Raw genomic sequence first — 56104 nt, 5'->3', positions numbered from 1 at the left:
GCGAAGGCGGCGTCCGGCCGGATGCCCGGCGGCAGGGCCCGGTCGGCGGGCGAGCCGGTCTCGGGGGCCGACGGCGGACCTGGCGCCGGGACCTGGGGCGCGACCCGGTCGAGCTGCGCCGCCGGGACGCCGAAGTGGACATCGTCCTCGACGCCGAGCGGGCCCGTCACGGCCTCCCGGAGCCACCACGACAGCGTGTGCCCCGTTGCCCGCCGCACCGTCTCGCCGAGCAGGAAGCCAAACGTCTGGGCGTGGTACCCGAACCCGGTGCCCGGCTCCCACCAGGGCTCCGCGTCGGCGAGCGACCGGCACATGCCGTCCCAGTCGCACAGGTCCCCGACCGTCGTCGTGTACGGCGGGGCCGGCACGCCCACCGAGTGCAGCAGCACGTGCCGCAGGGTGGCGCCGCCCTTGCCGTGCGCGGCGAACTCGGGCCAGACGTCGGCGATCCGCAGGTCGTACGCCAGCTCGCCGCGCTCCACCAGCACGTGCGCGACGGCGGAGGCCACGCCCTTGGCCGCTGACGCCGCGAACAGCAGGGAGTCGGGTGTGACGGCCGCCGTCGGCTCACGGACGGCCGGGCCCCGTGGGCCACGGGCCGGGCCGCCCGCGACGTCGGCGACGAGCTCGCCCTCATGGATGACGGCGACCTGCACGCCGAGCCCCGGATCGTCGGCCACGAACCGGTCGACGGCCTCCTGGACAAGAGCCTGCGCGGCACGTGCGGCGTCGTCACCCATGCCAGGTCCGACCGGCCGGGCGAAGAAAAGTAATCGGCGCAACCCGCTCGGCTAGGTCGCCGGGGCAACACTGCGCGCTGGGGGTGTGTTGCCGTGAGTAGACAATGTCTACTCACGGCAACACACGCCCGGCGGAACAGTTCTCCCTCCGGCGACGCGCCGGCCACGGGTGAGCCCTAAGGTGTGTCGCCCGCGACCCTGAGGTCGTCCACGCGCGCGCGGGCCGGCAGGCCGATCTCCCAGAACTGGATGGTCTGCAGCACCCAGAAGAGCGCGAAGACCAGCATCAGCACGGCCTCGACCACGAACAGCGTCTGCGGGAAGAAGTCGGGGGCGAACCGGTCGAGCACCGCCATGGTCGCCAGGCCCGCCACGAGCACCACGGCCATTACCACGGCGATCCACCGGTACCAGACCCGGAACGCCGCGGCCGACATGCCGCGCAGCCGTTCGAGCGACTGGGCCGTGACGGCGTCGTCCGACCCGTTGATCCACGCGACGGCGACGAGGCAGACGAACAGCAGCACGGCCGCGGCGTAGTGCGCCGCCGTCAGGAAGCCGCCTGGCCAGACGAGCAGCCAGACGCCGGTCGCGGCCCAGGCCAGCCACGTGAGCCACAGGTCCCAGCCGTGGCGGTTCGCCAGGTCGCGGCGCCTCGGCCAGGTCGCGAGCACCAGCACCAGGCCGCCGACCAGCAGCAGCGTGCCGATGTTGTTGCCGACTCGCTCGGGCACGTCCACGCAGTACGGCTCGGCGGTGCACATGTCGGCGTCGAGCGGGGTGGGTACCAGCGCGACGAGGACGGCGAACATGCCCGCGAAGTTGAGCAGCACCTCCTCGGCGCCGTGCCGCCCCTTGATCGCGATCAGGCAGGTGCCGATGGCCACCAGCGTGCCCACGAACACGCTCTGCACCGGCGAGTAGAAGTAGGCGCTGATCGACGCGTGCCACCACTCCTCGCCCGACGCCAGCCGCCCGTGGTCGGCGACGATCTGCATCGCCAGCGACACGAACAGCACCAGCACGACGGCCACGATCGCCACGCGCAGATACCGATACGTCAGCCGTCCCGGGTCCCCCTGCTTGATCACCATGCATGCACTGTGACGCACCTACCCAGATCGGACAATCTCACCCGGCCATTTGTGTCGCCGCGAGTTGCAGGCCGGCTCAGGCCGCGTCCGTGAAGCGCGCCTCGACGTCGGCCAGGACGGGCCCCGCGTTGCGCAGCACCAGGGCCAGCCAGACCACCGCGACCAGGGCGAACACCGCCTCCGTGGTCAGCACCACGATGCCGCCCGCCAGCACCAGCAGCGAGAGGCTGCCGAGCGTCACGAGCGGCTTCGCGCCCAGGTAGTGCGCCGCGAGCCGCACCACGTCCCGGGTCCGGAACCCGAAGAACGACACGACGAGCAGCGCGTTCACCGTCCACAGGGCCAGCCCCGCGCCGACGACGACGAGCACGCCCGCGTACCAGCCGGGCACACCGCCCGCGCCGACGTTCGCCAGCCCCAGCACCACGACGACGCCCGCGGCGAGCGCGGGCACCCACACCTTGAGGGCGTCCTTCCAGTTCAGGCGGTACCCGCGCCAGAACGACGCCGCCGGGGTCAGCCCCTCGGCCCGGGTACGGTCCCGGAGCGCGAACAGCCCCGCCGAGACCGCGGGCCCCACGGGCAGCAGGCACAGGGCGAAGAGCACGGCGTTGCCCGGCGTCCGCTCCAGCAGGAGCGAGGCCAGCGCACCAGGCAGGACGGCGACGACGAGCAGCAGCTCGACGACCAGGTGCCAGTACACGAGCGCCGTCGCGCGCCCGAGCACGCCCTCCCCGAACTCGCGCCGCTCGCCATCGCCCACCCGGTCGTTGCCCAGCTCCTCGCGCCCCGACCCGGTGCGCCCCGGCCCGCCGGTGCTCACGCCGGCTCCCCGGACGGGTCCTCGCGCAGCAGGACGACGTCGGTCGGTTCGAGCCGCAGCGTCTCCCCCTGCCGCACGGCCCGGCCGGTCAGCAGGTCGACGCCGGACGCGTGCGCCGCGACCTCGACCGGCCCGGTCGCGTGCGACAGCACGAACGCGAACCGCACGCCGTCCTTCGACCGCACGGCGAGTTCGACGTCGGGCGCGTCGGCGTACGGGCCCACGAGCCCGTGCCGGCCGAGCACGCGGCGCACGACCCACTCGACCCCGGCGTCGTCCAGCCCGGTCCCGACGTACCAGGCCTCGCCGCCGTCGTCCCCGCCGGGCCGGTGCCGCGTCACCGCGGGCGTGCCCGCGTAGAACTCGGTGCCATAGGTGCCGATCACGTCGGCGCCCTCGGGCACGAGCACCTCGAACACGAGCTGTGCGGCCGAGACCACCTCGTCGGCCCCGTCGGCCCCGTCGGAGAGCGTCACCGGGTTGGAGACCCCCGGCTCCGCCGAGTCCGTCTCCTCGACCCGCACGCCGAACAGCGGCCCCAGCGGCCCGGGCGCGTCCATGAGGAACGCGTTGACGTCCTCGTCCGCGCGGCCCGACCAGAACGACGCGAGCACGGAGCCGCCGCGCTCGGTCACGGCCGCGAGCCGGTCGGCGACGTCGCCCTTGAGCACGTGCAGCATCGGCGCGAGCACCACGTCGTACGGCGTCAAGTCCGCCGTCGTCGGCACGACGTCGACCTGCGCGCCCGCCTGCCACAGCGCGCGGTAGTACGCCAGCACGGTGTCGACGTACTTGGCGTGCCGGTTGAAGCCGTCCGTCATCTCGGCGGCCCACCAGGAGTCCCAGTCGAAGAGCAGCGCGACGCGGGCCGGCGTCCGCGCGCCGGTCACGGCGTCCCCCAGCCCGGCCAGCTCCGTGCCCAGCGCCGCGACCTCGCGGAACGCGCGCGTGTCCGTGCGCCCGGCGTGGTCCAGGACGGCGCCGTGGTACTTCTCGCTCGCCCCCTTCGCCTGCCGCATCTGGAAGTAGAGGACGGCGTCCGCGCCGTGCGCCACGGCCTGCCACGACCACAGCCGGAGCACACCCGGCCGCTTCACCGGGTTCACGTCGCGCGAGGCCGTGATGGTCGGCGTCTGCTCCATGACCCAGAAGGGCGCGCCGTCCTTGAGGCCCCGCATGACGTCGTGCGCGAGCGCCATCCGCGCGTGCTCGCGCGGGCCGGGCGGGTAGTTGTCCCAGGAGGCGAAGTCGAGGTCCGCGGCCCAGCGGTGGTAGTCGATCGGCCGGAACATGCCCATGAAGTTGGTCGTGACGGGCGTGGTCGCGTCGTGCTCGCGGATGCGGGCCTTCTCGTCGCGGTAGTTCGCCAGCATCGCGTCCGACATGAACCGCCGGTAGTCGAGCGTGATGCCCTGGAACGCGGTGTGGTCGGGACCGCGCCAGTGCTCGCTGAGCATGTTCGGCGGCACGATCTGCGCCCAGTCGCTGAAGGTGTGCGACCAGAACGTCGCGTTCCACGCCTCGTTCAGCCGGTCCAGGGTGCCGTACCGCGCGCGCAGCCAGTCGCGGAAGCCCGTAGCGCACAGGTCGCACCAGCAGCCGCCGTCGAACCCGCCGTACTCGTTGCCGACGTGCCACGCGACCAGGCCGGGCGTGCCGGCGTACCGCTCGGCGATGCGGCCGGCGAGCTCCGCCGACAGCCGCCGATAGACCGGCGAGCTCGGGCAGGCGTTGTGCCGCTGCCCGAACACGTGCCGCCGGCCCTGGAAGTCGGTGCGCTCCACCTCGGGGTGCTGGTGGGCCAGCCACGGCGGCAGCGCGCCGGTCGTGGTGGCCAGCACGATGCCGCGCCCGCCCTCGACCGCGCGCGCGACGATCTCGTCGAGCCGCGCGAAGTCGTAGGTGTCCTCGTCCGGCTGCAGCGTGGCCCAGGAGAAGACGTTGAGCGTGACCGTGTCGATCGACGCCTTGTCGAACGCCGCGTAGTCGTCCTCCCAGACGTGCCGCGGCCACTGCTCGGGGTTGTAGTCGCCGCCGTACAGGATCTTCGAGTCGGTCATGCGTCGTCCTTGTCGCTAGGGGTCCGGCCCAGGATGCGCGAGTCGTCGAGCCAGGGCGGGGTCTCGTCGCGGACCGGGTCCAGGGTCACCAGGGTGACGCCGTGCCGGCCCAGGGTCAGGTCGAGGTCGACCCGTCCGCCGTCCGCCGTCGGGACGACGGGGAGGGAGTACGCGCGCCGGGCGGGTTCGCTCGCCTCGTGCAGGGCGTCGAGCTGCCTGCCCGACGGCGACGCCGGCCGCCCCATCTCGCGCCAGGCGGCCCAGGCGTTGCCGGCGAGCTCGTCGACGTCGTGCCGCATCACGAACACCCGACCACTGCCGCCGCTGGTCGAGCTTGTCGAGACCTGTCGTGAGGTCTCGACAAGCTCGACCAGCGGTGTCCGCTCGACCAGCGGGGTGGCGACGGGGAGGCTGAGGCGGATCTCGTGCCGGTCCGGCTCCGCCGGGTCGTCCGTGCCGCCCACGGGCTGCCAGGCGAGCACCGTCACCTGTCCCGTGCCGGCGTGCCGCGTGACCAGGTGGTCGACACCGCGCGCGAGCACCTCCTGCCCCATCCTCGCCATGAACGCGTACAGGTGGTAGGTCGGCTTGCGCACCTGGCGGTGGGCCAGCATGCCGAACCCGCCGTGGAAGAACGACGCCGGCACCCCCTCCTCCTCGAAGACGTCGCTGAACGTCCAGTAGGAGAAGGAGTCGGCGTGCTCGCCGCCGCCCGCGAGCACGGGTGCGAGGCAGGCGGCGTTCCAGGCCGTGTCGTGCACGGGGTTGTCGGGCCGGTAGCTCGTGTTGAACTCGGTGACGTGCAGCGGTCGGCCCGCGAGCGCCGTCCCGGCGAGGATCTTGCCGGGGCGCGCGAACTGGTCGAGCAGGTGCTGCGGGCCGCGCAGGGTCTGGTAGACGCCGAACGGCACGTGCTGCGACGGGCCGGAGCTGTAGGCGTGCACGGACAGGAAGTCGGCGGGCAGGTCGCGCCGGGTGACGAACTCGGCGAAGGGCTCCCACCAGTCGTCGGCGCCCGGCGAGATGGCGGGACCGCCCACCTGGAGCGACGCGTCGACGTCCTTCACGGCGAGCACCGAGGTCTCGTAGAGGCGGAAGTACGCCTCCTGGTCGGCGCCGGCCCAGAAGTGCGTGAGGTTGGGCTCGTTCCAGACCTCGACGGGCCAGGTGCGCACCTCGTCGATGCCGTACCGGTCGACGAGGTGCCGCAGCAGGGCCCGCACGAGGTCCGCCCACTCGGCGTGGTCGCGCGGGGGCGTGACGTTGCCCTGCCACCAGAACACCGTCTGGTCCCCGGAGGCGAGGGCCTGGGGCATGAACCCGAGCTCGAGGAAGGGCTTGACGCCGAGCCGCAGGTAGGTGTCGACCACCTGGTCCACGTAGGTGAAGGCGTAGGCGGTACCCCGGTGACCTGCGGCGTCGTACGTGCGGTGCACGGCGACGTCGTCGTGCAGGATGCCGTGGCCCCGGGCGTGCCGGACGCCGATCTCCCGCTGTACCAGCGCGAGGGACTCCTGGTAGTCCTGCCGCAGCGCGAGGCTGAACCGCCCCGTGCCGACGCAGGTGCGCCAGGCCTCCCCGAGCACTCCGCTCCCGGAACCCGATACGAAAACCCGCTCCACGAACTCCCCCTCCGGTGTTGAGTGCGGGATTTTCGTCCTCCGAACGGCGTTCGGAGGACGAAAATCCCGCACTCAACGAGTCGTTACTCGGTGACGCCCGCGGCCTGGTTGACCGTGTCGACGTACGTCTGCGAACCGGCGCTCTCCAGCTCCGCCACGTACGCGTCCCACTCGTCGAGCGAGCGGTCGCCCAGGATGAACTGCGACGTCGCCGTCATGACCAGGTCCTGCAGGTTGGTCTGCAGCAGCGAGGACTCCTCGCGCTGCATCTCGTCCATCGCGATGCCGGGGCCGCGCTCCGCGACGTCCTTCTGGTTCATCTCGTCGAGGAAGCCCTGCACCTCGGGCGTCAGCGTCGACTTGACCAGGTCCTCGGTGGACCCGTGGGCCAGCGACCAGACGCCGTTGTAGTAGCCGAAGTCGGTGTTCAGCAGCTTCGGCGCGCCCGGGTTCAGGCCGCTCCAGTCGACGTCGTCGGCCAGGGTGCGCGTGCCGTCGGCGTCCTTGGTGTAGGTCTCGCCCTCGACGCCCCACTTGGCGAACTCGAGGCCCTCGTCGGAGTAGTAGAGCCAGTCGACGAACTGCAGCATCGCCACGAAGTCGTCGCGCTCGGCGGCGCCGGCGGACAGCGCGATGCCGGACTCGAACTGGCCGCCGGTGGTGGCGTCCATGATGTTGCCCGCGGGCCCGGCCGGGACCACGATCTCCTTGAGCTTCGCGTCCTTGTCGCCGGCCTCCTCGAAGCCGGTGCGGTAGCGCGTCATCTCCTGGTCGTTGACGCCGAGGGCGGCGACCTTGCCGGTGGTCAGCTTGGCGATGGCGGGGTCGTCCTCCTGGGTGAGGCCCTCGGGGTCGAGCAGGCCACGGTCCACCAGGTCGGCGAAGTAGGAGACCAGCTCCTTGTAGCCCTCGGACGTGCCCGTGTACTCGTACTCCGAGCCGTTCCAGGTCACGCCGTCGCCGTAGCCCCAGCCCGCCTCGGTGCCGAAGTTGCCGGCCGCCGCCTGCATCGTGGCCTCCAGGGGGCCGTTGATGGACCAGCGCTCGGTGTACGGGTAGTCGAGCTCGGGGTGCTCCTCCTTGATCACCTCGAGCTGGTCGGCGAACTCGTCCCAGGTCGTCGGGTCCTCCAGGCCGGCGTCCTCCCACCAGTCCTCGCGGATCGCGATGGAGTACGACGGCTTGGGGTTCTCGTGCAGGCCGGGCAGCACGTAGAACTTGCCGTCGGCCTGCCGGAGCCTGTCCAGCTCCTCCTGCAGGCCCCACTTCTCGACCTTGTCCTGGAAGTTGGGCAGGTAGTCGAGGTAGTCCGAGATCGGCAGGACGGCGCCGCCCGAGGTGAGCGTCTCGACGTCGGCCGCGTAGGTGGACGGGATCAGGTCGGCGGCGTCGCCGGAGCTGATCAGGAGCGCGCGCTTCTGCTGCCAGTCGGCCAGGGGCACCGACTGGATGTCGAAGGTGACGTTGTGCTGCTCCTCGAACGCCTTGAGGATCGACCAGTCCTTCTGGAGGGGGTAGTTCGGGTGGTCGCGGTACATGAGACCGAACTCGAGCGGCTCGGTCGCCTTGAAGGTGGTCCCGACGCCGTAGTCCTCCATGGCGCCGACCATCTTGGTGGACATGTCGACGGCGGCGCCGTCGTCGTCGCCGGACGAGCACGCGGTGAGCGTGAGTCCGAGGGCGACCGCGGCGGTCGCCGCGGCAGCCTTTCTAGGGGTGATCATCATTGACTTCCTCCGGGGTGTGAACGTCGTCGTCCGACGGCGGATCGGTGCGGTGGTCCGGCGTGCTCAGCCCTTGACGGAGCCGAGCATCACGCCGGACACGAAGTACTTCTGGACGAAGGGGTAGAGGCAGACGATCGGCAGCGCCGTGAGCAGCATCGTCACTGCCTTCACGTTGGCCCCGATCTGGACGGCGACGTCGCTCAGCCCCTCGCCGGTGCCGGTGGCGCCGGCGATGATGTTCCGCAGGAACACCGTGACCGGGTACATCTCCGGGTCGTCCATGTAGAGGAACGCGGGGAACCAGGAGTTCCAGAACCAGACCGCGTAGAAGAGGACCATCGTCGCGAGCACCGCCTTGCTCAGCGGCAGCACCACCCGGAAGAAGATCCCGTAGGTGGTCAGCCCGTCGATGGCGGCCGCCTCCTCGAGCTCCACGGGGAAGTTCTCGAAGAACGACTTCATGACGAGCAGGTTGAAGACGTTGATCGCCTGCGGCACGACGACGGCCCAGATGGTGTTCTTGAACCCGAGCTCGCTGACCAGGATGTAGTTCGGGATGAGGCCGCCGGTGAAGAACATCGTGAAGACCGCGAACCCGATGAGGATCATCCGGCCCTTGAGGTACTTCTTCGACAGCACGTAGGCGAACGTCGTGGTCAGCGCCATGGCGATCGCGGTGCCCACCACCGTGTAGACCACCGTGTTCGCGTAGTTGCGCCAGAACAGGTCCTGCTCCAGCACGGACATGAGCGTCGTCGTGTTGAAGCCGATGGGCCACACGGTGACGTCGCCGCTGCGGATCGCGGCCTCGGAGCTGAACGCACGCGCCGCCAGGTTGAGGAACGGGTAGAGCGTGACGGCGGCGACCAGCACCAGGATCGTCGTGTTGACCCACCGGAACACGGTGTAGCCGGGCGTGTCCTTGACGGTGGTGGTCTCGGGCCGCGGCCGGGTCAGGTCGGGGACGTCGCCGCCGACGGGATCGGTGGTCGGGGCGGGGGCGGTGTTCACCACAGGGAGCTCCCGGTGACTCGGCGCGAGATGGCGTTGGCGGAGAAGACGAGGACCAGGCCGATCACGGCCTCGAACAGGCCGATCGCCGTGGCGTAGCTCAGCTGCCCGGAGGTGAGGCCGACGCGGTAGATGTACGTGGAGATCACGTCCGCCGTCGGCTGGGTCAGCGTGTTGTAGAGCAGGAAGATCTTCTCGAAGCCCACCTGCATGAACTGGCCGATGTTCAGGATGAGCAGCACCATCATCGTGGGGCGGATGCCGGGCAGCGTGACGTGCCACGTCTGCTGCCAGCGGTTGGCGCCGTCGATACGGGCCGCCTCGTAGAGCTGCGCGTCGATGGTGGTCAGCGTGGCGAGGTAGAGGATGGTGCCCCAGCCCACGGTCTGCCAGACCTCGGACGACACGTAGATGGTGCGGAACCAGTCGGCCTGCTGCATGAACGAGATGGGGTCGCCGCCGAACAGCTTGACCAGGCGGTTCACCGTGCCGTCCAGCGACGTCAGCTCGAAGACGAAGCCGGCGACGATCACGACGGACATGAAGTGCGGCAGGTAGCTGACCGTCTGCACGAACCGCTTGAACACCCGCGAGCGGAGCTCGTTGAGCAGGAGCGCCAGGATGATCGGCAGCGGGAACACGATCACGAGCGTCAGCGCGCCGATGATCACCGTGTTCTGGAACGCCTGCCAGAACGCCTGGTCCTGGATGAAGCGCTCGATGTAGTAGAGGCCGACCCACTCCTCGCCGAAGATCGACCCGCCCGGCCGGAACCGGCGGAAGGCGATGACGTTGCCGGCCATGGGCAGGTAGCGGAAGACCAGGAACCAGATGACCGGCAGGAGCGCGAGCGTGTAGAGGCGCCAGTGCTTGCGCAGGGCCAGGCCCCACGTCTCCTTGCCGCGTAGCTCTGTCGCGCCGCGTAGCTCGGTTGCCATCCCCACCTCTTTGTGGAACGTTTTCGAAACTATCGACGACAGTGCCGATAGTTCTTGTCGTGAGGGACAGTAGGGTGAGATCCGGGCGAACGTCAAGGGACGGTCCGCGACCGGCTAGGTCACGATCCCGCCACGGTGTACCTTCGGTTCGAAAGTTCCGACGTCGCGATCGAAAGGTGGGTGGGCAGGATGACCGGCGCGCGCCCGGGACCCACCATCGCGTCGATCGCGAGCGAGCTCGGCCTCTCGGTGCCCACGGTCTCCAAGGTGCTCAACGGCCGGGCCGACGTCGCCGCCGCGACCCGCGACCGCGTCGAGGCCGCCCTCGAGAAGCACCAGTACCGACGACGCCGGCCGGCCACCGTGCCGCCGGACTCGGGCCTGATCGACCTGGTCTTCCACCGGCTCGGTTCCGCGTGGTCCATGGAGATCATCCGGGGCGTGGAGGACGCCGCCGCCGAGCTGCGGACCAGCGTCATCCTGTCCGAGCTGGGCGGCGAGCACCGTCCGCCGGCCCGGTGGCTCGACACCACGGTCGCGCGGCCGCCGCTGGGCGTGCTGCTCGTCGCCGCGAACCTGTCGGAGAGCCAGCACCAGCAGCTCGACCGGCGCGGCATCCCCTACGTGGTGATCGACACCGACGGCGAGCCGCCCGCCGACGTCGCCTCCGTGGGCTCCGACAACTGGAACGGCGGGCTCCAGGCCACGCGACACCTGCTCGCGCTGGGCCACCGCCGCATCGCCATGATCACCGGCCCCTGGAAGATGCTGTGCAGCCGGGCGCGGGTCGACGGGTTCCGGTCCGCGCACGAGGAGGCGGGCGCCGTCGTCGACCCCGCGCTCGTGCGCGAGGGGAACTTCTACGTCGAGGCGGGCTTCGAGCAGGGCCTGGAGCTGCTGTCCCTGCCGGACCGGCCGACGGCGGTGTTCGCGGGCTCCGACATGCAGGCCCTCGGGGTGCTGCGCGCCGCGCACCAGCTCGGCCTGCGCGTCCCCGAGGACGTGTCCGTCGTGGGCTACGACGACCTGCCCCTGGCCTCCTGGGTGGGCCCGCCGCTGACGACGGTGCGGCAGCCGCTCCGCGAGATGGGAGCGGCCGCCACCCAGATCCTGCTCGACATCGCCCGCGGCCGGTCGCCGAAGGTCCGTCGCCTCAACCTCTCGACGGAGCTGGTGGTCCGGGAGTCGACGGCGCCGCCGGCCTGACTCGCGGCGTCAGACCGAGCGGGCGTGTGCCGCGAGACGGTCGAAGGCCGCGTCGATGTCGGCGTCGACCACCTGGGCCTCCGGGTGCGCGTCGAACCAGGACATCTGCTCGACGGCGCCGATGTCGTAGGTGATGGTGGTGCCGAACTCGGGCACGAGGCTGCGCACCTTCGAGTTGTCGAAGACCATCGAGTGCGCCTTGTCGCCCACCAGGCCCGGGCCCATCTCGGGCAGCACGCGGGCGATCGTCTCGGACGCGACGTGCACCAGGTCGGGGCTCCGCACGCCGGCCGCCTCGGCCAGCCAGGTGTAGATCTGGTCCCAGGTGGGCGCGTGCGTGCCGGTGATGTGGAAGGAGTCGCCCACGGCCAGCGGGTTGCCGAGCAGGCCCACGAACCCGACCGCGAAGTCCTCGGTGTGCGTGATCGTCCACAGGGACGTCCCGTCCCCGTGGACGACGACGGGCTTGCCCGCGCGCATGCGGGCGACGTCGGTCCAGCCGCCCGACGTCGGCAGGATGGTGCGGTCGTAGGTGTGCGAGGGACGCACGATGGTGGCCGGGAAGCCGTTGTCCCGGTGCTCGCGCACCAGCAGGTCCTCGCAGGCGATCTTGTCGCGCGAGTACTGCCAGAACGGGTTGCGCAGCGGCGTCGACTCGCGGACGGGCAGCCGCGACGGCGGCGTCTGGTAGGCCGACGCCGAGGAGATGAACACGTACTGCCCGGTACGGTCCGCGAACTGCGCGACGTCGCGCGCCACGTGCTCGGGGCTGAACGCCCGGAACTGGGCGACCACGTCGAACTCCCGGCCGCCGATCGCGGCGGCGACGGCCTCGGCGTCGTTCGCGTCGGCGACGAGCGTCTCGACCTCGGCCGGCACCGGACGGGACGAGGATCTGCCCCGGTTGAGCACCGTCACCCGGTGCCCGAGCCGCGCGGCTCTGGCCACCGAGGCGTGACTGATGATTCCGCTACCACCGATGAACAGGATGCTCTGGGACATGCCACCAATCCTTGCACCGTGCACCCTGTCTGCGCTGGTCGGGGGCGAGATCGGTCCGATCTGCGGACACGTTCACCCCGCCCCCGACCCCGCCCCGACGGCAGGTCAGCGCTGCACGCGCGCGCTGCCCCCGCCGGCCAGCTTGGCGACCTCGGCGAGCGTCGCCATGGTGGTGTCGCCCGGCGTCGTCATCGCGAGTGCGCCGTGCGCGGCGCCGTACTCGACGGCCTCCTGCAGCGAGCTGAGCTCCATGAGCCCGTAGGCCAGGCCGGACGCGAAGGAGTCGCCGCCACCGACGCGGTCGAAGATCTCCAGGTCGGCCCGGTGCGTCGCCTCGGCGAAGCCCTCCTTGCGCGACCAGGCGATGGCGCCCCAGCCGTTGCGCGACGCCGAGCGCACCCCGCGCAGCGTCGTCGCGATCACCTGGAAGTTCGGGTAGGCCTCGGACGCCGTCTCGATCATGGCCCGGAACGCGCCGGTGTCCAGGTCGGTCAGGTTCTCGTCGACTCCCTCGACCTCGAAGCCGAGCGAGGCCGTGAAGTCCTCCTCGTTGCCGATCATCACGTCCACGTGCTCGGCCAGGCGCCGGTTGACCTCGCGCGCCCGCTCCTCGCCGCCGATGCCCTTCCACAGCGAGGGCCGGTAGTTCAGGTCGTAGGACACGATGGTGCCGTGCCGGCGGGCCGCGGACATGGCGGCCTCGGCGACGTCGGCCGACGACTCCGAGAGGGCCGCGAAGATGCCGCCGGTGTGCAGCCAGCGCACGCCGCGGGAGAACAGCGCGTCCCAGTCGACGTCCTCGGGCTTCATCTGCGCGATGGCGGTGTTGCCGCGGTCGCTGACGCCCACCGCGCCGCGCGCGCCGAAGCCGCGCTCGGTGAAGTTGAGGCCGTTGCGCACCGAGCGGCCGATGCCGTCGTAGGGCACCCACTGCACGTACTGCGTGTCGAGGCCGCCCGTGAGCATGAAGTCCTCGACGAGCCGGCCGATCTCGTTGTCGGCGAGCGCGGTGACGATCGCGCCGCGCAGGCCGAAGCAGCGGCGCAGGCCGCGGGCCACGTTGTACTCGCCGCCGCCCTCCCACACGTCGAAGCTGCGGGCGGTGCGCACCCGGCGGTCGCCCGGGTCGAGGCGGAGCATGACCTCGCCGAGCGCGACGACGTCGTAGGCGCTCTCGGCGGCGGGGCGGACGTTCAGCGAGGTCATCGGTTCTTCTCCTGGTCGATCTGGGCGGCGAGCGCGACGGCATCACGGGTGCGGCGGGTGATCTCGTCCCAGTCCCCCGCCGTGACGAGCTTGCGGTCCACCATCCAGGAGCCGCCGACGGCGAGGACCGGGTCCAGGCCGAGGTAGTCGCCGAGGTTGGCGGCGCTGACGCCGCCGGTCGGCACGAACCGCAGGCCCGGGAACGGCGCGGAGAACGCCTTGATCGCGGCGGGCCCGCCCACGACGGACGCGGGGAACAGCTTGACGACGTCGACGCCCAGGTCGAGCGCCGCCATGATCTCGGACGGCGTGGCGACGCCGGGCAGCACGGGGATGCCGTGCTCCTGCGCGCGGCGCACGACGGCGGCCGACAGCCCCGGGGACACGATGTAGCGCGCGCCGGCGTCGACGACGTCGTCGACCTGGGCGACCGTGGTGACGGTGCCGGCGCCGATCACGACGTCGGGCTGGTTCTTGGCGACCGCGCGGATGGCGTCGAGGCCGCCGGCGAGCCGCAGCGTGATCTCGGCGACGGGCAGCCCGCCCGCGACGAGCGCGTCGGCGAGCCGGGCGCCCTCGTCGGCGCCGTCGACCACGACGACCGGCACGAGCCGGTGCGCGGCCAGCGCGTCGAGGACCGGGGTGTCGGGGGATGACATGCGTGCTCCGTTTCGCTATGGTGAACGCCTGTTGTTCACTGCGAAACGCATGCTACGTGAGGGAGCCCCATGGATGCCAGCCCGCTCGGCAGCGTCGACAAGGCGCTGCTGGCCCTCGACACCCTCGCGGGCTTCGGCGCCGCGGGCGCGCCGCTGGCGGCGCTGGCCCAGGCGGTCGGCGTCAGCAAGCCCACGCTGCACCGCACGCTCGCCGCGCTGCGGCACCGCGGGTACGCCGAGCAGACGGCGGACGGCGCCTACCGCCTCGGCCCCTCCGCCCTGGCACTGGGCAGCTCGTACCTGGCCGAGGAGAACCTCCCCGCGCTGCTGCACCCGGCCCTGACCGCGCTGAGCGCCGAGGTCGACGAGCTGGTGCACCTCGGCGTGCTCGCCGGCCGCGAGGTGGTCTACCTGGACAAGGTCGAGCCGCAGCGCGCGGTCCGCGTGTGGTCCGCGGTCGGACGACGGCGCCCCGCCGCGACGACCGCCCTGGGCCGGGCGCTGCTGTCGGTGCAGGACCTCGACGACACGGCGCTGGACCGGCTGGCCGGCTCGGACACGGGGTCGGCGCACCTGCGCGACGTGCTGGCCGAGGCCCGGCGGAGCGGCGTCGCGGGCGAGACCGAGGAGAACGAGCGCGGCATCGCCTGCGTCGCGATCCCGCTGCTGCGGGCCGGCCGCGGCGTCGCGGCGGTCAGCATCACGGCGCCGGTCGAGCGGCTGCGGGGCGCGGCCCGGGCGGAGCGGGTCGGCGCGCTGCGGGAGCTGCTGCCGCCCCTGCTCCCGGCGGGCTTGTCGGTCCCGCCGCGGGCCGCCTGACGGCTGGCGCCAACACCACCCACCTGACCCGCCCTCCCGGCCCCGCCGAGTCAGTCGCGTGGTCCGCCCACCCACCTGACTCGGCGTCGTAGGCATGGCGAGTCAGGAGGTTGGTCGGGCCGCACCCGCGAGCCGGGCCGCAACAGTGGTGCGCTTCTACCCAGCGATTACGCCCAGAATCGGGCTGATTCCGGGCGCAATCGCGGGGTAGAAGCGCACCTTCGGCCGCGCCCCGCGCTGAGCGCCGTCCGGCGCCGGGCATGACGAAGGCCCGGCCACCCCCTGCGGGGTGGCCGGGCCTTGTGTCAGGACCGGGTCCTACCGGGCGATCACGCCCCGCCGGCCGCCATCTGGCCCGACGGCGGCAGGTCGCGCGGCACCAGTCCGGCGCCCGCGGGCACCGACTGGGGCTCGGCCGGGGTCGGACGACGACGCTCGTCGCGCTCCGTACCACGGAACGTGAACTCGCCGAGGATGCCCTCGCCCTCGCCGTCGACGATCACCAGCTGACCAGCCGTGAGGTCGCCGAACAGGATCTTCTCGGACAGCGTGTCCTCGATCTCCCGCTGGATCGCCCGCTTGAGCGGACGGGCGCCGAGCACCGGGTCGTAACCCTTCTCCGCCAGCAGACGCTTGGCGGCGGGGGTCAGCTCGATGCCCATGTCCCGGTCGCGCAGGCGACGGTCGAGCTTCGCGATCTCCAGGTCGACGATCTCGATGATCTCGTCCTGCGAGAGCTGCGGGAACACGACCACGTCGTCGACGCGGTTGAGGAACTCGGGCCGGAAGTGCTGCTTGAGCTCCTCGTTGACCTTGGCCTTCATGCGCTCGTAGGAGGTCACCAGGTCGCCGCCGGCGTTGAAGCCGGTCTGGACGCCCTTGGCGATGTCCCGCGTGCCCAGGTTGGTGGTCATGATGATCACGGTGTTCTTGAAGTCGACCACGCGACCCTGCGAGTCCGTGAGGCGACCGTCCTCGAGCACCTGCAGCAGCGAGTTGAAGATGTCGGCGTGCGCCTTCTCCACCTCGTCGAACAGGACCACGGAGAACGGCTTGCGCCGCACCTTCTCGGTGAGCTGGCCACCCTCGTCGTAGCCGACGTATCCGGGCGGGGAGCCGAACAGTCGCGAGACCGTGTGCTTCTCCGAGAACTCGGACATGTCGAGCTGGATGAGCGCGTCCTCGTCACCGAACAAGAACTCGGCGAGCGCCTTGGCGAGCTCGGTCTTACCGACACCCGTGGGGCCGGCGAAGATGAACGAGCCACCGGGACGCTTCGGGTCCTTGAGGCCGGCCCGCGTACGGCGGATGGCCTGCGACAGGGCCTTGATGGCGGTCTCCTGGCCGACGACCCGCTTGTGCAGCTCGTCCTCCATGTGGAGCAGCCGGCTGGACTCCTCCTCGGTGAGCTTGACGACCGGGATGCCCGTGGACATCGCGAGGACCTCGGCGATCAGCTCGTCGTCGACCTCCGCGACCGTGTCCAGGTCACCCGACTTCCAGGCCTTCTCCTTGTCCGCGCGGACCTGCGTGAGCTGCTTCTCCTTGTCACGCAGCCCGGCGGCCTTCTCGAAGTCCTGCTCGTCGATCGCCGACTCCTTCTCGCGGCGCGCCTCGGCGATGGACTCGTCGAGCTCCTTGAGCTCGGGCGGCGCCGTCATGCGACGGATGCGGAGGCGGGCCCCGGCCTCGTCGATCAGGTCGATCGCCTTGTCCGGGAGGAACCGGTCGTTGATGTACCGGTCCGCGAGCGTGGCCGCGGAGACCAGCGCGGAGTCCGTGATGGACACGCGGTGGTGCGCCTCGTAGCGGTCGCGCAGACCCTTGAGGATCTCGATGGCGTGCTCGAGCGACGGCTCCGACACCTGGATCGGCTGGAAGCGACGCTCCAGGGCCGGGTCCTTCTCGACGTACTTGCGGTACTCGTCGAGGGTGGTGGCACCGATCGTCTGCAGCTCACCGCGAGCCAGCATGGGCTTCAGGATGGAGGCGGCGTCGATCGCGCCCTCGGCGGCACCCGCACCCACCAGGGTGTGGATCTCGTCGATGAACAGGATGATGTCGCCGCGCGTGCGGATCTCCTTGAGCACCTTCTTGAGGCGCTCCTCGAAGTCACCGCGGTAGCGCGAGCCGGCCACGAGGGCGCCCAGGTCCAGCGTGTAGAGCTGCTTGTCCTTGAGCGTCTCGGGGACGTCGCCCTTGACGATGTCCTGTGCGAGGCCCTCGACGACGGCCGTCTTGCCGACGCCGGGCTCACCGATCAGCACCGGGTTGTTCTTGGTGCGGCGGGACAGCACCTGCATGACCCGCTCGATCTCCTGCGTGCGCCCGATGACCGGGTCGAGCTTGCCCTCGCGCGCGGCCTGGGTGAGGTTGCGGCCGAACTGGTCGAGCACGGCCGAGCCCGCGGGCTGACCTTCCTGAGGGCCACCGGCGGAGACAGGCTCCTTGCCCTGGTAGCCGCTCAGCAGCTGGATGACCTGCTGGCGCACCTTGTTCAGGTCGGCACCCATCTTGGTGAGCACCTGTGCTGCCACGCCCTCACCCTCGCGGATGAGACCGAGCAGGATGTGCTCCGTGCCGATGTAGTTGTGGCCGAGCTGCAGCGCCTCGCGGAGCGACAGCTCAAGGACCTTCTTGGCGCGGGGCGTGAACGGGATGTGCCCGCTCGGCGCCTGCTGCCCCTCACCGATGATCTCGGTGACCTGGGTGCGGACGCCGTCGAGCGAGATCCCGAGCGACTCCAGCGCCTTGGCGGCTACGCCCTCACCCTCGTGGATGAGGCCGAGCAGGATGTGCTCCGTGCCGATGTAGTTGTGGTTCAGCATCCGCGCCTCTTCCTGGGCGAGGACGACGACCCGACGGGCGCGATCCGTAAATCTCTCGAACATGTGCTGCTCCCTCACGAGCGGCGTACACCTGCACCGGCGGTACCAGGCCTGACCGCAATGACTCTATGCGCTCCCAACGCGCCCATGTACCGGTTGATGCCCATGTTCGCCAGGGGCGTGACGATGGACCACCCGCGAACGGCAAAGTCCGACCCGGCGCGCGGCGACACGCCCGGGTGAGCGGCAACGACGGCGAGTCCGGGCTGATTCCGGGCTGATTCCGGCGAAGGTCGTTGACGCCTCCCCGCGCACCCGGCAGTCTCGTTCTCAGACCCGCACCCGCGCCGGGAGGCCACATGGCGGACGAACCGAGCCCGACCCCCGAGTCCTGGGAACAGATCGTCGCGCGCTTCGCGCGCTTCTCCGGTGTCGTCGGCGAGGTGGACGACCCGTTGACCTGGGGGCTCGATCTCGTCGAGGAAGAGGTCACCGGGGTGTCCGACAGCACGGACCCCACGGAGGAGCGCTTCCTGCGCTCCTATCGGACGTTCGCCGGCGAGACCGTGGAGGTCGAGACCCTCCGCGTCCCGGCCACGCCCGCGCAGATCGAGGACATCGTCCGTGCCGCGTGCAGCGGGGCCCTCGTCGCGCCGCTGCACGCCGACGTCGACCCGGGCGCCTCGCCCGAGGTGGCCGACGTGACCGAGCTCGCCGAGTCGTACCAGGACTACCGCAGCGCGATGCGCGCGATCGTCGCCGAGGTCGACGACGTCCCGTGCGAGAGCCGCCAGTTCCACGTCGACGGCACGGCCAAGCGCTGCATGCGGGTCACCGTGCGCAACGTGACCGCCGTCTACTCGCCGGCCGCCGACCGTGGCCTGGTGGTCACGGGCCCCGTCGACCTGGTGGACCGGATCGACGTCATCACGCGGCCCATCCGCAACCTGCTCCACGGCGAGGAAGGGCCACGGTTCTGAACCGCGGCGCGGCCACGGCGATAGGATCGCCGCCGTGATCCGCCCTTCTGCCTCCGCCGTGGCGCTGCGGCCCACGGCACGGCACGCCCCCGTACGACGTCGGCTCCTGCTGACGCTGCTCCTGCTGGTGGTGCTCGCCCTGGTGGGCACGGCCGCCGTCGGGCAGCGCGCCGTGGCCGCGGAGGCCTACGCCGACAACATCTGGGTGAGCGCCGACGGCGTGGCCTTCGAGCGAGGCCGCGAGAGCGACCAGGTCACGTACGTGGTGCGGTCGCTCTCGTCGAAGAGCGCCCGCTCGTACTCCCGCGACCTGACCCGGAACGAGCAGTCCAGCGGCTGGACGTCGTTCTGGGAGGCCCGGCGGGCGTACCCGGACGGCTACTGCGTGGTCTGGGTCGAGGTGGAGGACGCCAGCAACTGGCACGAGTCGGGCGGCAACACCATGTGCACCGCCGCCGAGCAGGCCCCGGCGCCGACCGCGACGTCCACCCCCACGCCGACGCCCGCCCCCGCGGAGACCGAGGAACCGGCCCCGACGCCGACCGCGCCCGCCGTGGCCGAGCCCGCCGGGCCCGCCCAGCCGGCCGGTCCGGCCGAGCCCGACCGACCGGCGCAGGACCCCACGCCGACCCCGACGCCGACGGCTGCTCCCAGCCCGACGTCGTCCCCGACGCCCGCGAGCACGCCTTCCCCCACGCCCACCCCCTCGCCGTCGGACACGTCGGCCGGGGCCGCGGTGGTGCAGAACCTCCAGGGGCGGTCGACGGCGCAGGCGCAGCTGCGGACCGCCGAGGAGGACGACGTGATCTCGCCGCTCGGCTGGGTCGCGGTGCTCGGCGGGGGCACGCTGCTGACCGTCGGCGGCGCGCTCATGCTGCTGCGCCGCCTCACCTGAGACCGCAGCGCCCGAGACCACCTCACCTGAGACCGCAGCACCGGGGACGCCGGCTCGCGCCGCCCGCCGGGGCCGTCCGGGGCAGACTGGGGCGGTGACCACTCCCGCAGGCCTCCTGCTGACCCCCGGAGCGGGCGCGAGCCGCGAGAGCCCGGCCCTCGTCACGGTCGAGCAGACCCTGGCCGACGCCGTCCCGCCGCTGCCCGTCCGGCGCGTCGACTTCCCGTACCGCCTGGAGGGACGCCGGATGCCGGACCGGGCACCGGTCGCCGTCGGGCACCTGCGCACGGAGGCCGCGGCCTGGGCGGACGAGCTCGGCGTCGGCACGGACCGGCTGCTGCTCGGCGGGCGGTCGTACGGCGGGCGGATGTGCTCGATGGCGGTCGCCGAGGGGCTGCCCGCCGCCGGGCTGGTGCTGCTCAGCTACCCGCTGCACCCGCCGGGGCGGCCGGAGAAGCTCCGGGTCGAGCACTTCGGGCAGATCGAGGTGCCCACCCTGTTCGTGTCCGGCGACAAGGACCCGTTCGGCACGCCCGACGAGTTCGCGGAGCACGTCGCCGCGATCCCCGGGCCGGTCACGACCGTGACGCTGTCCGGCGCGCACGACATGCGCGGCGTCGCGCGCGAGAAGGCCGTGGCGCAGGCCGTGGCGACGTGGATCCAGGACGTGTCAGACCCTCAGGTCACCCGGGGGACCTGAGGGTCTGACACGTGCGAGGGGGCGGGTTCAGCGACCGCCGGCCGGCTTCTCGGGGTAGTCCGGCGGGGTCTTGTCCAGCTCGATCGCGATCTCGCGGCGCTCCGCGACGATGTGCGGCCGCTCCTCGTCGCGCTGCTCCAGCGCGTCCGCCTGCAGCTCGGGGCTGAGGTGGTCCCAGTACAGGGTGCCGTCGAGGTGCTGCGACTCGTGGATGAAGCAGCGCGCGAGGTACCCGGTGCCCGAGAGCTGCACCGGGGCGCCGTGCTGGTCCACGCCCCGCACCGTGGCCGCGCCGGGCCGCTCCAGCGGCTCATAGGCGCCGGGCACGGAGAGGCAGCCCTCCTCCTCGGTCTCGGGCTCGGCCTCCAGGTCCTGGGTCAGCACCGGGTTCACCACGTGGCCGACGTGCCGGTCACCGGAGGAGTCCGTGAGGTCGTACACGAAGACCCGCAGGTCCACCCCCACCTGGGGCGCCGCGAGGCCCACGCCCTGGGCCGACTCCATCGTGGCGAACAGGTCGTCGACCAGCCGGGCCAGCTCCGGGGTGGAGAACTCCTCGACGGTCCGCGCGGGGTTGTGCAGCACCGGCTCGCCGATCTCGGTGATGCGCAGCACGTGACCGCGGTCCACCTCCGGGGCGGTCGCGGGGTACTCCTCGACCGGCTCACCGAGCAGGTACGTGACGGGTTTGCGTCGTCGGGGGCGGGTCCATGCCATGGCAGAGAGGGTACCTTCGCCGCATGCAGTCCACCCCGACCGCCCCGACCGCCCTGGCCGCGCTCCGCCGTCGGGCCGCGCCGGCCGTCGCGGCCGTGCTGACCGTGGCCGCGGGCCTGTCCGTGCGCTCGGTGCTCGACGGCGACGTCGCGAAGTACGCGGGCGACGCCCTCTACGCCCTGCTGATCTTCTGGCTGGTGCTGGTGGTCGCGCCGCGCACGCGCGGGTGGGTGGCCGCGGCGGTGGCGTGCGCGGTGAGCGTGGGCGTCGAGCTCTTCCAGCTCACGGGCATCCCCGCGGAGCTGGGCGCGCACAGCGTGCTCGCCCGGCTGGTGCTCGGCACCACCTTCAACGCGCCCGACCTGCCGTTCTACGCGGTGGGCGCGCTGCTGGGCTGGGCCCTGCACGGTCTGGCCGGGCGGTCGCGCAGGCAGTTCCGCGGGCGGTCCGCCCGGCGGTAGGGCGGACGACGACGGGGCCGTTGCGCGCGGGACCGTCTCACGCACGGGCACGTCGTCGCGGGCGGGCACGTCGTCACGCACGGGGCGCCTGTCTCGTCGGCGGGACGACAGCGACCGTCGCTGTGAGAGGAACTCGATGAACATCGCCCTGTGGACCGTGGCCGGACTGCTCGCGCTCGCCTACGTCGCGGGTGGTGGCGTGAAGGTGGTCCTGAGCAAGGAGAAGATCTTCGCGTCCGGGCCCGCCGCGGCGTGGGTCGAGGACTTCCGACCGGGGACCGTCCGGGCCATCGGGGTGCTCGAGGTGCTGGGCGGGCTCGGCCTCGTGCTGCCCGCCCTGCTCGGGGTCGCGACCGGCCTGGTGCCGCTGGCCGCCCTCGGCCTGGCGATGATCATGGTGGGCGCCGCCGTCACCCGCCTCAGCCGTGGCGAGTACCGGCTCATGCTGCTGGACCTGACGTACCTAGTCCTGGCCGGGTTCGTCGCGTGGGGCAGGTTCGGGCCCGAGGCGTTCGTCGCCTGATCGCCGGACCAGCTCGGCGCGCCCGGCTCACCCGGCGCGCTCTGCTCACTCGACGATCCGGAGCCCGTGGTCGGTGGTGTTCAGGCGGCGCGCGCCGTCCGGGGTGACCGTGACGATGTCCTCGATCCGCACGCCGAAGCTCCCCGGCAGGTAGACGCCGGGCTCGACCGAGAAGCACATGCCGGGAACCATCGGCAGCTCCTCCCCCTCGATCATGTACGGCGGCTCGTGGGTGGTGACGCCGATGCCGTGGCCGGTGCGGTGGATGAACTGCTCGCCGTACCCGGCCTCGGTGATCAGCCGCCGCGCGGCCCGGTCCACCTCCTGACAGGCGACCCCCGGCCGTACGGCCTCGACGCCGGCCTGCTGGGCGCGGCGCACGACCTCGTGCACCTCACGGATCTGCGCGGTGGGCTCGCCGACGCAGACCGTGCGGCTCGTGTCAGAGCCGTAGCCGAACATCAGGCCGCCGAAGTCGAGCACGACGCAGTCGCCCTCCTGGATCTTGCGCACCCCCGCCTCGTGGTGCGGGTTGGCGCCGTTGGGCCCGGACCCGACGACGGTGAAGTCGACCTGCTCGTGGCCGTGGGCGCGCAGCAGGTCGGCGAGGTCGGCCGCGACGTCGGTCTCCCGACGTCCCGCGAAGCGCACGCGCAGGATCTCCTCGTAGGTCGCGTCGGCTGCGGCCCCGGCGGCGGCCAGGCGGGCCAGCTCGTTGTCGTCCTTGACGGCCCGCAGCATCGGGAGCCGCCGGGTCAGGGACTCGTAGCGCGACCCGGGCAGCGCCGACTGGAGGCCCAGCAGGTGCATGGCCCACGTGTTGTCGGAGACACCGTACGTGCCGTCCGGCCGCAGCAGCCCGCGCACGACGTCGTAGGGGTCGACGCCGTCCGTCCAGCCCGTGATCGTCGTGGCGGGCGCGCCCTCGGCCCGTTCGGCGTCGGGCCGCTCCAGGGTCGGGACGAGCAGCGTGGGCTCCCGGTCCGTGGTGAGCAGGAGCATCGTCAGGCGCTCGGTGATCGCCGTCGGCTGGTAGCCGGTGAGCCAGACCAGGTCCGGGCCGGGCGCGACCAGGACGCCGTCGAGGCCGGCCGCGCGGCCGTCGTCGACCACCCGGGCCATCCGGGCGGCGTAGTCCCGGCTGGTGAACGGGACGGCGGTGAGGGGTTCCGCGGTGCTCATGACGTCTCTCCCGAGGGCTGGTCGACGGACGTGGCGTCCCCGGCCGCCGCCGGCGCGGCGGCGGTCGTGGGCAGCGTGTGCAGGTGGGCGGCGGCCGCCGCGGCCGAGTCGGAGACGCCGGGCCGGCCGGCCGGGTACCGCACGATGACGACGATAGCGAGCAGCAGGCCGAGCGCGCTGAACACGGCCATCACCCACGACGCGGCGGCGAGGCCGGACGAGAGGGCGTCCGGGTCCGCGGCGCCGTCGGCCACCTGGTTGGCGGTGACGGTGGCGTAGATGGTGGCCGCGAGCGCGGTCGCCACCGCGGCCCCGACGTAGCGGGCCATGTTGGAGAAGCCGGAGGCCTCGCCCACCTGGTCGGGCGACACCGACGCCGTGGCCGCCGAGGAGGACGGCCCGTTCGACAGCCCCATGCCGACGGCGATGGCCACCAGGGGGAGCAGGAACGTCAGGTACTGCCAGGACGCGTCGGCGAAGCCGACCGCGACGAACCCCGCCGTCGTGATCGCGAAGCCCGCCCCGATGGCCTGCCGTGGGCCGAACCGGGCGGCGAGCCGGGGCACCAACGGGGCGATGACCACGAGGCCGACCGTCGCAGGCAGGGTGGCCAGGCCCGCCTCCAGCGGCGAGAAGCCCAGGGTCGACGGGTCCTGGAAGTAGAGGCTGAGCAGGTACATCAGCGCGTTGATCGTGCCGGCGCCGATCAGGATGGCGATGGTCGCGCCGACCAGGGTCCGGTTGCGCAGCAGGGCCAGGTCCAGGAGCGGGGCCGCGACCCGGCGCTCGGTGCGGACGAAGCCCCAGCCCGCCAGGAGCGTGATGGCGAAGCAGGTGAGCGTCGGCACCGAGAACCAGCCCCAGTCGCCGCTCTTGCTGACGCCGAGGATCAGCGGCATCAGGGTCAGGGCGATCAGCAGCGTGCCGAGGTAGTCGACGGACCGGGGCGCGTCGGGATCGCTGGACTCCGCCACCGTGAACCAGGTGAGCACCATGCACAGCACCGCGACGCCGGCGTCGATCCAGAACAGCCCCTGCCAGCCGGTCGCGTCGACGAGCACGCCGCCGACCAGCGGCCCCGCCGCCGCGCCCACGGCCGCCGCGGCGCCCCACAGGGAGACGGCGCGCAGGTTCTCGTCGCCCTTGGTCGCCACCGACAGGAGGCTCAGCCCGCAGGCCAGGATGGTCGCGCCGGCGGCGCCCTGGATGACGCGGCCGGCGATCACCATGCCGCCCGACTGCGCCAGCGCGATGATCACGCAGGAGACCACGAACAGCGCCAAGCCGAGCTGGAAGACCCGCTTGCGGCCGAAGACGTCGCCCAGCGAGCCGGACGTGATGATCACGGCGGCCCCGACGAGCGAGTAGCCGGTCACGGCCCACTGCAGCGTGTCGACCGACATGCCGGTGTCGTCGCTGATCGCCGGCAGCAGGATGCTGACGGCGGAGGTGTTCGCGTTGACGACCAGGGTGGAGACGCACGTCGCCGCGAGCACGCCCCCGGTGCTCGTCGCGCTCATCCGAGGTGCCTCATGGGCCCGACGGTAGGGGTCGCGCGAGGCCCGGCCGTCACCCGATCTGGGTGAGGCGAATTGCCCTGGTGGGCGGCCGCGGCGCGGTCGTAGGTTGGGCCGCGATGAACCTCGGACTCTCCCACCTGATCGACCCCCGTCTCCTGCCCCTCGTCGAGGAGACCAGCGCGTTCTACGCGCATCGCCCGGCCGGCCAGGGCCCCGGCAACCCGGAGGAGCTGCGCGCCGTCCGGGCGCGGCTCGCGAACCCCGCCGCCGCGGACCCGCCGGCCGTCGAGGAGGTCGCGAGCGCGGACGGGCGCAGCGTGCCCGTGCGGATCCACGAACCTGCGGGCACGCCGAGCGCCGGCGTGCTCCTCGAGGTCCACGGCGGCGGGTTCTACATGGGCGCCGCGGCCGCGAGCGACGTCCGCAACCGGACGCTCGCCGACGCGCTCGGCATCACCGTGGTGAGCGTCGACTACCGCCTCGCCCCCGAGCACCCGTGGCCCGCCGCCCCGGACGACTGCGAGACCGCGGCGCTCTGGCTCACCGAGCACATGGCCGAACGGTTCGGCACCAGCAGGCTCGCGATCGGCGGCTTCTCGGCCGGCTCAACCCTCGCGGTGACCACGCTGCTGCGCCTGCGCGACCGGGGAGTCGACGCGGTCGACGCCGCGGTGCTCCAGTTCGGCACCTACGACCTCAGCGCGCGGACGCCGGCGGGACGCCTGATCGCCGACGAGTACTTCCTGGAGGCGTACGCGGGATCGGTCGCGGACCGGACGGTCCCGGACGTCTCGCCGCTCTACGGCGACCTGACCGGCCTGCCGCCCGTGCTGATGGTCGTGGGTGAGGCGGACATCCTGCTGGAGGACAACCTCGCGATGGCCGGGCGTCTCTCGGCGGCCGGCGTCGACGTCGACCTCCGCGTCTACCCCGGTGCCCCGCACGCGTTCACGGGCCACCCGACGCCGATGGGCCGGGCGGGGCTGGACGACATCGAGGGGTGGCTCGGGGAGCGGCTCGGGCGCGCGGAGTACCCCGGCAGTACCAATGGCTCCCCGGATGGCTCACCAGACGGCCCCTGACCAACGAAGAAACCCCGCTCGACCTGGACCGTATGGCCTGGTCGAGCGGGGTTTCTGCGGTCTGAGCCGCCTGTGGGAATCGAACCCACGACCTTCTCATTACGAGAACGTCCCGGGGCGCGACGGGCCGGATTCCTCGCCTCGTTCCGCGTGCATGCGGTGCGCTCGAACCACCATGTTGCTCGCTGGGGGTGCGCGGGGGGTGCGCGGAGTCGGAGCCGTCATCGCGGGTCTGTGACCCAACATGCTCCTGCTTCGGGGTCCCTGTTCCTCCGTCATCCGTTGGCGCGGGGCACGTCTCGGACGTCGGTTCTGCCGGTAGTGCAACAGGTCCCGCTCATCAGGTCTGGTGCCGTGGTGCTGGGTGTCGGCGGGACCTGTTGCGCTGGCGGCGGGTTCGGTGTCAGGGTCCCGGTCAAGCCAATGGATGACGGAGGAACAGGGGCACCGCGGCTCCCCTGCTCCTCTTGATTCCCGGGTGCCCGCCGGAGGCATCAGCTGCAACAACGAGAGACGGTCTCGACCACTGGAGTCGGGACCGTCTCTTCGTCATATTCGGGGCCGGTAGGCCGTCGGGGTGCGGTGGGGTGCGCGGAGGGCCGCTTGCGGCCCGGAGCGCGGGGCCCCATCGCGGGCCCCCGCCGGCCGGACGGCCCAGCGCCGCGCAGCGGCGCCTTGAGCCAGTAAAGAAACTCCTCACGGCTGCTGACACCCGCATGGTTCGTCGGCATACTGTGAGCCGCTTGGGCATCGACGATCTGGGAGCGTGGTGGCGCGATGGAGTCCGGCCTGCTGCTGAAGGTGGCGCTGAGCGTCGTCGGTGCGCTAATCCTCGTGGCGCCGTTCAGCAACCCGAGGCGCTTTCGCGAGCAGGTCTTCCGGAGCCCGGTCGGTGCCTGGATGACCAAGAGGAGGCCGGACCTTACCGAGCGGGTAGTAACCCTCCACACCGTTGCCTTCTTCTTCGGCGTGATCGGCTTGGTCGTTATGGCTTGGATTGTGATCTAGACACTATTTCCGCCGCGTCGCCGGAGAAACGGGCCTTACGGGATCGCGATCACGATGGTCTTGTCGTCGTGGCGCTTCGAGCGCGGCCAGCGTCGGCCGTCCGCGTCCTCAGCCTCTGCGTCCTGGATCCGCTGGAGCACCTGTTCGGGTCCGCGCTCGACCGCCTCGTCGTACAGGTCACGCCATGTCGTGGCGTCGGGGTGGCGTGCCGGGTCGACGCCATCGCTTGCGAGCACGAGTGCTGAGACTCCCGCTCGGCCTTCGGCTGTCGTGATCCCATGGCGTGCGGCTTCGGGTTGGGCTCCGGCTATCCAGTAGCCGTCGGGCCGGTTGCAGTGTCGGGCCTGCTCGGCTTGCAGGTCGAGCAATAGCGCACGGTGGCCGTCGTCGTACCCGTGGCCCTCGGCCAGTCGCTTTCGGTAGGCGGCCCGTTCGTTGACGGCGGCGGTGTCCAACCGGTCATCGGTGTGAACGGCCTCGGTGCCTTCCGCGTAGAGGATGACGCCGTAGCTGTCACCCAGCATGTACGTCTCGACCGTGTCGTTCGACCAGCGGGCCAGAGCGACGGTGCTGGTTGGTGTGCTCTCGGCAGTTAGCCCGTGGGCGTCGCGGACTGCGCGTATCGCCTCCTCCACGGCACCCGCGAGGGAGCCGCCTTGCGGCACCGTCTTCTCGATGGCGTCCGCGAGCTGTTCCGCGTACCAACCTGGATCGTGGGACCGGTCTCCGGCTACGGAGGTCGCCCCGTCGAGCACTGCGGCGAATCTCTCTCCAATGACGTAGCGGTCCTGGTTGCGGGATGCACCGGCAAGTGTTGCGGCGAGTGTCTTCACGAGTGAACCTTCGGCCCCCATAGCGCTTCGGTTTCGGTCACAGTCAGGTCGTCGAAGGTGCTCGCGACGACGAGCGAGAACGGCCGTTCGTTCACGGCGTCGAACAGGTCATCGAGGTTGCGTCGGAGGTACTCCACGGCCCCGATCGACCCGAGCGCGTGTACACCTGCGACGACGAGCACCTGCCGGTTGTTGCGGGTAAGGCGCGCCACGTAGGCGATGTCCCGCGTCTTGTCACCGATGTCATCCCACGGCGAGACGAACACTTCACCGGTCTGCCGATCGGTGATGACCCATCGGCCCTCGCTGTCCGGCTCGAACGACAGATAAGGATCGGACTGGATCGCCTCGGCCGTGACGTGAGAAGACTTCGGGCCGCAGATCGCCACCGCATCGGCGGGCGGTTCCCATTCGCCGCTGGGTGGGATCTCAAAGGAGCGCGGCTGGTGTCCGAGGAGCACAAGCAGTTCTGCCATGGCATCCGCTGCTGCCTGGTCTTCGGCGGCGATGACGCCGAGCGGCCGTTCATCGAGTGCGCGCCGAGGAATTGCCACCGTGACCGGGCCGACGCCGAAGAACGCTCGGGCGACCGGAGGGGCGCTCTTTCGGATCTGTGTGATCCGGCCCTTGGTGATCCCGCTCGCCTTCGCGATATCTGTGTAGGAGCGACCCTCGGCGTACGCGCGGTCGATGGCGGCCTTACGGAGGCGAGCGAGCTCTGCGCTCCGGTTCTTGTAGACGTCGATGAGTTCGGTGGCGCGCTGCGCCTGACGGAGAGGGTCTTTCTCCGCCCTGGTCTGCTCGAACTCGTCGATGTTCATGGTTCCCGAGTTTAGACCCCTTGACGGGGCGGGTCGCGAGGCCTATCTTCATGTTTAGGCCCCTCAACTTCGACGGGTTCACATGACGGGTCGATGTTTAGGCCCCTCAACACCAGGAGACAACATGGCGATGCAGCGACGGTTTGCAGTGGCTCACGAGGACGTGTTCCCCAAGGGAGCGTTCCTGAAGGGCGAGGTCGAGCCCGTGCAGGACTTCAACGCCGACAAGCGCCCCGACGGGTCGCGTCCGCAGCAGCGGGACAAGGACACCGGTCTGCCGCTGTGGCAGGTGGTGGTCCTGGACGCCGACGAGGAGGCGGGCAAGAAGGACACCGCCGTGACCGTGAAGATCGCGGCCCCGCACCAGCCGGTCCCGCCGGAGAACAAGACGCCGTTCCCCTGGACGCCCATCGAGTTCGTGGGCCTGACGGCCCTGCCCTACGTCGACGACAACGGCACCCGGCCGCGCCTGGCCTGGTCGTACAAGGCCGACGACGTGTGCGAGCCCGGCAAGGCCGACGTCCCGACCTCGGCCCGCCCCGACGCGGGCAAGGCGGCCTGACCGATGACCGGCGACAACTGCTCGGGGGCGGGCGCTCCACTACCCGCCCCCACGGGCAGGGCCGAGGCGCTGGGCAACGCGGCGACGTACATGTCTGAGGCCGTGACCGCGCTGAACGGTGCGGCCCGAACCCTCGACCGTGCCGGGGTCTTCGGCACTGCTGAGCAGGTCCGGGGCATGCATGAGCAGGCCGAGACCCTGCACACGGAAATCAGTCTCGCGGCGTCGACCGCGCACCGGGCCGAGCGGCCCGAGTTCTACGACGAGTCCGGCACCTGGGTCGGCCGCCGAGGGAAGGGGAAGAGCTGATGGCAACCAACGAGACGACTGGGCAGGTCAATCAGGAGGTGGTCGACGCCTTGCTGGCCGCCCAGATCGCGGGTGCTCAGGCCTCAGAGGCGTGGAACCGCGCCCAGCGTCACGTGATCGATGTGGCGGTGCTGACCGGGGCATATGACGACCTGATCGAGGACGCCGAGACCACGTCCGGACGGATGTCCCAGACCCGTCACTTGATCGCCGTGCGGCTGCGTATGGAACAGGAGGGGAAGAGCTGATGGCACTGGACGAGACGACCCGACAGGTCAACCAGCGGGCGGTGAACGCGCTGGACGAGGCGAACCACCGCCTTGGTGAGGCGAACTTCAATGTGCTGCGCGCGGTCGAGCCGCTGGCGGGCCTGAGCAAGTACACCAACGCCCACGACCCGGCCCTCGAAGAGCTGCGCGCGGTGGCTACCCGGATCGGTGCCGCGCGTGAGGACGTGGCCCGTCGCCTGCGTGCTGAGGACGAGGGCCAGTGATGACGACCGGCCCCGGCGACGGCGACGTGATGCCGCGCACCGAACAGGAGGCGTGGTGGCAGGTCTCCGGGTGCCTTGGGGAAGCGATCGATGCCCTCGCGTGGGCCCTGACCGTCTTCCCGCAGTCCCCGACCGACCCGGCTACGGCCGACCAGTACGACCGCATGGACCGGGCCTCGGCGGCCCTGGTCGAACAGCTCGATGAGACCAAGCGACGACTCGGACAGAAGGAGATGGGCTGATGCTCAAGCGACAGATCACGAAGAAGGACCACCCCGACCTGCTGGCGGAGATGGGCAAGGACCTGGAGACCTCCCGGGTCATGGTCGGGCGGATGGACCAGTGGGCCACCGAGATTGGCCTGGATGACGTCTCCGAGGCCCTGTACGCCGCGTTCATCGCGCTCAAAGACGCCCAGGAGACCGCCGACCGCGCCTCGCGCACCCTCGCCGACGAGATCGAGAAGGAGGGACGGGACCGATGAGCACCCCGACGACGCCGAACACGGGACTGCGTGCCCGCCTGGACGCCCGAGTCACCTCGGCCCGTACCGCGGTTCGTGCCTCCACGGTGGGTCGCTCCGACTGGATGGGCAAGACGTGGCGGGTCGCGGCGTGGATCGCGTATCGGGACTGGATGTTCACGCGGGCCCTGACCGTGTGGGCTGCCCGGCATTGGATGCCGACCGTGTTCGGCGTCGTCGTCTCGGTCGGCTGGTGGGGCATCCTCACCCTGGCCGAGACCCCCGGGGACCGGATCACCGGCCCGCTCCTGGCGCTGCTGGTCTTCCTGTCCCCGGGGATCGTGCTGGGCCTGTTTGCGATGATCGCACCGGCCCGGTACCGGCGTCGGGTCCACGCGCACAGGATGGCCGCGTACTGGCCCGAGGTCGCCCGCTCCTGCTCCCTGTACCGCGCCGAGCCGGACGGCACCGTCACGGTCTCGAAGCTGCGGCACGTCTCCCACCAGCCCGGCGCGGTCGTGCTCCGGGTCGAGACGTTCCCTGGCCAGACCCCAGACACCCTGCACCGCGCCGCCCCGGCCATCGCTTCGGCGTACCGGGCGCACGGGTTCGAGGTCACCCCGGTCAAGCCCGGCGTCCTGGACCTGGCCCTGTTCACCACCTACCGCATCGCCCCCGTCATGGCTCGCATGCCCGTCCTGGAGGGCGCCAACCCGGACGCCCTGCCCGTCGGCCTGTCCCGGACCGGTCACGTCGCTGAGATGGTCGTGCGGGGCCGTCACACCCTCGTGGCGGGTGCCACCGGTGCCGGTAAGGGGTCGGTGCTGTGGTCGGTCATCGGCGGCCTGGCCCCCGCGATCCACGACGGCACCGTCTGCGCCTGGGGTCTCGACCTCAAGGGCGGCGTGGAACTCGAGATGGGCCGTGCCCTGTTCGGCCGCGTCGCCTACACCACTGAGGACTCGATCGAGGTCCTGCGGGCTCTGATGCGGGTCATCGACCGCCGCAAGGAGTCCATGCGCGGCGTCTCCCGCCTGCACGTCCCGACCTCTGCGGAGCCGCTGCACGTCCTGATGATCGACGAGCTCGCCGACCTGATGGCGTACTCCGAGTTCGAGACCCGGCGTGAGGCCGACCGGCTCATGTCCAAGATCCTGACCCAGGGTCGCGCGCTCGGTGTCGTGGTCGTCTCCTGCGTGCAGAACCCCCGCCAGGAGGCCGTGGGCCAGCGCAACCTCTACCCCCAGAAGATCGCCCTGCGCCTGGACTCCGACGTCGAGTCGGACATGGTGCTCGGCCCGGCCGCACTCCAGGCCCCGGCACACGAAATCTCCCGCTCGGACCCCGGCACCGGGTACCTCGTCCGGGAGGACGGCGCACCGGTAATGGTCCGGTTCGCGTACTGGCCCGACGAACTCATCCGCGAGGTCGCCCAGCGGTACGCCGCCCCGGCCTCCCACGCCGCCCCCGAGCCCCGCGACGGTGCCGACGCTGCCAACGCCTGGGCCGCTGCTGCTCGCCGCACCACGCCGAACGACAACGCGGGCAAGCCCACCAACGAGGACGCTCCCGCGCCTCGTACTCGTACCCGTAAGCCTCGCGCACCGCGCAAGCCCCGCACGACCCGTCCGGCCGTTCCGGCCGCTACCCCTGAGGAGGTCTGATCATGAATCGCACCCCTGGGCCTGTGGCCCGGATCGCGGCCGATTCCCGGCCCGTGCTCGTCTTCACCGTCGTCCTGACTCTGGCTGTCGCACTGGCCTCGTTCGCACTGTCCTTCGCGTCTCTCCGGGATGCCGCGCTGTGGGGTCGGGTGCCGGAGGCGCTGGCGTTCCTCGTGCCCGTCGTCATCGACGCCTCGGTGCTCGTGTACGGCCTGGTGGCCCTCGTGCTGCGCGACCGTGGGCACTCCTCGGCGTGGGCCTGGACCCTGATGTTCGGGTTCACCGTCGTGAGCATCGGCGCGAACGCCGCCCACGCCTACGACGTCGGCCCCGAGCTGCGGACCATCGTCGGCGTCGTCCTGGTGGCGCTGGCCCCGCTCTCAGTCCTGACCTCGACCCACGCCCTGGCGTCTCTCGTGGTCGCTGACCGTCCCGCCATCGAGCCCGCACCGGTGGCCGAGGTGGCCGTGGTCGAGCCGGAGCCGGTGACAGTCATCGAGCCTGCGCCCGTCGTCGAGCCGGAGCCCGTGCCGGTCCCTGAGCCTTTGCCGGCCGAATCGCCCGCTCCGGCCGCAGCCCCGGCTGCCGCTCCTGCTCCGGTTGCTCGGCGTCCGCGTCTTGGTCGGGTCCGTCCGATCACTCAGGACGCCCTGGACCTGCCCGGCCTGAACCTGACGGCGGCCGAAGCATGATCCCCGCCACGGGCTGGATGCTCGGCGCCGCGTGCGCCCGTGAGGGCCTGCGGGATCTGCCCTGGACCGCCGAGGACACCTCCCCCGCCGACCGTGCCCGCATGGCCCGGGTGTGCGCCGCCTGCCCCGTGCTGGCCGCGTGTGAGGTCTCCACGGTCGTCACCGAGACCACGGCCGGGTTCTGGGCTGGGCGTGACCTGACCGTCTGGCCGGAGTCCTCGGCGGCGGTCGCTGTGCAGGACACGCTGCCCGGTCTCGATCTGCCCGAACAGGCAGCAGCATGAACACCGCTCTGACGTTCTCCGGCTTCGGGGAGCACGCACCGTTGGAGGTCGGCCCGGGCGCTCTGGGGTTCGCTACCCAGTCCGCCCGTGGCCGCACCTTCCGCAACGCCCTGGACGCCTTCGCCGACACCGCCGCGGCTGTCGGCTACTGCTCCCACCCGATCCGCCTCAACGGGTCCTCCATGACCGTCGACACCACGACCGGTGAGGTCGTCTCCGAGTACCACTCGGCCGACGCCCCGATGGGCCAGCTCTACCGGCCGTGCGGGAACCGGCGTGCCGACATCTGCCCGGCCTGCTCCCGTGTCTACGCCCGCGACACGTTCGCGATGATCCGATCCGGCCTCCTCGGCGGCAAGACCGTCCCCGAGACCGTCGCAGACGCACCCCTGGTGTTCGCGACCCTGACCGCGCCGTCGTTCGGGCACGTCCACGGCATCCGGAAAAAGGACGGGCACAAGACCGGAGGCACCTGCCGCCCCTTCGACCGCGCCAAGGTCTGCCCGCATGGCCGGTCCAAGTCCTGCATGCGCGTCCACACCGAGAACGACCAGGCTGTTGGCTCGCCGCTGTGCTGGGACTGCTACGACTGGGACACCGCCATCGTCTGGCAGTGGCACGCCCCGGAACTGTGGCGCCGGTTCACGATCGCGCTCCGGCGTGCCCTCGCGTCCTACCTGGGCCTGACGGACACCGAGCTGAAGCACGCGGTCTCCATGCAGTACGCCAAGGTGGCTGAGTACCAGGCGCGCGGGTCCGTTCACTTCCACGCCTTGGTGCGCCTGGACGGTCCGGACGGTCCGGGGTCGATGGCGCCCGTGGACGGGGACACGCTGAAGGGTCTGATCGAGTCTGCCGCTCTCGGGGTGGAGTACGTAGCTGTTCCGGTCGATGGTGCCGACGTGCCGCGCAAACTGGCCTTCGGGGTCCAGGTTGATACGCGGACCGTGAGCACTGGCCTGCCGGGCAGCGTCGCCGACGAAGCACGCTCCAGCGACACTCTCGGCCCGGAACAGGTCGCGGGGTACCTGGCGAAGTACGCCACCAAGTCCACCAACGTCGACCCTGTCGCACCCCGCCCGCATCTGTCCCGCCTGACCCGGCAGTGCCGCCGCCTGGCTGACCGTGCTGCCACCGCCTGCCGTCCGGACGGATACGAGCCGGAGGAGGACGAGGACGGGTGCGTGTGCGGGGAGTGCATCAACTCGCCGTACCGGCTGCTGGCGAAGTGGGCGCACATGCTCGGCTTCAGGGGCCACTTCTCGTCCAAGTCACGCCGCTACTCCGTCACCCTCGGCCGCCTCCGCACCGCTCGGGCCAGGTTCGCCCGCATGGCTGCTGAGGCTGAGCGGGCCGGGGAGCCGCTGGACGTGGCCGACCTGGAACGCCGCCTCCTGGCCGACAACGAGGAAACCACGCTCGTCGTCGAGGGCTCGTGGTCCTACTCCGGGACCGGCTGGGCCAGCAACGGCGAGAAGGAGCTCGCTGAGGCCGCCGCAGCTCGTGCCCGCGAGTACGCGCAGTGGAAGGCAGGTCAGAAGGCTCCACGTGAAACACGACGGTGAGGGGGAAGCGATGGACGAGTACATGACGACTGAGGAAGTGGCTGCCTGGTTGAAGGTCGCGCCGTCCACGGTGTGCCGGTGGCGTATGGCTGGGAAGGGTCCGCGCGTGACGTGGCTATCCCCGTCGCTGCCGCGATACCGGCGTGACCACGTGGCGACCTGGCTGGAAGCGGTAGCAGCGTGAGCATCACCAAGACGGCGACGGGCCGGTTTCGTGCGCAGTTGAAGAACGGTCGTCAGTTCGTGGGGTCGCGCACGTTCGACACCAAGACCGAGGCCAAGAACTGGCTCAACCGGGAACGAGCTGCGCTCGACGGCGGCGTCGATCCCCGGGCGGGCAAGGAACGCCTCCGCCTCGTGCTTGACCGGTGGTTGGCGGTCCGCAAGATCACGGTCGCGAAGAAGACGTACACGGCGGACCTGGACCTGCGGCGGCTCATTCCGACGAGCATGCAGAACGTGCACCTGTCGGCGGTGTCTGAGCGTGAGGTGGCTCGGTCGTTCGAGGTGCTGCTTGCGGGCGGGCTCGCTGACTCGTCCGTGGTCAGGTACCGGGCAAGCCTGTCGGTGTTCTTCGCCTGGTGCGTGCGTGAGCGTCTGGTCGGGAAGAACCCGGTGACCGGCGTCAAGGTGCCCAAGGGCTCTGACGAGCTGACGGAGATGGATCCGTTCACCGAGGACGGCCTGGAGGCGGCCTATCTGGTCTGGCGGATGAAGGACGAGCGCCTGGCGGACATCCTGCTCGTCATGGGCTGGACCGGGCTGCGCTGGGGCGAGATGCGCGCCATGCAGGTGGCGAACTTCGTGGAGGTCCCGACACCGGGTCTGATGGTCCGTCGTAGCCAGCCGGAGGGGTCGCCGGTCAAGGCCACCAAGGGCCGGTCGATGCGCCGCGTGCCGCTCGCTGATCGTGTGCTGTCGATCGTGCAGGGGTTGGCGGACGGTCGTGCTCCGCATGATCTGCTGTTCACGAGCGACGGCGGTTCGCAGCTCTGGCGCACGGCGACGGTCCGCGTTCTGTCGTGGGAGAAGACGGGGCAGGGCCGACGCCTGCACGACCTGCGGCACACTGCCGCGTGCCTCTGGCTGTCCCGCAGCGTCGCTCCGGGAACGGTCCAGGCGTGGTGCGGCCACGAGTCGATCGCGACCACGAACCGGTACCTGCACTTCCTCGGGACCGACGCCGACAAGGCAGGGCTGAACAGGCTGAACAACGACCCGGGGAGCGCGGGGGGTGCGCGAGATGCCCGCAACGGAGCCTGAGATGCAAGAAACCCCGGCCAACCGAGGCACATATGGCCTGGTCGAACGGGGTTTTCTTGGTGGAGCCGCCTGTGGGAATCGAACCCACGACCTTCTCATTACGAGTGAGACGCTCTGCCGACTGAGCTAAGGCGGCGCACGCACCGCACACCGGTCAGGACCGGATGGGTGAGCGGGCCCAACTGTACCCAATGCATGACCCAGGTTCCAAAGCGAAACCGTGTGACGTGCCCGATCCGCAGAACTGGGTCAGCAGGTGAGCCCGTCCTCCGGCACCTTGCCCTCCAGCAGGTAGGTCTCCACCGCGTTGCTCACGCAGGTGTTGGAGCGGCCGTACGCCGTGTGCCCCTCGCCCTCGTAGGTGACGAGCACGGCCGACGACAGCGTGCCGGCGAGCGCCTCGGCCCAGCGGTACGGGGTGGCCGGGTCGTTCGTGGTGCCGATGACGACGATGGGCGGCGCGCCCTCGGCGGCCGGGTCGAACTCCTGCTCCGCGGCCGGGTACGGCCAGTCGGTGCACTCGATGCCGGAGTACCCGAACGACTCGCCGAGCGTGGGCGCGGCGGCCTCGATCTCGTCGGCGATCTCGGCCATCTTCGTCATGTCCTCCTCGGCGCGGGCGTCGGCGCAGTTGATCGCGCGGAACGCCTCCTCGCTGTTGGACTTGAAGGTGCCGTCGTCGTTCCGGTCGTTGTAGACGTCGGCCAGGTAGAGCAGGTCGTCGCCGGTGCCCTCCCAGAAGACCTCCCGCAGCGCCTGCGTGAGGAACGACCACGAGGCCTCGTCGTACATCGTCACGGCCACGCCGTAGAACGCGAGCTTCTTGGTGACGTCACGTCCCGAGGAGGTCGGGATCGGGTTGGGCTCGGCGTCCTCGACCATGGCCTGGATCTTCTGCAGGCCGCTGGTCACGTCGTCGCCGAGCGGGCAGTCGCTGCCCGCCTGGCAGTCGGCGACGTAGGCGCGCAGCGCGCTCTCGAAGCCCTCTGCCTGCTGGAGCGCGACCTCGTCCGAGCCGAGCGTGGTGTCGAGCGCGCCGTCGAGCACCAGGCGCCCCGCGCGGTCCGGGAACAGACCCGCGTAGGTGGCCCCGAGCTGGGTGCCGTAGGAGTAGCCGAGGTAGTTGAGCTCGTCGTCGCCGAGCACGCCCCGGAGCATGTCCATGTCACGCGCCGCGGACTGCGTGTCCACGTTGCCGAGCAGCGGCCCGGTGTTCTCGGCGCAGGCCTGGCCCCAGGCCCGGACCGCGTCCTGGCGCTCGGCGAGGCCCTCGGGCGTGTAGGGGTAGTCGGTGCTGAGGAACTCGTCCTTGCCGGCGTCGTCGTAGCACTTGACCGGCGTCGACTGGCCCACCCCGCGCGGGTCGAAGCCGACGATGTCGAACGACGAGCGCAGCGACTGCCCGAAGCGGGTCGGGTCGGCCACGAAGTCCACCCCGGAGCCGCCCGGCCCGCCCGGGTTGACCAGCAGCGACCCGATCTTCTGCCCGGCGGCGGGGATGCGCTTGAGCGCCACCTCGATGCTCCCCGCCCCCGGGTCGTGCCACGACAGCGGCGCGGACGCCGTGGCGCACTGGAAGTCCTCGCCGCACTCGGTCCACTCCAGCGACTGGCCGTAGTAGTCCTCGTAGCCCTTCGGCGCGCCCTCGATGGCCGAACCGTCCGACTTGCCCACGTCCTCCAGCGCCGTCTGCACCTTCGGTGGCGCTCCACAGGCGGCGAGGAGCAGGGCGGCGGAGAGCAGCGTGGCGACGACGGCCGCAGGCTGACGACGACGGCGGGCGGGGCGAATCACCCGGCCAACCTACCGGTTGTGCTCGGTGGATTTCCTACCCGCTGACGAACCGACACGCGACCCTCACGAGTCGAGCCAGGCGACCGGTCCGGGCTCGCCGTCGGCGCTGCGCGGCTGGAGCTCGACCTTGCCCCTGTCGTCGAGCTGGACCGGCACCGGCTTGCCGGTGTCCGACTCGGCGGGCACCTCGACGACCGTGGTCGTGGGCACGAAGTCCATGGTGCAGATGCCGTTGTCGGCGGGCACGAAGGTCACGGTGAGCACGCCGTCGGCAGCGGCGACGCCGGCGGACTTGCCGGCCGGCTTGGCACCGTCGCCGATGGTCGCCTCGGGCTCCGCGAAGGTGGGGCACGAGCTGGACCCGTTGGTCACGACGTAGAGCAGGCCGGGCTCCGGCGACCACGCGACGCCCGCCGTCGAGTCGGTGCTGCCCTCCAGGCCCGGCGGCAGGCCGCGGCCGGAGTTCCCGGCGGCGATCTCCATCTCGCTCGCCTCGGGCAGCTTGCCGTCCTCGGCGCCCTCGCCGTCCGACGCGCTCGGGCTGGGGCTGGTCATGTCGCTCTCCTCCGGGGACGAGGTCTGCGCCGACCCGCCCGTCTGGGCACCTCCGACGTCGGACTGCGCGCACCCCGCCAGCGCGAGGACCGCGACCACCCCGATGCCCAGTGCCGACGCGCCCCTGCGCGCCAGAACCTGTGCCACCGTACCCGTCCGGTTCGTCCGCTCGATCTTCATGCCCAGCTCCTTCCACTCGCCTCTGACACCACCAGGTGTGTGTCGCAGGTCTGCGACGCCTCCACCCCTGTCATGTGGCGGGCGGCGTGGATCTTGCACGACACTCCGGCCAACCTTGGCAAGAGGACAGGTGATCGGCATGTCGAGCCGCCGATCACCTGTCCGGGAACCACTCAGAACCGCACGGAACCCCTCACGAGCGGTCGAACCGCTCAGACGCGGGCCGTGGAGAAGCGGAGCTTCTCGGGGGTGGCGTCCGCCGCCGTCTTGCGCAGGAACGCCCGGCGGTGCACCGAGAACGCGTTGCGGTCGTCGAAGAAGTCGCGCGCCATCTCGGCCAGCTCGATGGTCTGGTAGTACGACAGAGGCCGGTCGGTCGCCCGGCGCTCGGCACGCGCCGCGAGCATCCAGCCGAGCGTCGCGGGCTCCTCGTACCCCTGCGCCGCGGAGGACAGCCAGGTGGTGAACTCGCCCCACTCGCGCGGCCCGACGGCGCTGATCAGCCCGATGCGGGCCGCCTCGGCCACCGAGATCGGCAGCTTGCGCGACAGCAGCAGCGACGCCCGGTGGTCCCCGACCCGCGCGGGCATGCTCCACGAGTGCAGCTCGGAGCCGTAGATGCCCATGTCGTAGTACGGGTTGAGGACGACGCCCTCGCGGGCCAGCGTCACGTCCGCGCACAGGCCCGCCATGACGCCGCCCGCGCCGGCGTTCGCGGTGAACGCGGCGACGGTGAGCTGGTCGGCGGTCGCGATGGCGAGGCACAGCTCGTCGATGGCGCAGATGTTGTCCCAGGCCTCGGCGGCCGGGTCGGGCGACGCGTCGACGGTGCCCAGGTGGATGCCGTTGGAGAACGCGTGCTCGGTGCCCTTGAGGACCAGCACCCGGGTGTCCTCGGTGAGGGCCTTCTCGACGGCGGTGGTCATCCGGCGGCACTGCTCGGTGTACATCGCGCCGCTGTAGGAGCGGAACGTCAGGTAGCCGACGGCGCCGTCGCGGACGTAGGTCGTCTCCGCCAGCGCGTCCGGGATGCGGCGGAACGGCGCGTTGCCCGCGTCGATCACCTGCGCGGCCGGGAGCTTGGTGCCGCGGCGGCCGCTCAGCTCGGCGGCGTAGCCGACCCAGAGCGTGCCGACACCGCAGGCGATGGCCACGGCGTCCAGGTTGCGGCCCACGACGGTGCCGGGCTGCGCGCCGGTGTGCTCGGGCGACGCGACGGCGTCGAAGATGCAGACCGACCGGCCGTTCACGCCCGCCGGGGCGCCAGGGGCGCCGTCGGCCGCGGCGACGAGCCGCTCCAGCTCGGTCGCGGGGCGGCTCCAGTCGATCCGGAAGTCCTCGCGGCGCAGCAGCGGCAGCTCGCCGCTGACCGGCACGATCCGCAGGCAGGCTTCCGCCGGGATGGGCCGTTCGCCGTCCGCGACCTTGCGGACCACCTCGCCGATGCAGGCCATCGCGGCGTCCGCGACGCGGCTGTTGTAGAGCGCGCTCTTGGAGATCGGCGAGTCCGGCATGTCGAACACGGCGGTGGCCCACACGGGGCCGGCGTCCAGCTCCTCGACCGCGGACAGGGCCGTGACGCCCCACCGGTCGCGGCCGTCGCGGATCGCGTGGTCCAGCGACGAGGGCCCCCGGTCGCCCACCGGGCCCGGGTGCACGATCACGGTCGGCCAGCGGTCGTAGACCGTGTCCGGCACGCGGTGCTTGAGGAACGGGCACAGGATCAGGTCGGGGTCGGCCCGCTCGACGGCGCGGGTCATGGCGGCGCCCGACTCGAAGGTCGGGGCAAGCTCGACTCCGACGTCGTGCCCCTGCTCCCGAAGGGAGCACCAGACCCGCTGGGTAAGACCGTTGAAGGCGGAAACCAGCAGGAGAATCCTCATCGGACCGTGGACTTCCTTAGTTGAACGAAACAGCTCTGGGGGCGCCCCGCAGCCTAACCAGGGACGGCATTCGGGACAATGCGACGCGGTGGTTGAGATTCACCCGTGCGAAATCTTCACACGGGACGGCCGCTGCGGTAGACGGTCAACCCTGCGGACGCAGCGCGATCGCCATCGCCTCCAGCGCCAGGAGCGGCGCCACGTTGCCGTCCAGGCGGGTGCGGGCCACGCCGATCGAGTCCATGCGCCGCACGGTCTGCTCGGGGGTCGAGTCCGCGGCGAGCGCGCGCACCGTCTCGGCGAGCTCGGCGTTGACCAGGTCGACCTCCGCCCCGAGCTGCACCACGAGCACGTCGCGGTAGAGCGAGAGCAGGTCCACCATCGCGCGGTCGAGCACGTCGCGCTGGTGCCGCGTGGCACGCCGCTTCTGGTCGTCCTCGAGCTGCTTGAGCTGCGAGCGCAGCCGCGGCGGCAGGGTCTCGCCGTCGGCGACGCCCAGCGCGCGCAGCAGCTCGGCCTTCTCGGCGGCGTCGCGCTCCTGCGTGGCCGACACGGCCTCCGCCTTGGCGACGTCGACGAGCTCGCCCGCGGCCAGCACGGCGTCGCCGACGCCGCGGATGCGCCGCGCGATGCTCAGCACCGCGGTGCGGCGTTCGCGTGCCCCGGCGTCGCGCGCCAGGCGCTTGGCCAGGCCGACGTGGCTCTGGGCCGCGCGGGCGGCGCTGAGGGCGACCGCGGGGTCCGCGCCGTCGCGCCGTACGAGCAGGTCGGCGACGGCCTCGGGTGGCGGCACACGCAGCACCACGGAGCGGCAGCGCGACCGGATGGTCGGCAGCACGTCCTGGACCGACGGCGCGCACAGCACCCACACCGTGTGCGGCGGCGGCTCCTCGATGGCCTTGAGCAGCACGTTGGTGGTGCGCTCCGCCATGCGGTCGGCGTCCTCGATGACGATCACGCGCCACCGGCCGCCCGACGGCGACCGGGACGCCGTCATGATCAGGTCGCGCACCTCGTCGATCGCGATGACCACCTTCTCGGTGGCCAGCAGCGTCACGTCCGGGTGGGTGCCCGCCATGGTGGTGGTGCACGAGCGGCACACGCCGCACCCGCCGTCCGGGCACTGCAGCGCGGCGGCGAAGGCGCGCGCGGCCACCGACCGGCCCGAGCCGGGCGGGCCCGTCACCAGCCACGCGTGCGTCATCGCGGCCGGGTTGGCCACGGCGGCCTGCAGCACGGCGACCGCGGACTCCTGCCCGACGACGTCGTCCCACACGGTCACGAGCGGTCCTCGTCCTGGGGGACCCCGACGGCGGCGGCCTCGGTGACCACGGGGGTCAGGCCTAGCCGAGCCGCGACGTCGACCCGGATCTGCGCCTGGATGTCGTCGACCGGGGCCGAGGCGTCGATGACCACGTAGCGCTCCGGGTCGGCCGACGCGCGCTGGAGGAACGTGTCCCGGACCCGGGTGTGGAACTCCACGCCGGCCCGCTCCAGCCGGTCCAGCTCGCCCTTGCCCTCGGCCGCCGCGCGGCGGGCGGCGGCAGCCTGAGGGTCGAGGTCGAGCACGATCGTGATGTCGGTGCGCAGGCCCTTGGTGGCCCAGAGGGACAGGTGCTCCACCTCGCCGGCGGGCAGGTCCCGGCCGCCGGACTGGTAGGCGACCGACGAGTCGACGTAGCGGTCGGTGACGACCACGGCGCCGCGCTCCAGCGCGGGCCGCACCACGGTGTCGACGTGGTGGGCGCGGTCCGCCGCGTAGATGAGCGCCTCGGCCCGCGGGCCCATGTCCTGCCCGTGCATGACGGCGGCCCGCAGCTCCTTGCCGAGCGCGGTGCCGCCCGGCTCGAACGTGAGCACGACCTCGCGGCCGGTCAGGTCCGCGAGCCAGTCGCCGAGGAGGCGTGACTGGGTCGACTTGCCCACGCCCTCGCCGCCCTCGAAGGAGATGAAGTAGCCAGGTGCGTTCACGCCGCCACCCTAACCGCGACCGCCGACATCGACCCGGGCAGCTCCCGCTGGGCGACGTCCGCGCACCCGGCGCACGATGGGGAGATGGACGACAACGAGCAGAGCATCACGGCGATCACCGAGGACGAGTGCTGGGAGTTCCTCTCCATGCAGCCCATCGGGCGCCTCGGCACCGCCGTCGGCGGCGAGCCCGAGATCTTCCCGCTGAACTTCGCCGTCGCGGACCGGACCATCTACTTCCACACCATCCCCGGCACGAAGGTCGCCGAGGTGGCGATCAACGAGAAGGTCGCGTTCGAGGTCGACCAGTGGGGCCCGGAGATCGCGTACAGCGTCGTCGTGAAGGGCACCGCCGAGATCCTGGAGACCGACGCCGACATCGCGGCGGCCGAGTCCACCAACCTGATCAGCTACCTGGAGGAGACCCGGGACACGTGGGTGCGCATCACGCCCACCCACGTGACGGGCCGCCGCCTGCGGCGCTGAGCCGGACCCGGCCCCGCGACCTGTCAGACGTACAGGTCACCGGGGTGACCTGTACGTCTGACACGGCTAGGACTTCTTGGCCGGTGCCTTCTTGGCGGGGGCCTTCTTGGCCGGGGCCGCCTTCTTCGCCGGGGCCTTCTTCGCGGGGGTCCGCTTCTTGGCCGGTCCCTGGGCACGCTTGTCCGCGAGCAGCTCGATGGCCCGCTCCGCGGTGATCGACTCCGGGGTGACGTCCCGCGGCAGGGTGCGGTTGGTCTCGCCGTCGGTCACGTACGGGCCGAAGCGGCCGTCCTTGACCTGGATCGGCTTGCCGCTGGTCGGGTCGTCGCCGAGCTCGCGCAGCGGCGGCGTCGCGGTGCGGCCGCGGCCCCGCTTGGGCTGCTTGTAGATCTCCAGCGCCTCGTCCAGGGTGACCGTGAACATGGCCTCCTCGGACGGCAGGGTCCGCGAGTCCGTGCCCTTCTTGAGGTACGGGCCGTAGCGGCCGTTCTGCGCGGTGATCTCGTCGCCCGACTCCGGGTCGGTGCCCACGACGCGCGGCAGCGACATGAGCTGCAGGGCGTCCTCCAGGGTCACCGAGTCGAGGGCCTGCGTCTTGAGCAGCGACGCCGTGCGCGGCTTGGGCAGGGCGGCCAGCGCCCGCTTCTTCGCCGCGGCCGACAGGTCGGGGTCGAGGTCCGGCTCCGGGAGCTGCTCCGTCACGTACGGGCCGTACCGGCCGTTCTTCGCGACGATCGGGTTGCCAGACTCGGGGTGCGTGCCGAGCACGCGGCCGTCGTCGGCCCCCGCCGCCAGGAGCTCGCGCGCCTTGTCGACCGTCAGCTCGTCGGGCGCGACGTCGTCCGGCACCGAGGCGCGGGGCGGGGTCTTGCCCTCCTCGACCTCGGCCGCGAGGTCCTCCAGGTACGGGCCGTAGCGGCCCACGCGCACCCGGATGCCCTCGCCGATGTCCACGGAGTTGATCGCCGCGGCGTCGATCTCGCCCAGGTTCTCCACGAGCGCCCGCAGGCCGCCGCCGTCGCTGTCGACGCCGAGCGCGTCCGACGTGCCGACGTTGCCCGGGCCCTCGCCGAAGTAGAACTCCTGCAGCCAGGCCACGCGCTCCCGGGAGCCGGCCGCGATCTGGTCGAGGTCCTCCTCCATGGTGGCCGTGAAGTCGTAGTCGACCAGCCGGTCGAAGTGCTCCTCCAGCAGGCGGATCACCGCGAACGCGAGCCACGTCGGCACCAGCGCCTGGCCCCGCGTGATCACGTAGCCGCGGTCCTGGATGGTCGAGATCGTCGCGGCGTACGTGGACGGGCGGCCGATGCCGCGCTCCTCCAGCGCCTTGACCAGCGAGGCCTCGGTGTACCGGGCGGGCGGCGTCGTCGAGTGGCCGTCCGCGGCGAGGTCGGTGCCGGTCAGCGCGTCGCCCTCGGCCATCGTCGGCAGGCGGGTCTCCTTCGCGGCCGCTGCGCCCTCGGCGGCGTCGTTGTCGGCGTCCGCACCCTCCTCGTACGCGGCGAGGAAGCCGCGGAACGAGATCACGGTGCCCGACGCCGAGAACACCGCCTCGTTGCCGTCCTGCGCGCCGCCGACGACGGTCGCACCGAGCCGGACGGACGCCGTCGAGCCCTTCGCGTCCGCCATCTGCGAGGCGACCGTGCGCTTCCAGATCAGCTCGTACAGCCGGAACTGGTCGCCGCTCAGCTCGTTCGCGACCTGCGCCGGGGTACGGAACGAGTCTCCGGCGGGGCGGATCGCCTCGTGCGCCTCCTGGGCGCCCTTCGACTTGCTGTTGTAGAGACGGGGCGCGCCCGGCACGTACTCCGTGCCGTACAGCTCGGCGGCCTGCCGGCGGGCGGCGTCCGTCGCCTCCTTCGACAGCGAGGGGCTGTCGGTACGCATGTAGGTGATGTAGCCGTTCTCGTACAGGCCCTGCGCGGTGCGCATCGCCTGGCGCGACGACATCCGCAGCTTGCGGCCCGCCTCCTGCTGCATCGTGGAGGTGGTGAACGGCGCCGCGGGGCGGCGCGTGTACGGCTTGGTCTCCAGGCTGCGGACCGAGAAGTCGGCGGCCTCCAGCCCGGCGACGACGGCGCGGGCGGCCGTCTCGTCGAGCTGCACGGTGCCGGTGCGGACCTTCAGCCGGCCCCGGTCGTCGAAGTCCCGGCCGGACGCGACCTTCTGGCCGGCGAGCTGGGTGAGCCGGGCGCGGAAGGAGGGCTGTCCGCCGTCGGACGCCTCCGCGACCGCGAACGTGCCCGCCACGTCCCAGTAGTCCGCGGAGACGAACGCCATGCGCTCGCGCTCCCGCTCGACCACCAGGCGCGTCGCCACCGACTGCACGCGGCCGGCCGACAGGCCCTGCCGCACCTTGCGCCACAGCACCGGCGAGACCTCGTAGCCGTAGAGGCGGTCAAGGATGCGCCGCGTCTCCTGGGCGTCCACGAGGTCCTGGTCGAGCTCGCGGGTGTTCTCCAGCGCGCGGAGGATCGCGTCCCGCGTGATCTCGTGGAAGACCATGCGCTTGACGGGGACCTTGGGCTTGAGCTCCTGGATCAGGTGCCAGGCGATGGCCTCGCCCTCGCGGTCCTCATCGGTCGCGAGGAAGAGCTCGTCGGCGTCCTTGAGCGCCTTCTTGAGCTCGGAGACCTTCTTCTTCTTGTCCGCGTGGACCACGTAGTACGGGTCGAACCCGTTGTCGACGTCGACGGAGAACTTGCCGTACGGCCCCTTCTTCATCTCCGCGGGGAGATCCTTGGGCTGCGGGAGGTCGCGAATGTGCCCCACGCTGGCTTCGACCTCGTAGCCGTCACCGAGATAGCTCTGGATCTTGCGAGCCTTCGTGGGCGACTCGACGATCACGAGCTTGCGTGCCTGGGACATCCGGTCCTGCCTGCTTCCTGCGGGGTCTGGGGACGTGCGCCGGGTGGCGTTGGAGAGTTCACGGTACGCCAGGCGCGACGGATCGCACCCTATCCGGGGTCACAGCGGGCTGCCCGGCGGTTTCACATGACCGTGGTGATTTTCACTCGTGGCGTCAAAGACACGGAGAGTCACACAACAGCGACACCGTCTCTTCAGCCGACTCCTCTACGGTGGGGCCATGACCGAGCGCACCCTCCCGCCGCCCGAGCTGCCGCAGCCCGCAGAGGGCCACGCCATCGACAGCGTCGGCAGCCCCATGCCTGGTCGGACGCCCGGCCACCGGCCCCGGGTGGGGCCGCGCGTGGTGGCCGCCGCCGTCGCCGCCCTCGGCATGTGGGGCGTGTGGGCCACGTGGGACACGTTCGTCAACTCCGGGCGCGGCCAGCACGCCGACCAGCTCGCGCTCGAGGGCGCTGCCACCGGGCAGGGCGTCCTGTGGGATCTCGCCGAGCCGGTGCTCGGTGTGGTGTCCAACTCGTTCATCGGCCTCGGCCTGGCCGTCGCCGTCGTGCTCGCGCTGGCCCGCGGCCGGTGGTGGCTCGCGGCCCAGGTGGTCATCCTGGTGGCCGGCGCCAACCTCACCACGCAGGTGCTCAAGCACGTCGTGCTCGACCGGCCCGCCCTGCTCGACACCGCACGCGCCGACATCAACACCCTGCCCAGCGGCCACACGACCGTCGCCGCCTCGATCGCCGCCGGGCTCCTCATCGCGGTGCCGCGGCGCTGGCGCCCGCTCGTCGCGGTCGCGGGCGCCGCGTACACGGCCGCGACCGGGGTGTCCACGCTGATCGGGCAGTGGCACCGGCCGTCCGACGTCGTCGCCGCGATCCTCGTGGTGCTCGCCTGGGGCGCCGGCGTCTGCGTGCTGAGCTCGACGTCGTCCCTGGACCTGCCGCGGACCGGGGCGGAGCCCGGGACGTCGAGCGCGGCCGGGCTGCTGCTGCTCGGCGCCGCCGGCAGCGGCGTGCTCGGGGTGGGCGCCCTGGGCGCCGTGCGCGGCTACGGCTGGGCGCTGCCGGTCGGCGGCGACCTCACCGCGTACATGGGCGGGGCGCTCGGGGTGGTGGCTGTGACCCTGGCGTCGTTCGCCCTGATCCTGCTGGTCCGCCAGTCGACCGCGCGCCCCTGATCCCGGCCGGCCGGGACTCCGCGCACGTGTCAGACGCTCAGGTCACTCCCGTGACCTGAGCGTCTGACACGTCATCCGAAGGGGATCACGGGGTGGAGTAGCCGCCCGTGTACGAGCCCGAGCCCGAGTAGGACTCGACGACCCAGCGGTAGGTGCCCGCCGTGCCGTTGTAGCTCACGCTCTCGTCCGGCGACGACGTGATGCCCTGCGCCACGGTGACCCAGCTGCTGCCGCTCACCTTCTGCAGGAACAGGTCGAAGTCGGTGCCGTTCGGGCCGTCGAGGCAGCCCGTGATGGTGCCGGCCGACGACGAGAACCCGCTGCTGCTCGGCTTGAACGCGTAGGCGCCGCTGCTCAGCGAACCGCTGAACGCCGTCTCCTGGCTCGCGCAGCCCGTGGGCGGCGTGGTGCCACCGCCACCGGTGATCAGCGCGACGCCCGCGGCGCTGAGCGCCTCGCCCACCGGCTGGAAGTACGTGGTGCCGCCGGACGAGCAGTTGCCGTTGCCGCCCGAGGTCATGCCCTGGGCCTGGGTGCCAGCGAGCAGCGAGCCGCCCGAGTCACCCGGCTCGGCGCAGACGTTGGTGCGGATCAGGCCGGACACGGTGCCCTCGGCGTAGGTGACCGACGCGTTGAAGGCCTGGATGGTGCCGCAGTGCCAGCCGGTCGTGGAACCGGAGCGGCAGACGGTGGAGCCGACGGCGGCCTGGGTCGAGCCCGCGACGTTCACGGTGCCGCCGCTGTAGTTGTTGACCGCACCGATCGGGGTGTCGTCGGAGCCGACGTTCACGTAGGCGTAGTCGTTGCCCGGGAACGAGGACACCTGGAAGGTGCCGCTCGGCTGGGTGGTCGTGGCGCCACGGGCACCGCAGTGGCCCGCGGTGACGAAGCCGCCGGTGGCCGAGAAGCCCACCGAGCAGCGGCCGCCGCCGATGTAGTAGGCGTTGCCGCCGATCACGTTGATGAAGGTGCGGGGCATCTCCGCGACCTCGACGAGGGAGACCGTGCCGGCAGCGATCCCGGCCCGCGCGACGGCGGCCGCGACGGCTGCCTTCGAGCCCTTGGCGACCTCCAGGACCACCGCGTTGGACTCGACGTCCACGTACGCGCCGGCGACCTTCGTGTCCGGAGCGGCCTGGAACGCCTTCGTGGCCAGGCGGTCGAGCTGGGCCAGGGACTTGTCGACGGTGACCGCGGTGGCACCGGCGGCACGGACCTCGGCGGCACCGGCCTTGTCGGTGACGGCGACGTACAGCTCGGAGCCGTCGACCCACGAGCCCGCGTAGCCCTTGTCGAGGGCCTTGACGATGGAGTGCTGCTTGTCGGACAGAGCCTCGTCGGTCTTGAGGCGGTCCACGGCCTGGGAGGTGGTCAGGCCGAGATCGCGCTCCAGGGCCGCGACCATGCCCGGGGCGTAGCTGGTCACCTCGGGCTTGTCCGCTCCGGCAGCTGCGCTTGCGGTAGCAGCGGTGATGCTGCCGGCGAGAAGCGTCATCGCGGCTGTGGCCACGGTGAACGCCTTGAAGGATGTGCGTCTCATGTCCAGCGACTCCTTGTCGTCGGGGCAATGGATTCACCCAGTGCGGCACACTGTATGGTCGCTTTCAGGCAACTCCCAGATACCGCTTTGGACATATCGGCGCAATATGCGGACATGCCGCAGAGCGGGTAGGGAGTTCCCCTACCCGCCCCGCGGTTCCTCAGGACGTCAGTTCGTCAGGAGCGACACACCGGCCGCGCTCAGCGCCTCGCCCACCGGCTGGAAGAAGGTCTGGCCGCCGGAGGAGCAGTTGCCCGACCCACCGGAGGTCATGCCCTGGGCCTGCGAGCCCGCGAGCAGCGAGCCGCCCGAGTCGCCCGGCTCGGCGCAGACGTTGGTCTGGATGAGACCGGAGACGCTGCCCTCGGCGTAGTTCACCGTGGCGTTCAGCGCCTGGATGGTGCCGCAGTGCCAGCCGGTCGTCGAGCCCGAGCGGCAGACGTTGGCGCCCACGGCGGCCGGCGTCGAACCCTGGACGGCGACGGTGCCACCGTTCCAGTCGTCGACGACGCCCACCGGGGTGTCCGAGCTGACCGAGACGTAGGCGTAGTCGCTGCCCGGGAACTCCGAGACCTCGAAGGTGCCGCTCGGCTCGCTCGCCGAGGCGCCCACCGAGCCGCAGTGACCAGCGGTCACGAAGCCGCCGGTCACGGCGAAGCCGACCGAGCAGCGCGCGCTGCCGTTGATGAAGTACGCCTCGCCGCCGATCACGTCGGCGAACGTGCGGGGACGCTCCGTGGACTGCGTCAGCGCGACGGCGTCGGCGGGAACGCCCGCCTCGGCCACCGCGGCACGCACGTCGGCCGTGGCGCCCTTGACCACGTCGATGACGATCTCGTTGGTCTCCACGTCCACGTGGTACGAGGTCACGTCGGCCGAGGACAGCGCGCCGTCCAGGTCCGCCGTCCAGGCGTCGAGCGCCTTGAGCGAGTTGTCCACGGTCACGGGGGTGGCCCCGGCCGCGCGGACGTCGGCGGCCTCGGCGGCGTCGGTCACGGCGACGTGCAGCGCGTCCGACCCCTCGACCCAGGCCCCGGCGTAGGAGGCGCCGAGCGACTTCTCCAGGCTCTGCTGCGTGTCGGCGAGAAGCTCCTGCGACTCGAGCTGGGCGACGGCCTCCGCCGTGCTCAGGTTCAGGTCGCGCTCCATGGCGGAGACCAGGCCCGGTGCGTAGCCGGCGGTCGCGGCCTCGACGTCGGACGGTGCGGCGGCGACGGCGCTGATGGTGCCGGCAAAGAGGCCCACGGTGGCGGTTGCCACGGCGACGCCCCGGAGGGATGTACGACTCATCTCCAGCGACTCCTTGGGTCGGAGGGGGTGAATTTCCACCCACGGATGATTTTTCACCCGCACCGCCACAGTAGGAGGAGTTGGACTTCACGCCCAGATCACACTCAGGTCATACATATTTCCTATGGAGGGCAAACCACGTACGTGCTCGGGGCACGCACGTGTCAGACGTACAGGTCACCGGGGGGACCTGTACGTCTGACACGTGGGGGGAGGTCAGCCGAGCATGCCGTACATCGCGAGCCACTGTTCGTACTGCGGGCTGCGGCGGACGGCGTCGCGGTGGGCCCGGTGCGCGGCGCCCTCGACGGCCTCCAGGTCCACGCGCAGGTCGGCGTCGTGCCGCCAGCCCAGGTAGTGGGTGCGGCGCAGGGGCGCCCCGGCCAGCGGGACGGTGGCGACACCCGGCGGGTCCGGCTGCCCGGGCTCCACGAGCGCGACGGCGCGCCCCGCCCGCACCTGGTCGACGGCGGTGGTCCACTCCGCCTCGCCCATGCCGAGCGGCGTGAACCCGGCCCGCACGCACGCCGACACGAAGCACTCCTCGAGGCAGCCGTGCGACGGGACGCAGAGCCACATCTCCTCGGCCAGCTCGGCGAGCGAGACCTCCGGCTTGCCCGCGTAGGGGTGGTGCGCGTCGATCAGCACGAACATCGGGTCGGTGCAGACCCGGGTCCAGGACACCTCGACGGCCGCCGGCGGCGAGACGTCGGAGCACATCCCGACCAGCCCGACGTCGATGGTGCCGCGGGCGAGCCGGGACGCCACGTCGTCGGGCAGGGGCGGCATGGCCGTGGTGACCTGCGCGCCGGGCATGCCGATGTGCAGCTGGTTGACGAACAGGCCGCCCAGCCCGGTCCCGGTGATGCCGACCCGCACGGTCTCGCCGTGGGCGACGTCGCCGTTGACGAGTCGCTCGGCGTCGTCCGCGAGGGCCGCCATGGCGGGGAGAAGCACGCGAGCGTGCCTGAGTACCAGCTCACCGAGCTCGGTCGGTCGTGCACCGAACCGGTCGCGGACGAACACGTTCCCGCCCAGCGACCGGTCGATCCGGTTGAGCTGCGCAGTCAACGCCGGCTGCGCGATGCCGAGGGCAGCGGCCGCCTTCGTGACGCTGCCCGACTCGGCAACAGCGACAACCATCCTCAAGTGCCGCATGTCGAGTTCCACACGGTGGAAAATATCTGTCATAGCCCGATATGTCTCGGGCATGGACGAAATTTATCGGTGCGCGACCCTGAACGTTACGTCCCGGTAACGGCCCCGAGGCGTCCAGCGGCCGCCCAGGAGGCCCCGTTCAGCCCTCCAGGAAACCGTCCCGGACCAGCCCACGGACCGCCGGGAGCAGCTCGGCGGCCAGCGCGTCGGCCGGCACCTCGAACAGCGACGCGAGGGCTCCGACGATCTGCCCGACGGTCAGCTCGCCGTCGCACGCGCCCACGAGGGCCGCGAGCGGGCTCGACGCGTGCACGCCCCGCCCCAGCCCGTCCCCCTGCCTCAGCACGACGACGTTCGGGTCGGCGGCGCCCGGCGTCAGGTACCGCTCCTCGGTGATGTCGGCGGCCGTCACGAGGTGGGCCGCGGCGAGCGCGGCGTCGTCCCGGGCCACGAGCCAGTCGTGCCCGGCGAGGCTGCGCGCGATGTGCGCCCCGAGCGGCTGGCGCACCGACCCGGTGTGCTCCTCGAGGCGGCGCAGCGTCGGGGCGCCCGAGACGGGGCGCCGGAGGGTCACGATGCCGAAGCCGACCGCCTCCACGTCCCGGGAGGCGAAGTCGTCGAGCCACGCCCCGTACGCGGCGGCCCAGGCGGCCGGCTCGCGGTCGGGCGTGGTGCCGCCGTCGCGGATCCAGGTCTCGGCGTACTCGGCGGGGTCGAGCACCTCCCGCTGGATGATCCAGCCGTCCAGGCCCGCCTCGTCGAGCCAGCGGCCCACGCGCTCGGTCCACGGCTCGCCGCGGCGGTGCTCCCAGTTCGCCAGGAGCTGGGCGGTGCCGCCCGGGGCGAGCACGTCGCCGACGCCGAGGATCAGGTCGCGCACCAGGTCGTCGCCCGCCCGGCCGCCGTCGCGGTACTCGTAGTCACCGATCGCGTCGGCCACGGCGCGCCCCGCGGCGCCCGCGTGCGGGGTGATGACGAACGGCGGGTTCGAGACCACGAGGTCGAACCGCTCCCCCGCGACCGGCTCCAGCATCGAGCCGTGCCGCAGGTCCAGCTCCACCTCGCCCGGCCGGTTCAGCGCCGCGTTGAAGCCCGCGAACGCCAGCGCGCGGTGCGAGATGTCCGTGGCCACCACCTGCTTGGCGTGCCGCGCCGCGTGCAGGGCCTGGATGCCGCAGCCGGTGCCGAGGTCGAGCACCCGGCCGGTGGGGGTGCGCACGGTCACCTGGACGAGGGTCAGGGAGGCGCCGCCCGCCCCGAGCACGTGGTCGGTCGACAGCCGCCCGCCGAGGGCGAGCTCGCCCAGGTCGGACGCGAGCCACCAGCGCGCGTCGCCCACGGCGTCGACGGACGAGTAGGGCCGCAGGTCCACGACGGCGCGCACCTCGTCGTCGTCCCCCGTGCCCTGCGCCGCGACCAGGCCCAGGCGCTCCGCTCCCGCCGTCCCAGTCGCGGGCAGCGCGCGGTCCAGCGCGGCGCGCGCCACGGGCTCGCCCAGCAGGAACAGGCCCGCGAGGGTGGCGCGGGGATCGCGGTCCGACGGCGGCTTGCCGGCCACCGCCGCGGCGACCGCCCGGCGAGCCGGCAGCGCCTGCTCGCGGTGCAGCGCGGACGCGGCGAGCGGGCCCAGGACGTCCTCGACGCCGTCGACGTCGTAGGCGGAGGAGGCCAGGTCGTCCCGGAGGGAGGCGACGAGGACGGGGTCGGTCACAGGAGGGTGCACGGCCCCATCCTGACGGGCTACTGCGTGCAGTTCGAGTTGACGTAGAGCCCGATGGTCTTGGTCGCCTCGATCATGGCCGCGGTGTCGAGCTCCTCCTGCGCCCCGCCGACGGCGGAGAGCACGGCGGGGCCGTCGTTGGCCTTCACCTTCTCGATGTTGTTCGCCACCGTCGAGTAGTAGGTGAACGCCACCGCCCAGTCCGCGGAGATCGCCTCGGGCGGCGTCACGCCGTCCAGCGCGTTGCGGGCGTTGATGAAGCCCTTGCGCAGGGTCTCGGGCTGGTCCTCGACCATCGCCGACTGCGCGTTGGCGGCCTGCGTCCACGCCATCTGCGTCTGCGCGCACGACGCGGCGTCCGCCGAGGACATCTCGCCGCCCGACGAGCCGAACGTGTCCATGCCCCAGCCCGTGCCCAGGCCCAGGCCCGCCGCGAGCACGCCGGCCGTCACCAGCACCATGGGGCGGTCCAGGAACGCGGGCAGGCCGCGCCGGAGGGTCTTCCTGATCTTGCGCTGCTGCGCCGTGCTGGGGGCGGGGATACGCCCCTTGGGGCCCTTCCCCGCCTTCTTCGCGGAGCCCGACGCGCGGGAACCGGGTGCGCTCGGCCGCGCGGACGGGCCGTCGTCCTCGGGCAGCGGCTCCTCCGGGCCCTCGTCGGCCGCCGGCGCCACGGCGCCCCCGGTGAGCAGCGGGAAACCGCCCGCGGGGGTGGGCGCCGTCTCGTCCTTCGGCGCGCCCTTGGTGCCGGACGTGGCGCCCTTGCCCTTGGACCGGGACCGGCCGCTCTTGCCCCCGGCGCCCTTGCCGCCGGCGTTCTTGCCCCGGCCACGGGTCGCCGCCGGTTCCGCGGCCGCGACGGTGCCCCACGGATTGGCGTCGGCGGCGTCCGGCTCGGCCTCGCCGCCGCCGTCAGCGTCACCGCCGGCGACAGCGGGCGCCGGGACCGGACCCCAGGGCGTACCGCCGTCCTCGGCCGGTGCGGGCTCGGCGGGCGCGGACGCGCCCGAGCCGCCCCACGGGCTGGGCGAGGGCGCGTCGCCGTTCTGCGCGAGCCCCTCGGCCCACTCCAGCGCGCTGGCGCCCGGCGCCGGCTCACCCGCAGCGAGGCTCTCCGCCCAGGTGAGCGCGTTGCTCGCGGGGGGACCACCGGCGCGGGAAGCAGCACGACCACCCCGGGAGCCCTTGCGCCGTGTCGCACTCATAGCCGCGCACTTTACCCGCAGAACCGGGGAAGACAGGAGGGGCAATCGTGTGATAGCTGACGAACTGCGGGTGAAGTGCTACCCGTTCAGGTAGGTGATGCTCGCCCAGAAGACGACCACGACCAGCACGACCAGCCAGATGACGAGGGACGCCAGCCCCCAGTTGCGGGCGCGGCGGGACGCCTTGCGTGATTTGTCGTGCTGACCGGTCTTCCAGAGCCCGTTCACGCGCGCCGCATTCACGAGCGCGACGATTCCCGTGGGCCAGATGCAGATGGTCATCAGAATGCTGAAGACGAGATACGACTTCGGCGGGTACTGCAGCTGCGCGGGGTACGTGTGGACGTTGACGTTCACGGGCGCACGCGACCCAGCCGGCGTCCCGGACGGTGTTGCGGAGCCACTCATGAAAGTCTCCCTCGCCGATGTAGAGGGAGAACTTAGTCCAATTTCGGCGATTTGTTGAATGCCCAGGTCAGCCCGGGATCTTGCGCAGCACCTCGCGATAGAAATGCACTCCGCGGCTCAGGGAATCGACGCTCAGGTGCTCGCCGGAACCGTGCGCCGACTGCCGCTGCTCGCGCGTCATGACGAACGGGCTGAACCGGTAGACGTGGTCGCTGATCGGCGTGAACCGGCGGGCGTCCGTGGCGGAGGGGGTCACGTACGGCACCACGAGGGCGTCCGGGTACGCGGCCCCGACCGCCTCGCCCAGCAGCGCGAACTGCTGGCTGTCCGTGGGCGAGACCTCGCTGGGCTCGGTGCTCTCCACGACCTCGATCTCGACCCTCTTGTCCCGGATGACGCGGCGCAGCCGCGCCACGGTCTTGTCCACCGTGTCGCCGAGCGCCACGCGGACGTCGAGGCGGGCCCGGGCCGTGGCGGCCGCGACGTTCGCGCCGGGGCTGCCCTCCAGCTCGGTCACCGACACCGTGGTCCGGACGGTCGCCGCGGCCTCGGGGCCGCCGCCGGCCAGCATCCACGCCGCGAGCTTGCGCAGCGGCCCTGCCGCCAGCCGGGTCACGGCCCGGAGCGTGGCTCCCTTGGTGCCCGTGGCACCGGGCGCGACCTTGCCCAGCATCTCCGCGGTGGGCGCGCTGACGCGCGCCGCGAACCGGTGCCGGCCCACGCGCGTCACGGCCCGGGAGAGCCGCGTGGTCGCGGTCCACCGCCCGGGCGTGGAGGCGTGCCCGCCGACGTCGGTGGTGTAGAGGTTGATCCCCACCAGGCCCTTCTCCGCGACGCCGACCAGCGCCGTCCTGCGGTCGAGGCCGGGGAAGACGTCGGTCGCGACGGAGCCGCCCTCGTCCAGCACGAGCCACGGGCGCACGCCGAGCTCGTAGAGGCGCCGGACGGCCGTCTGGGCGGAGTCGCCGGTGGTCTCCTCGTCCGCGCCGAAGAACAGCCAGATGTCGCGCTCGGGCACGAAGCCCTCGCCGAGCAGGGTCTCCACGGCGTCGAGCACCGCGACGAGGGCGCCCTTGTCGTCGAGCGTGCCGCGGCCGTGCACGACGCCGTCGCGGATCTCGCCCGAGAACGGGTTGCCGGGCCAGTCCGCGAACCGGACGGGTGCCACGTCCTGGTGCGCCATGAGCACCACCGGGTAGGGGTGCAGCACGTCCTGGCGGCCGCGGCCGGGCCAGCGGTAGAGCAGGCCGTGGTCGCCCGCCGGCTCGCTCTGCAGGGCGTGCACGCGCGGGTAGAACGTCGCCAGCGCGGCCCGGTGGCGGGCGAACGACTCGTGGTCCAGGTACTGCGGGTCCCAGACCGAGACCGTCGGGATCTGCACGAGCGAGGACAGGTGGCCGGCGGCGATGTGCCCCGCCGAGGTGTGCCGGTCGCCGTACGGCTCCGACGGGACGAAGGGCGACGAGCCCGGTCGCGAGGACAGCACGGCGTCCGGCGCCGCCGGCTGCTCGGCGACCGGCCGGTCCGTCGCGCGCGTCGGCGTCGGGGCCGGCGGCTGCGGCGCGGGTGGCTGGGGCGCGGGTGGCTGCGGCACGCTCCGCTCGGGTGCGGGGCGCTCCGGTGCGGTGCGCTGCGGTGTGGCGGGCGCTGCGGCCGCCTCGCGCTCGGACGGCGGGGCCTGCCGGGCTGCCGCCCTGGCGATCATTTCGGCCGTGACCTGAGGAATGGCCTCGGTCGGGTCGATATCGGCACTCACGGACCTTCTCCTGCTCCGGGTATCCCCCGTCGGGGCCCCCTGCGTCGGGGCTCCCGTCCCTGCCCGCGGTCACGGGGCGCTCGGGAGCACAACACCGCAGACGATAGCGGCTTCACCCGCTCTTCCACACACCCCCCGGTGATCAGCGGCGCCCCGGAATCGGTGCACACGCGACGTCCGTGGAGGTCAGAGGGCGGCCCAGTGGATCGCCGTCGCCGCCTGGCTCAGTCCGCCCCGGGGATGGGTGCGGAAGAACACCGACGTGCCGAACACGAACGCCCGCGCCTGGCCCCTCTCGCCGGACACGGCGGCGACCTGCCCGTCGGCCGCCGCGGGCCCCTTCGCGGCCCGGTCGGACGACCAGTGC

53 protein-coding genes and 1 tRNA gene (2 of these 54 cut by a window edge) are annotated in these 56104 nt (G+C 71.9%); 22 read left to right on the top strand and 32 right to left on the bottom strand.

Going from position 1 to position 56104, the window contains the following annotated elements:
• From FHX71_RS25880 to FHX71_RS25845, 8 genes are all read right to left on the bottom strand, one after another.
• Positions 1–740: the 5' portion of a serine hydrolase domain-containing protein gene (locus FHX71_RS25880; RefSeq protein WP_182620374.1), read on the bottom strand. It extends 430 nt beyond the left edge of the window; the window shows 740 of its 1170 coding nt (coding positions 1–740); it begins with the start codon at positions 738–740; its stop codon lies off the left edge, out of view.
• A 176-nt stretch (positions 741–916) separates the two neighbouring features.
• The gene (locus FHX71_RS25875; protein ID WP_182620373.1) at positions 917–1834 is read right to left on the bottom strand and encodes a hypothetical protein; all 918 of its coding nucleotides are present in this window, start codon (positions 1832–1834) and stop codon (positions 917–919) included.
• Positions 1835–1910: 76 nt separating this feature from the next.
• Entirely contained in the window at positions 1911–2657 is a 747-nt protein-coding gene (locus FHX71_RS25870; protein ID WP_312877222.1) for a DUF624 domain-containing protein, read from the bottom strand.
• The gene (locus FHX71_RS25865; protein WP_182620372.1) at positions 2654–4717 is read right to left on the bottom strand and encodes a beta-galactosidase; all 2064 of its coding nucleotides are present in this window, start codon (positions 4715–4717) and stop codon (positions 2654–2656) included. Before FHX71_RS25865 ends, FHX71_RS25870 begins: the two co-directional genes overlap by 4 nt.
• Positions 4714–6339 (bottom strand): GH39 family glycosyl hydrolase, encoded by a 1626-nt coding sequence (locus FHX71_RS25860; protein WP_312877221.1) that lies wholly within the window; start codon positions 6337–6339, stop codon positions 4714–4716. The genes FHX71_RS25865 and FHX71_RS25860 overlap by 4 nt, the downstream gene beginning before the upstream one ends.
• Positions 6340–6422: 83 nt before the next feature.
• Positions 6423–8063: an ABC transporter substrate-binding protein gene (locus FHX71_RS25855; protein WP_246403554.1), complete on the bottom strand. Its 1641-nt coding sequence runs from the start codon at positions 8061–8063 to the stop codon at positions 6423–6425.
• 66 nt (positions 8064–8129) lie between these two features.
• Positions 8130–9080: a carbohydrate ABC transporter permease gene (locus tag FHX71_RS25850; protein ID WP_312877220.1), complete on the bottom strand. Its 951-nt coding sequence runs from the start codon at positions 9078–9080 to the stop codon at positions 8130–8132.
• Positions 9074–10015, bottom strand: a complete 942-nt coding sequence (locus FHX71_RS25845) for an ABC transporter permease (protein WP_182620370.1) — start codon at positions 10013–10015, stop codon at positions 9074–9076. The genes FHX71_RS25850 and FHX71_RS25845 overlap by 7 nt, the downstream gene beginning before the upstream one ends.
• 189 nt (positions 10016–10204) lie before the next feature.
• Between FHX71_RS25845 and FHX71_RS25840 the strand changes: the two genes are divergently transcribed.
• Positions 10205–11221 (top strand): LacI family DNA-binding transcriptional regulator, encoded by a 1017-nt coding sequence (locus tag FHX71_RS25840; RefSeq protein ID WP_182620369.1) that lies wholly within the window; start codon positions 10205–10207, stop codon positions 11219–11221.
• A gap of 9 nt (positions 11222–11230) precedes the next feature.
• Here FHX71_RS25840 and FHX71_RS25835 read toward each other — a convergent pair whose 3' ends face one another.
• From FHX71_RS25835 to eda, 3 genes are all read right to left on the bottom strand, one after another.
• Positions 11231–12223: an NAD-dependent epimerase/dehydratase family protein gene (locus tag FHX71_RS25835; RefSeq protein WP_182620368.1), complete on the bottom strand. Its 993-nt coding sequence runs from the start codon at positions 12221–12223 to the stop codon at positions 11231–11233.
• 105 nt (positions 12224–12328) lie between these two features.
• Positions 12329–13429 (bottom strand): sugar kinase, encoded by a 1101-nt coding sequence (locus FHX71_RS25830; RefSeq protein WP_182620367.1) that lies wholly within the window; start codon positions 13427–13429, stop codon positions 12329–12331.
• Entirely contained in the window at positions 13426–14088 is a 663-nt protein-coding gene (gene eda / locus FHX71_RS25825; protein ID WP_182620366.1) for a bifunctional 4-hydroxy-2-oxoglutarate aldolase/2-dehydro-3-deoxy-phosphogluconate aldolase, read from the bottom strand. The genes FHX71_RS25830 and eda overlap by 4 nt, the downstream gene beginning before the upstream one ends.
• A gap of 69 nt (positions 14089–14157) precedes the next feature.
• Here eda and FHX71_RS25820 point away from each other — a divergent pair, with 69 nt between their 5' ends.
• Complete coding sequence (locus FHX71_RS25820; protein ID WP_182620365.1) at positions 14158–14907, top strand: IclR family transcriptional regulator; 750 nt, start codon at positions 14158–14160, stop codon at positions 14905–14907.
• A gap of 329 nt (positions 14908–15236) precedes the next feature.
• Here the strand turns inward: FHX71_RS25820 and FHX71_RS25815 are convergent, their stop codons facing one another.
• The gene (locus tag FHX71_RS25815; protein WP_182620364.1) at positions 15237–17798 is read right to left on the bottom strand and encodes an ATP-dependent Clp protease ATP-binding subunit; all 2562 of its coding nucleotides are present in this window, start codon (positions 17796–17798) and stop codon (positions 15237–15239) included.
• 296 nt (positions 17799–18094) lie between these two features.
• On the opposite strand from FHX71_RS25815, the gene FHX71_RS25810 reads away from it, so the two are divergent.
• The 3 genes from FHX71_RS25810 (at position 18095) to FHX71_RS25800 (ending at position 20310) form a co-directional block, all read left to right on the top strand.
• Positions 18095–18715 (top strand): hypothetical protein, encoded by a 621-nt coding sequence (locus FHX71_RS25810; RefSeq protein ID WP_182620363.1) that lies wholly within the window; start codon positions 18095–18097, stop codon positions 18713–18715.
• A gap of 34 nt (positions 18716–18749) precedes the next feature.
• Positions 18750–19610, top strand: coding sequence for a hypothetical protein (locus tag FHX71_RS25805; RefSeq protein ID WP_182620362.1), 861 nt, complete (start codon positions 18750–18752; stop codon positions 19608–19610).
• 94 nt (positions 19611–19704) lie between these two features.
• Positions 19705–20310, top strand: a complete 606-nt coding sequence (locus FHX71_RS25800) for an alpha/beta hydrolase family protein (protein ID WP_182620361.1) — start codon at positions 19705–19707, stop codon at positions 20308–20310.
• A 27-nt stretch (positions 20311–20337) separates the two neighbouring features.
• Here FHX71_RS25800 and def read toward each other — a convergent pair whose 3' ends face one another.
• The gene (gene def, locus FHX71_RS25795) at positions 20338–21027 is read right to left on the bottom strand and encodes a peptide deformylase (protein WP_182620360.1); all 690 of its coding nucleotides are present in this window, start codon (positions 21025–21027) and stop codon (positions 20338–20340) included.
• Positions 21028–21050: 23 nt separating this feature from the next.
• Here def and FHX71_RS25790 point away from each other — a divergent pair, with 23 nt between their 5' ends.
• Positions 21051–21488, top strand: a complete 438-nt coding sequence (locus FHX71_RS25790; RefSeq protein ID WP_182620359.1) for a ribosomal maturation YjgA family protein — start codon at positions 21051–21053, stop codon at positions 21486–21488.
• Positions 21489–21624: 136 nt separating this feature from the next.
• Complete coding sequence (locus FHX71_RS25785) at positions 21625–22011, top strand: DoxX family protein (RefSeq protein ID WP_182620358.1); 387 nt, start codon at positions 21625–21627, stop codon at positions 22009–22011.
• Positions 22012–22056: 45 nt separating this feature from the next.
• Here FHX71_RS25785 and FHX71_RS25780 read toward each other — a convergent pair whose 3' ends face one another.
• Together FHX71_RS25780 and FHX71_RS25775 are read right to left on the bottom strand one after the other, a co-directional pair.
• Positions 22057–23193: an aminopeptidase P family protein gene (locus FHX71_RS25780; protein WP_182620357.1), complete on the bottom strand. Its 1137-nt coding sequence runs from the start codon at positions 23191–23193 to the stop codon at positions 22057–22059.
• A complete protein-coding gene (locus FHX71_RS25775; RefSeq protein ID WP_182620356.1) occupies positions 23190–24713 on the bottom strand; it encodes an MFS transporter in 1524 nt (507 codons plus the stop codon). Before FHX71_RS25775 ends, FHX71_RS25780 begins: the two co-directional genes overlap by 4 nt.
• 116 nt (positions 24714–24829) lie before the next feature.
• Here FHX71_RS25775 and FHX71_RS25770 point away from each other — a divergent pair, with 116 nt between their 5' ends.
• Together FHX71_RS25770 and FHX71_RS25765 are read left to right on the top strand one after the other, a co-directional pair.
• On the top strand, positions 24830–25795 hold the full coding sequence (locus FHX71_RS25770; protein ID WP_182620355.1) for an alpha/beta hydrolase: 966 nt from the start codon (positions 24830–24832) through the stop codon (positions 25793–25795).
• A gap of 777 nt (positions 25796–26572) precedes the next feature.
• A complete protein-coding gene (locus tag FHX71_RS25765; RefSeq protein WP_182620354.1) occupies positions 26573–26803 on the top strand; it encodes a hypothetical protein in 231 nt (76 codons plus the stop codon).
• 35 nt (positions 26804–26838) lie between these two features.
• Here FHX71_RS25765 and FHX71_RS25760 read toward each other — a convergent pair whose 3' ends face one another.
• Both FHX71_RS25760 and FHX71_RS25755 read right to left on the bottom strand, forming a co-directional pair.
• On the bottom strand, positions 26839–27636 hold the full coding sequence (locus tag FHX71_RS25760) for a hypothetical protein (protein WP_182620353.1): 798 nt from the start codon (positions 27634–27636) through the stop codon (positions 26839–26841).
• Entirely contained in the window at positions 27633–28457 is an 825-nt protein-coding gene (locus FHX71_RS25755; protein WP_182620352.1) for a hypothetical protein, read from the bottom strand. The genes FHX71_RS25760 and FHX71_RS25755 overlap by 4 nt, the downstream gene beginning before the upstream one ends.
• Before the next feature lie 124 nt (positions 28458–28581).
• Between FHX71_RS25755 and FHX71_RS25750 the strand changes: the two genes are divergently transcribed.
• The 11 genes from FHX71_RS25750 (at position 28582) to FHX71_RS25700 (ending at position 35752) form a co-directional block, all read left to right on the top strand.
• A complete protein-coding gene (locus tag FHX71_RS25750; RefSeq protein WP_182620351.1) occupies positions 28582–29019 on the top strand; it encodes a plasmid replication, integration and excision activator in 438 nt (145 codons plus the stop codon).
• Between the two features lie 3 nt (positions 29020–29022).
• The gene (locus FHX71_RS25745) at positions 29023–29328 is read left to right on the top strand and encodes a hypothetical protein (RefSeq protein WP_182620350.1); all 306 of its coding nucleotides are present in this window, start codon (positions 29023–29025) and stop codon (positions 29326–29328) included.
• On the top strand, positions 29328–29576 hold the full coding sequence (locus tag FHX71_RS25740; protein ID WP_182620349.1) for a hypothetical protein: 249 nt from the start codon (positions 29328–29330) through the stop codon (positions 29574–29576). The genes FHX71_RS25745 and FHX71_RS25740 overlap by 1 nt, the downstream gene beginning before the upstream one ends.
• On the top strand, positions 29576–29821 hold the full coding sequence (locus FHX71_RS25735) for a hypothetical protein (protein ID WP_182620348.1): 246 nt from the start codon (positions 29576–29578) through the stop codon (positions 29819–29821). Before FHX71_RS25740 ends, FHX71_RS25735 begins: the two co-directional genes overlap by 1 nt.
• Positions 29821–30063: a hypothetical protein gene (locus tag FHX71_RS25730; RefSeq protein WP_182620347.1), complete on the top strand. Its 243-nt coding sequence runs from the start codon at positions 29821–29823 to the stop codon at positions 30061–30063. Before FHX71_RS25735 ends, FHX71_RS25730 begins: the two co-directional genes overlap by 1 nt.
• Positions 30063–30305: a hypothetical protein gene (locus FHX71_RS25725; protein ID WP_182620346.1), complete on the top strand. Its 243-nt coding sequence runs from the start codon at positions 30063–30065 to the stop codon at positions 30303–30305. The genes FHX71_RS25730 and FHX71_RS25725 overlap by 1 nt, the downstream gene beginning before the upstream one ends.
• Positions 30302–31948, top strand: a complete 1647-nt coding sequence (locus tag FHX71_RS25720; protein WP_182620345.1) for an FtsK/SpoIIIE domain-containing protein — start codon at positions 30302–30304, stop codon at positions 31946–31948. The genes FHX71_RS25725 and FHX71_RS25720 overlap by 4 nt, the downstream gene beginning before the upstream one ends.
• 2 nt (positions 31949–31950) lie before the next feature.
• Entirely contained in the window at positions 31951–32640 is a 690-nt protein-coding gene (locus FHX71_RS25715) for a DUF2637 domain-containing protein (protein ID WP_182620344.1), read from the top strand.
• The gene (locus FHX71_RS25710; protein ID WP_182620343.1) at positions 32637–32924 is read left to right on the top strand and encodes a WhiB family transcriptional regulator; all 288 of its coding nucleotides are present in this window, start codon (positions 32637–32639) and stop codon (positions 32922–32924) included. The genes FHX71_RS25715 and FHX71_RS25710 overlap by 4 nt, the downstream gene beginning before the upstream one ends.
• The gene (locus tag FHX71_RS25705; protein WP_182620342.1) at positions 32921–34489 is read left to right on the top strand and encodes a replication initiator; all 1569 of its coding nucleotides are present in this window, start codon (positions 32921–32923) and stop codon (positions 34487–34489) included. Before FHX71_RS25710 ends, FHX71_RS25705 begins: the two co-directional genes overlap by 4 nt.
• A 180-nt stretch (positions 34490–34669) precedes the next feature.
• The gene (locus FHX71_RS25700) at positions 34670–35752 is read left to right on the top strand and encodes a tyrosine-type recombinase/integrase (RefSeq protein ID WP_182620341.1); all 1083 of its coding nucleotides are present in this window, start codon (positions 34670–34672) and stop codon (positions 35750–35752) included.
• A gap of 60 nt (positions 35753–35812) precedes the next feature.
• On the opposite strand, the gene FHX71_RS25695 is transcribed toward FHX71_RS25700, so the two are convergent.
• From FHX71_RS25695 to tmk, 6 genes are all read right to left on the bottom strand, one after another.
• Positions 35813–35888 (bottom strand) — tRNA-Thr (locus FHX71_RS25695).
• Between the two features lie 113 nt (positions 35889–36001).
• The gene (locus FHX71_RS25690; RefSeq protein WP_312877219.1) at positions 36002–37546 is read right to left on the bottom strand and encodes an alpha/beta hydrolase; all 1545 of its coding nucleotides are present in this window, start codon (positions 37544–37546) and stop codon (positions 36002–36004) included.
• A 63-nt stretch (positions 37547–37609) separates the two neighbouring features.
• Positions 37610–38281 carry a hypothetical protein gene (locus FHX71_RS25685; RefSeq protein ID WP_182620340.1) on the bottom strand — a complete coding sequence of 224 codons (672 nt, stop codon included), beginning with the start codon at positions 38279–38281 and terminating at the stop codon, positions 37610–37612.
• A gap of 212 nt (positions 38282–38493) precedes the next feature.
• Positions 38494–40164, bottom strand: coding sequence for an enoyl-CoA hydratase-related protein (locus FHX71_RS25680; protein ID WP_182620339.1), 1671 nt, complete (start codon positions 40162–40164; stop codon positions 38494–38496).
• A gap of 145 nt (positions 40165–40309) precedes the next feature.
• Positions 40310–41446, bottom strand: a complete 1137-nt coding sequence (locus FHX71_RS25675; protein WP_182620338.1) for a DNA polymerase III subunit delta' — start codon at positions 41444–41446, stop codon at positions 40310–40312.
• Positions 41443–42135, bottom strand: a complete 693-nt coding sequence (gene tmk, locus FHX71_RS25670; RefSeq protein ID WP_182620337.1) for a dTMP kinase — start codon at positions 42133–42135, stop codon at positions 41443–41445. The genes FHX71_RS25675 and tmk overlap by 4 nt, the downstream gene beginning before the upstream one ends.
• 84 nt (positions 42136–42219) lie before the next feature.
• Between tmk and FHX71_RS25665 the strand changes: the two genes are divergently transcribed.
• Entirely contained in the window at positions 42220–42621 is a 402-nt protein-coding gene (locus tag FHX71_RS25665) for a pyridoxamine 5'-phosphate oxidase family protein (RefSeq protein WP_182620336.1), read from the top strand.
• Between the two features lie 66 nt (positions 42622–42687).
• Here FHX71_RS25665 and topA read toward each other — a convergent pair whose 3' ends face one another.
• Entirely contained in the window at positions 42688–45489 is a 2802-nt protein-coding gene (topA, locus tag FHX71_RS25660) for a type I DNA topoisomerase (protein WP_182620335.1), read from the bottom strand.
• 220 nt (positions 45490–45709) lie between these two features.
• Here topA and FHX71_RS25655 point away from each other — a divergent pair, with 220 nt between their 5' ends.
• On the top strand, positions 45710–46660 hold the full coding sequence (locus FHX71_RS25655) for a phosphatase PAP2 family protein (protein ID WP_246403553.1): 951 nt from the start codon (positions 45710–45712) through the stop codon (positions 46658–46660).
• An 85-nt stretch (positions 46661–46745) separates the two neighbouring features.
• Here FHX71_RS25655 and FHX71_RS25650 read toward each other — a convergent pair whose 3' ends face one another.
• From FHX71_RS25650 to FHX71_RS25615, 8 genes are all read right to left on the bottom strand, one after another.
• Positions 46746–48200, bottom strand: a complete 1455-nt coding sequence (locus FHX71_RS25650; protein WP_182620334.1) for a S1 family peptidase — start codon at positions 48198–48200, stop codon at positions 46746–46748.
• A gap of 168 nt (positions 48201–48368) precedes the next feature.
• Positions 48369–49490, bottom strand: a complete 1122-nt coding sequence (locus FHX71_RS25645) for a S1 family peptidase (RefSeq protein ID WP_182620333.1) — start codon at positions 49488–49490, stop codon at positions 48369–48371.
• Positions 49491–49706: 216 nt separating this feature from the next.
• Positions 49707–50648: a LysR family transcriptional regulator gene (locus FHX71_RS25640; RefSeq protein ID WP_246403552.1), complete on the bottom strand. Its 942-nt coding sequence runs from the start codon at positions 50646–50648 to the stop codon at positions 49707–49709.
• Between the two features lie 139 nt (positions 50649–50787).
• On the bottom strand, positions 50788–52371 hold the full coding sequence (locus FHX71_RS25635; RefSeq protein WP_182620332.1) for a DUF7059 domain-containing protein: 1584 nt from the start codon (positions 52369–52371) through the stop codon (positions 50788–50790).
• Between the two features lie 17 nt (positions 52372–52388).
• Positions 52389–53573: a hypothetical protein gene (locus FHX71_RS25630; RefSeq protein WP_182620331.1), complete on the bottom strand. Its 1185-nt coding sequence runs from the start codon at positions 53571–53573 to the stop codon at positions 52389–52391.
• Positions 53574–53651: 78 nt separating this feature from the next.
• Complete coding sequence (locus FHX71_RS29875) at positions 53652–53930, bottom strand: CD225/dispanin family protein (protein WP_182620330.1); 279 nt, start codon at positions 53928–53930, stop codon at positions 53652–53654.
• 118 nt (positions 53931–54048) lie between these two features.
• Entirely contained in the window at positions 54049–55737 is a 1689-nt protein-coding gene (locus FHX71_RS25620; protein ID WP_182620329.1) for a M20/M25/M40 family metallo-hydrolase, read from the bottom strand.
• 186 nt (positions 55738–55923) lie between these two features.
• On the bottom strand, positions 55924–56104 hold the final stretch of the coding sequence (locus tag FHX71_RS25615; protein WP_246403551.1) for a M14 family zinc carboxypeptidase. It continues 2465 nt past the right edge of the window; only the last 181 of its 2646 coding nucleotides appear in the window; its start codon lies off the right edge, out of view; its stop codon occupies positions 55924–55926.

It is taken from the genome of Promicromonospora sukumoe, from assembly GCF_014137995.1.
Taxonomy (GTDB): Bacteria; Actinomycetota; Actinomycetes; order Actinomycetales; family Cellulomonadaceae; genus Promicromonospora; species Promicromonospora sukumoe.
The sequence above is the reverse complement of the archived record's forward strand: the minus strand, read 5'-3'. Positions and strand labels throughout refer to the sequence as shown.

Bases quoted from the DNA above. Each gene is read 5' to 3' on its own strand.
- FHX71_RS25875 (WP_182620373.1), bottom strand. From the start codon at position 1,834: ATGGTGATCAAGCAGGGGGACCCGGGACGGCTGACGTATCGGTATCTG.
- FHX71_RS25865 (WP_182620372.1), bottom strand. From the start codon at position 4,717: ATGACCGACTCGAAGATCCTGTACGGCGGCGACTACAACCCCGAGCAG.
- FHX71_RS25855 (WP_246403554.1), bottom strand. From the start codon at position 8,063: ATGATCACCCCTAGAAAGGCTGCCGCGGCGACCGCCGCGGTCGCCCTC.
- FHX71_RS25845 (WP_182620370.1), bottom strand. From the start codon at position 10,015: ATGGCAACCGAGCTACGCGGCGCGACAGAGCTACGCGGCAAGGAGACG.
- FHX71_RS25840 (WP_182620369.1), top strand. From the start codon at position 10,205: ATGACCGGCGCGCGCCCGGGACCCACCATCGCGTCGATCGCGAGCGAG.
- FHX71_RS25835 (WP_182620368.1), bottom strand. From the start codon at position 12,223: ATGTCCCAGAGCATCCTGTTCATCGGTGGTAGCGGAATCATCAGTCAC.
- FHX71_RS25830 (WP_182620367.1), bottom strand. From the start codon at position 13,429: ATGACCTCGCTGAACGTCCGCCCCGCCGCCGAGAGCGCCTACGACGTC.
- eda (WP_182620366.1), bottom strand. From the start codon at position 14,088: ATGTCATCCCCCGACACCCCGGTCCTCGACGCGCTGGCCGCGCACCGG.
- FHX71_RS25820 (WP_182620365.1), top strand. From the start codon at position 14,158: ATGGATGCCAGCCCGCTCGGCAGCGTCGACAAGGCGCTGCTGGCCCTC.
- FHX71_RS25815 (WP_182620364.1), bottom strand. From the start codon at position 17,798: ATGTTCGAGAGATTTACGGATCGCGCCCGTCGGGTCGTCGTCCTCGCC.
- FHX71_RS25810 (WP_182620363.1), top strand. From the start codon at position 18,095: ATGGCGGACGAACCGAGCCCGACCCCCGAGTCCTGGGAACAGATCGTC.
- def (WP_182620360.1), bottom strand. From the start codon at position 21,027: ATGGCATGGACCCGCCCCCGACGACGCAAACCCGTCACGTACCTGCTC.
- FHX71_RS25790 (WP_182620359.1), top strand. From the start codon at position 21,051: ATGCAGTCCACCCCGACCGCCCCGACCGCCCTGGCCGCGCTCCGCCGT.
- FHX71_RS25785 (WP_182620358.1), top strand. From the start codon at position 21,625: ATGAACATCGCCCTGTGGACCGTGGCCGGACTGCTCGCGCTCGCCTAC.
- FHX71_RS25780 (WP_182620357.1), bottom strand. From the start codon at position 23,193: ATGAGCACCGCGGAACCCCTCACCGCCGTCCCGTTCACCAGCCGGGAC.
- FHX71_RS25775 (WP_182620356.1), bottom strand. From the start codon at position 24,713: ATGAGCGCGACGAGCACCGGGGGCGTGCTCGCGGCGACGTGCGTCTCC.
- FHX71_RS25770 (WP_182620355.1), top strand. From the start codon at position 24,830: ATGAACCTCGGACTCTCCCACCTGATCGACCCCCGTCTCCTGCCCCTC.
- FHX71_RS25765 (WP_182620354.1), top strand. From the start codon at position 26,573: ATGGAGTCCGGCCTGCTGCTGAAGGTGGCGCTGAGCGTCGTCGGTGCG.
- FHX71_RS25755 (WP_182620352.1), bottom strand. From the start codon at position 28,457: ATGAACATCGACGAGTTCGAGCAGACCAGGGCGGAGAAAGACCCTCTC.
- FHX71_RS25750 (WP_182620351.1), top strand. From the start codon at position 28,582: ATGGCGATGCAGCGACGGTTTGCAGTGGCTCACGAGGACGTGTTCCCC.
- FHX71_RS25745 (WP_182620350.1), top strand. From the start codon at position 29,023: ATGACCGGCGACAACTGCTCGGGGGCGGGCGCTCCACTACCCGCCCCC.
- FHX71_RS25740 (WP_182620349.1), top strand. From the start codon at position 29,328: ATGGCAACCAACGAGACGACTGGGCAGGTCAATCAGGAGGTGGTCGAC.
- FHX71_RS25735 (WP_182620348.1), top strand. From the start codon at position 29,576: ATGGCACTGGACGAGACGACCCGACAGGTCAACCAGCGGGCGGTGAAC.
- FHX71_RS25730 (WP_182620347.1), top strand. From the start codon at position 29,821: ATGACGACCGGCCCCGGCGACGGCGACGTGATGCCGCGCACCGAACAG.
- FHX71_RS25725 (WP_182620346.1), top strand. From the start codon at position 30,063: ATGCTCAAGCGACAGATCACGAAGAAGGACCACCCCGACCTGCTGGCG.
- FHX71_RS25720 (WP_182620345.1), top strand. From the start codon at position 30,302: ATGAGCACCCCGACGACGCCGAACACGGGACTGCGTGCCCGCCTGGAC.
- FHX71_RS25715 (WP_182620344.1), top strand. From the start codon at position 31,951: ATGAATCGCACCCCTGGGCCTGTGGCCCGGATCGCGGCCGATTCCCGG.
- FHX71_RS25710 (WP_182620343.1), top strand. From the start codon at position 32,637: ATGATCCCCGCCACGGGCTGGATGCTCGGCGCCGCGTGCGCCCGTGAG.
- FHX71_RS25705 (WP_182620342.1), top strand. From the start codon at position 32,921: ATGAACACCGCTCTGACGTTCTCCGGCTTCGGGGAGCACGCACCGTTG.
- FHX71_RS25685 (WP_182620340.1), bottom strand. From the start codon at position 38,281: ATGAAGATCGAGCGGACGAACCGGACGGGTACGGTGGCACAGGTTCTG.
- FHX71_RS25680 (WP_182620339.1), bottom strand. From the start codon at position 40,164: ATGAGGATTCTCCTGCTGGTTTCCGCCTTCAACGGTCTTACCCAGCGG.
- FHX71_RS25665 (WP_182620336.1), top strand. From the start codon at position 42,220: ATGGACGACAACGAGCAGAGCATCACGGCGATCACCGAGGACGAGTGC.
- topA (WP_182620335.1), bottom strand. From the start codon at position 45,489: ATGTCCCAGGCACGCAAGCTCGTGATCGTCGAGTCGCCCACGAAGGCT.
- FHX71_RS25655 (WP_246403553.1), top strand. From the start codon at position 45,710: ATGACCGAGCGCACCCTCCCGCCGCCCGAGCTGCCGCAGCCCGCAGAG.
- FHX71_RS25650 (WP_182620334.1), bottom strand. From the start codon at position 48,200: ATGAGACGCACATCCTTCAAGGCGTTCACCGTGGCCACAGCCGCGATG.
- FHX71_RS25645 (WP_182620333.1), bottom strand. From the start codon at position 49,490: ATGAGTCGTACATCCCTCCGGGGCGTCGCCGTGGCAACCGCCACCGTG.
- FHX71_RS25640 (WP_246403552.1), bottom strand. From the start codon at position 50,648: ATGCGGCACTTGAGGATGGTTGTCGCTGTTGCCGAGTCGGGCAGCGTC.
- FHX71_RS25630 (WP_182620331.1), bottom strand. From the start codon at position 53,573: ATGAGTGCGACACGGCGCAAGGGCTCCCGGGGTGGTCGTGCTGCTTCC.